This window comes from Ruminococcus sp. (assembly GCF_024691275.1).
In the GTDB taxonomy this organism is placed as follows: Bacteria; Bacillota; Clostridia; order Oscillospirales; family Ruminococcaceae; genus Ruminococcus.
Map to the genome: position 1 here is coordinate 1 of NZ_JAILNU010000112.1, position 57,671 is coordinate 57,671.

At 43.6% G+C, this 57,671-nt stretch carries 57 protein-coding genes and 1 other RNA gene (1 of these 58 running past the window's edge); 11 read left to right on the forward strand and 47 right to left on the reverse strand.

Annotation, left to right across the window (positions count from 1 at the left end):
• Positions 1–354, reverse strand: a 354-nt coding sequence (locus K6G33_RS13685; protein ID WP_296780538.1) for a transposase, incomplete at its 3' end; no start/stop codon positions are given.
• An 82-nt stretch (positions 355–436) separates the two neighbouring features.
• Positions 437–2,773 carry an ATP-dependent Clp protease ATP-binding subunit gene (locus K6G33_RS13690; protein WP_296780541.1) on the reverse strand — a complete coding sequence of 779 codons (2,337 nt, stop codon included), beginning with the start codon at positions 2,771–2,773 and terminating at the stop codon, positions 437–439.
• Between the two features lie 169 nt (positions 2,774–2,942).
• Between K6G33_RS13690 and K6G33_RS13695 the strand changes: the two genes are divergently transcribed.
• Positions 2,943–3,086, forward strand: a complete 144-nt coding sequence (locus K6G33_RS13695) for a hypothetical protein (RefSeq protein WP_296780543.1) — start codon at positions 2,943–2,945, stop codon at positions 3,084–3,086.
• Positions 3,087–3,124: 38 nt separating this feature from the next.
• Here K6G33_RS13695 and clpX read toward each other — a convergent pair whose 3' ends face one another.
• The 16 genes from clpX to K6G33_RS13775 all read right to left on the reverse strand — a co-directional run bounded on the left by clpX (position 3,125) and on the right by K6G33_RS13775 (position 16,184).
• Positions 3,125–4,411 carry an ATP-dependent Clp protease ATP-binding subunit ClpX gene (gene clpX, locus K6G33_RS13700; RefSeq protein WP_296780544.1) on the reverse strand — a complete coding sequence of 429 codons (1,287 nt, stop codon included), beginning with the start codon at positions 4,409–4,411 and terminating at the stop codon, positions 3,125–3,127.
• Between the two features lie 16 nt (positions 4,412–4,427).
• Positions 4,428–5,018 carry an ATP-dependent Clp endopeptidase proteolytic subunit ClpP gene (clpP, locus tag K6G33_RS13705; protein ID WP_296780547.1) on the reverse strand — a complete coding sequence of 197 codons (591 nt, stop codon included), beginning with the start codon at positions 5,016–5,018 and terminating at the stop codon, positions 4,428–4,430.
• A gap of 87 nt (positions 5,019–5,105) precedes the next feature.
• The gene (gene tig / locus K6G33_RS13710; RefSeq protein WP_296780549.1) at positions 5,106–6,413 is read right to left on the reverse strand and encodes a trigger factor; all 1,308 of its coding nucleotides are present in this window, start codon (positions 6,411–6,413) and stop codon (positions 5,106–5,108) included.
• Between the two features lie 101 nt (positions 6,414–6,514).
• Complete coding sequence (locus tag K6G33_RS13715) at positions 6,515–7,207, reverse strand: metallophosphoesterase (protein WP_296780552.1); 693 nt, start codon at positions 7,205–7,207, stop codon at positions 6,515–6,517.
• 2 nt (positions 7,208–7,209) lie between these two features.
• Entirely contained in the window at positions 7,210–8,703 is a 1,494-nt protein-coding gene (gene thrC / locus K6G33_RS13720) for a threonine synthase (RefSeq protein WP_296780554.1), read from the reverse strand.
• A gap of 11 nt (positions 8,704–8,714) precedes the next feature.
• On the reverse strand, positions 8,715–9,092 hold the full coding sequence (locus tag K6G33_RS13725) for a YraN family protein (RefSeq protein WP_296780557.1): 378 nt from the start codon (positions 9,090–9,092) through the stop codon (positions 8,715–8,717).
• Entirely contained in the window at positions 9,085–9,702 is a 618-nt protein-coding gene (gene rnhB / locus K6G33_RS13730; RefSeq protein WP_296780559.1) for a ribonuclease HII, read from the reverse strand. Before rnhB ends, K6G33_RS13725 begins: the two co-directional genes overlap by 8 nt.
• Positions 9,702–10,583, reverse strand: coding sequence for a ribosome biogenesis GTPase YlqF (gene ylqF / locus K6G33_RS13735; RefSeq protein WP_296780560.1), 882 nt, complete (start codon positions 10,581–10,583; stop codon positions 9,702–9,704). Before ylqF ends, rnhB begins: the two co-directional genes overlap by 1 nt.
• A gap of 50 nt (positions 10,584–10,633) precedes the next feature.
• The gene (gene lepB, locus K6G33_RS13740; protein WP_296780562.1) at positions 10,634–11,401 is read right to left on the reverse strand and encodes a signal peptidase I; all 768 of its coding nucleotides are present in this window, start codon (positions 11,399–11,401) and stop codon (positions 10,634–10,636) included.
• Between the two features lie 115 nt (positions 11,402–11,516).
• A complete protein-coding gene (gene rplS, locus K6G33_RS13745) occupies positions 11,517–11,861 on the reverse strand; it encodes a 50S ribosomal protein L19 (RefSeq protein WP_072948496.1) in 345 nt (114 codons plus the stop codon).
• A gap of 268 nt (positions 11,862–12,129) precedes the next feature.
• Entirely contained in the window at positions 12,130–12,783 is a 654-nt protein-coding gene (locus tag K6G33_RS13750) for a TIGR03936 family radical SAM-associated protein (RefSeq protein WP_296780564.1), read from the reverse strand.
• Positions 12,780–14,618 carry a TIGR03960 family B12-binding radical SAM protein gene (locus K6G33_RS13755; protein ID WP_296780566.1) on the reverse strand — a complete coding sequence of 613 codons (1,839 nt, stop codon included), beginning with the start codon at positions 14,616–14,618 and terminating at the stop codon, positions 12,780–12,782. The genes K6G33_RS13750 and K6G33_RS13755 overlap by 4 nt, the downstream gene beginning before the upstream one ends.
• Positions 14,619–14,632: 14 nt before the next feature.
• Entirely contained in the window at positions 14,633–15,130 is a 498-nt protein-coding gene (locus K6G33_RS13760) for a hypothetical protein (protein WP_296780567.1), read from the reverse strand.
• Positions 15,093–15,587 carry a GNAT family N-acetyltransferase gene (locus K6G33_RS13765; RefSeq protein ID WP_296780570.1) on the reverse strand — a complete coding sequence of 165 codons (495 nt, stop codon included), beginning with the start codon at positions 15,585–15,587 and terminating at the stop codon, positions 15,093–15,095. The genes K6G33_RS13760 and K6G33_RS13765 overlap by 38 nt, the downstream gene beginning before the upstream one ends.
• Positions 15,584–15,976: a cytidine deaminase gene (locus K6G33_RS13770; protein ID WP_296780572.1), complete on the reverse strand. Its 393-nt coding sequence runs from the start codon at positions 15,974–15,976 to the stop codon at positions 15,584–15,586. The genes K6G33_RS13765 and K6G33_RS13770 overlap by 4 nt, the downstream gene beginning before the upstream one ends.
• Before the next feature lie 4 nt (positions 15,977–15,980).
• Positions 15,981–16,184, reverse strand: coding sequence for a DUF896 domain-containing protein (locus K6G33_RS13775; protein ID WP_296780574.1), 204 nt, complete (start codon positions 16,182–16,184; stop codon positions 15,981–15,983).
• Between the two features lie 131 nt (positions 16,185–16,315).
• Here K6G33_RS13775 and fabG point away from each other — a divergent pair, with 131 nt between their 5' ends.
• From fabG to K6G33_RS13800, 5 genes are all read left to right on the forward strand, one after another.
• A complete protein-coding gene (fabG, locus tag K6G33_RS13780) occupies positions 16,316–17,020 on the forward strand; it encodes a 3-oxoacyl-ACP reductase FabG (RefSeq protein ID WP_296780576.1) in 705 nt (234 codons plus the stop codon).
• Positions 17,021–17,032: 12 nt separating this feature from the next.
• On the forward strand, positions 17,033–17,617 hold the full coding sequence (locus K6G33_RS13785; RefSeq protein ID WP_296780578.1) for an HD family hydrolase: 585 nt from the start codon (positions 17,033–17,035) through the stop codon (positions 17,615–17,617).
• Positions 17,618–17,803: 186 nt separating this feature from the next.
• Entirely contained in the window at positions 17,804–19,741 is a 1,938-nt protein-coding gene (locus tag K6G33_RS13790) for an LTA synthase family protein (protein ID WP_296780580.1), read from the forward strand.
• Between the two features lie 10 nt (positions 19,742–19,751).
• A complete protein-coding gene (locus tag K6G33_RS13795) occupies positions 19,752–20,141 on the forward strand; it encodes a thioesterase family protein (RefSeq protein WP_296780582.1) in 390 nt (129 codons plus the stop codon).
• A gap of 88 nt (positions 20,142–20,229) precedes the next feature.
• Positions 20,230–20,745, forward strand: coding sequence for an isochorismatase family cysteine hydrolase (locus K6G33_RS13800; protein WP_296780584.1), 516 nt, complete (start codon positions 20,230–20,232; stop codon positions 20,743–20,745).
• Positions 20,746–20,883: 138 nt separating this feature from the next.
• Here K6G33_RS13800 and K6G33_RS13805 read toward each other — a convergent pair whose 3' ends face one another.
• Entirely contained in the window at positions 20,884–22,329 is a 1,446-nt protein-coding gene (locus tag K6G33_RS13805) for a trypsin-like peptidase domain-containing protein (protein ID WP_296780586.1), read from the reverse strand.
• 955 nt (positions 22,330–23,284) lie between these two features.
• On the opposite strand from K6G33_RS13805, the gene K6G33_RS13810 reads away from it, so the two are divergent.
• Together K6G33_RS13810 and ssrS are read left to right on the forward strand one after the other, a co-directional pair.
• Positions 23,285–23,578: a DUF1292 domain-containing protein gene (locus K6G33_RS13810; RefSeq protein WP_296780588.1), complete on the forward strand. Its 294-nt coding sequence runs from the start codon at positions 23,285–23,287 to the stop codon at positions 23,576–23,578.
• 82 nt (positions 23,579–23,660) lie between these two features.
• A non-coding RNA gene (gene ssrS / locus K6G33_RS13815) (6S RNA) lies at positions 23,661–23,845 on the forward strand.
• A gap of 57 nt (positions 23,846–23,902) precedes the next feature.
• Here ssrS and K6G33_RS13820 read toward each other — a convergent pair.
• The 4 genes from K6G33_RS13820 to K6G33_RS13835 form a co-directional block, all read right to left on the reverse strand.
• Positions 23,903–24,943 carry an alpha/beta hydrolase gene (locus K6G33_RS13820; protein WP_296780591.1) on the reverse strand — a complete coding sequence of 347 codons (1,041 nt, stop codon included), beginning with the start codon at positions 24,941–24,943 and terminating at the stop codon, positions 23,903–23,905.
• A 111-nt stretch (positions 24,944–25,054) separates the two neighbouring features.
• Positions 25,055–25,555 carry an anaerobic ribonucleoside-triphosphate reductase activating protein gene (gene nrdG / locus K6G33_RS13825; RefSeq protein ID WP_296780593.1) on the reverse strand — a complete coding sequence of 167 codons (501 nt, stop codon included), beginning with the start codon at positions 25,553–25,555 and terminating at the stop codon, positions 25,055–25,057.
• A 12-nt stretch (positions 25,556–25,567) separates the two neighbouring features.
• Positions 25,568–27,886: an anaerobic ribonucleoside triphosphate reductase gene (locus tag K6G33_RS13830; RefSeq protein ID WP_296780595.1), complete on the reverse strand. Its 2,319-nt coding sequence runs from the start codon at positions 27,884–27,886 to the stop codon at positions 25,568–25,570.
• A gap of 249 nt (positions 27,887–28,135) precedes the next feature.
• The gene (locus K6G33_RS13835) at positions 28,136–28,999 is read right to left on the reverse strand and encodes a hypothetical protein (RefSeq protein WP_296780597.1); all 864 of its coding nucleotides are present in this window, start codon (positions 28,997–28,999) and stop codon (positions 28,136–28,138) included.
• Between the two features lie 216 nt (positions 29,000–29,215).
• Between K6G33_RS13835 and K6G33_RS13840 the strand changes: the two genes are divergently transcribed.
• Together K6G33_RS13840 and pyrE are read left to right on the forward strand one after the other, a co-directional pair.
• Positions 29,216–29,563, forward strand: coding sequence for a zinc ribbon domain-containing protein (locus K6G33_RS13840; protein ID WP_296780751.1), 348 nt, complete (start codon positions 29,216–29,218; stop codon positions 29,561–29,563).
• 51 nt (positions 29,564–29,614) lie between these two features.
• Positions 29,615–30,268: an orotate phosphoribosyltransferase gene (gene pyrE / locus K6G33_RS13845; protein ID WP_296780598.1), complete on the forward strand. Its 654-nt coding sequence runs from the start codon at positions 29,615–29,617 to the stop codon at positions 30,266–30,268.
• A 45-nt stretch (positions 30,269–30,313) separates the two neighbouring features.
• Here pyrE and K6G33_RS13850 read toward each other — a convergent pair whose 3' ends face one another.
• The 19 genes from K6G33_RS13850 to K6G33_RS13940 form a co-directional block, all read right to left on the reverse strand.
• Complete coding sequence (locus K6G33_RS13850; RefSeq protein ID WP_296780599.1) at positions 30,314–31,477, reverse strand: permease; 1,164 nt, start codon at positions 31,475–31,477, stop codon at positions 30,314–30,316.
• Positions 31,478–31,593: 116 nt separating this feature from the next.
• Positions 31,594–33,195, reverse strand: coding sequence for an FAD-dependent oxidoreductase (locus K6G33_RS13855; RefSeq protein WP_296780601.1), 1,602 nt, complete (start codon positions 33,193–33,195; stop codon positions 31,594–31,596).
• 14 nt (positions 33,196–33,209) lie between these two features.
• Entirely contained in the window at positions 33,210–33,893 is a 684-nt protein-coding gene (locus K6G33_RS13860; RefSeq protein WP_296780603.1) for a 2Fe-2S iron-sulfur cluster-binding protein, read from the reverse strand.
• A 15-nt stretch (positions 33,894–33,908) separates the two neighbouring features.
• Positions 33,909–34,736 (reverse strand): FAD/NAD(P)-binding protein, encoded by an 828-nt coding sequence (locus tag K6G33_RS13865; protein WP_173450230.1) that lies wholly within the window; start codon positions 34,734–34,736, stop codon positions 33,909–33,911.
• Positions 34,736–35,755 (reverse strand): 4Fe-4S dicluster domain-containing protein, encoded by a 1,020-nt coding sequence (locus tag K6G33_RS13870; RefSeq protein ID WP_296780606.1) that lies wholly within the window; start codon positions 35,753–35,755, stop codon positions 34,736–34,738. The genes K6G33_RS13865 and K6G33_RS13870 overlap by 1 nt, the downstream gene beginning before the upstream one ends.
• Complete coding sequence (locus K6G33_RS13875; protein ID WP_296780609.1) at positions 35,755–36,726, reverse strand: 4Fe-4S dicluster domain-containing protein; 972 nt, start codon at positions 36,724–36,726, stop codon at positions 35,755–35,757. The genes K6G33_RS13870 and K6G33_RS13875 overlap by 1 nt, the downstream gene beginning before the upstream one ends.
• Entirely contained in the window at positions 36,711–37,157 is a 447-nt protein-coding gene (locus K6G33_RS13880; protein WP_164165683.1) for a hydrogenase iron-sulfur subunit, read from the reverse strand. The genes K6G33_RS13875 and K6G33_RS13880 overlap by 16 nt, the downstream gene beginning before the upstream one ends.
• The gene (locus tag K6G33_RS13885) at positions 37,148–39,139 is read right to left on the reverse strand and encodes a CoB--CoM heterodisulfide reductase iron-sulfur subunit A family protein (RefSeq protein WP_296780612.1); all 1,992 of its coding nucleotides are present in this window, start codon (positions 39,137–39,139) and stop codon (positions 37,148–37,150) included. Before K6G33_RS13885 ends, K6G33_RS13880 begins: the two co-directional genes overlap by 10 nt.
• A gap of 15 nt (positions 39,140–39,154) precedes the next feature.
• A complete protein-coding gene (locus K6G33_RS13890; protein ID WP_173450654.1) occupies positions 39,155–39,538 on the reverse strand; it encodes a 4Fe-4S dicluster domain-containing protein in 384 nt (127 codons plus the stop codon).
• Positions 39,531–40,328 carry a CoB--CoM heterodisulfide reductase iron-sulfur subunit B family protein gene (locus tag K6G33_RS13895; RefSeq protein WP_296780615.1) on the reverse strand — a complete coding sequence of 266 codons (798 nt, stop codon included), beginning with the start codon at positions 40,326–40,328 and terminating at the stop codon, positions 39,531–39,533. The genes K6G33_RS13890 and K6G33_RS13895 overlap by 8 nt, the downstream gene beginning before the upstream one ends.
• 24 nt (positions 40,329–40,352) lie before the next feature.
• A complete protein-coding gene (gene fumC / locus K6G33_RS13900; RefSeq protein ID WP_296780618.1) occupies positions 40,353–41,729 on the reverse strand; it encodes a class II fumarate hydratase in 1,377 nt (458 codons plus the stop codon).
• A 508-nt stretch (positions 41,730–42,237) separates the two neighbouring features.
• Entirely contained in the window at positions 42,238–42,885 is a 648-nt protein-coding gene (locus K6G33_RS13905) for a redox-sensing transcriptional repressor Rex (RefSeq protein ID WP_296780621.1), read from the reverse strand.
• A gap of 21 nt (positions 42,886–42,906) precedes the next feature.
• Complete coding sequence (locus tag K6G33_RS13910) at positions 42,907–44,118, reverse strand: NADP-dependent isocitrate dehydrogenase (RefSeq protein WP_296780623.1); 1,212 nt, start codon at positions 44,116–44,118, stop codon at positions 42,907–42,909.
• Positions 44,119–44,454: 336 nt separating this feature from the next.
• A complete protein-coding gene (locus tag K6G33_RS13915; RefSeq protein ID WP_296780625.1) occupies positions 44,455–46,392 on the reverse strand; it encodes an aconitate hydratase in 1,938 nt (645 codons plus the stop codon).
• 172 nt (positions 46,393–46,564) lie between these two features.
• Positions 46,565–48,304: an ABC transporter ATP-binding protein gene (locus K6G33_RS13920; RefSeq protein WP_296780628.1), complete on the reverse strand. Its 1,740-nt coding sequence runs from the start codon at positions 48,302–48,304 to the stop codon at positions 46,565–46,567.
• Entirely contained in the window at positions 48,297–50,030 is a 1,734-nt protein-coding gene (locus K6G33_RS13925; protein WP_296780631.1) for an ABC transporter ATP-binding protein, read from the reverse strand. The genes K6G33_RS13920 and K6G33_RS13925 overlap by 8 nt, the downstream gene beginning before the upstream one ends.
• Positions 50,031–50,105: 75 nt before the next feature.
• Positions 50,106–51,338: a UDPGP type 1 family protein gene (locus K6G33_RS13930; protein ID WP_296780634.1), complete on the reverse strand. Its 1,233-nt coding sequence runs from the start codon at positions 51,336–51,338 to the stop codon at positions 50,106–50,108.
• A gap of 169 nt (positions 51,339–51,507) precedes the next feature.
• Positions 51,508–52,725 carry a 6-phosphofructokinase gene (locus K6G33_RS13935; RefSeq protein ID WP_296780637.1) on the reverse strand — a complete coding sequence of 406 codons (1,218 nt, stop codon included), beginning with the start codon at positions 52,723–52,725 and terminating at the stop codon, positions 51,508–51,510.
• A gap of 193 nt (positions 52,726–52,918) precedes the next feature.
• Entirely contained in the window at positions 52,919–53,707 is a 789-nt protein-coding gene (locus tag K6G33_RS13940) for an HAD-IIB family hydrolase (protein WP_296780640.1), read from the reverse strand.
• 110 nt (positions 53,708–53,817) lie between these two features.
• On the opposite strand from K6G33_RS13940, the gene K6G33_RS13945 reads away from it, so the two are divergent.
• On the forward strand, positions 53,818–54,333 hold the full coding sequence (locus K6G33_RS13945) for a cob(I)yrinic acid a,c-diamide adenosyltransferase (RefSeq protein WP_296780642.1): 516 nt from the start codon (positions 53,818–53,820) through the stop codon (positions 54,331–54,333).
• 25 nt (positions 54,334–54,358) lie between these two features.
• On the opposite strand, the gene K6G33_RS13950 is transcribed toward K6G33_RS13945, so the two are convergent.
• The 5 genes from K6G33_RS13950 to gpmI form a co-directional block, all read right to left on the reverse strand.
• Positions 54,359–54,580, reverse strand: coding sequence for a hypothetical protein (locus K6G33_RS13950; protein WP_296780645.1), 222 nt, complete (start codon positions 54,578–54,580; stop codon positions 54,359–54,361).
• A gap of 55 nt (positions 54,581–54,635) precedes the next feature.
• The gene (locus tag K6G33_RS13955; RefSeq protein ID WP_296780646.1) at positions 54,636–55,136 is read right to left on the reverse strand and encodes a Gx transporter family protein; all 501 of its coding nucleotides are present in this window, start codon (positions 55,134–55,136) and stop codon (positions 54,636–54,638) included.
• A gap of 1 nt (position 55,137) precedes the next feature.
• Complete coding sequence (locus K6G33_RS13960; protein WP_296780649.1) at positions 55,138–55,494, reverse strand: NusG domain II-containing protein; 357 nt, start codon at positions 55,492–55,494, stop codon at positions 55,138–55,140.
• Complete coding sequence (locus tag K6G33_RS13965; RefSeq protein WP_296780651.1) at positions 55,487–56,527, reverse strand: FAD:protein FMN transferase; 1,041 nt, start codon at positions 56,525–56,527, stop codon at positions 55,487–55,489. The genes K6G33_RS13960 and K6G33_RS13965 overlap by 8 nt, the downstream gene beginning before the upstream one ends.
• Before the next feature lie 114 nt (positions 56,528–56,641).
• Positions 56,642–57,671 carry the 3' portion of a 2,3-bisphosphoglycerate-independent phosphoglycerate mutase gene (gene gpmI / locus K6G33_RS13970; protein WP_296780653.1) on the reverse strand. 491 nt of this gene lie beyond the right edge of the window, so 1,030 of the gene's 1,521 nt are visible here — the last part of the coding sequence; its start codon lies beyond the right edge, outside the window; its stop codon occupies positions 56,642–56,644.

Sequence of the window (57,671 nt, forward strand, 5' to 3'; positions counted from 1 at the left end):
AGCAATTATCTTCTGCTCAATGCCGGAGATATCTTTCTGACGCTTCTTTACGACCTTTGGCTCAAAACTGCCGTCACGATCCTGCGGCACTTCAATTTCAGTTTCTCCGAAGTTTCCGCGAATCTTCTTTGTTTTCTTACCATTGCGGGAATCGGGATTATCGGAACGCTCATATTCCTGATATCCCAGGTGCTCGTCCATTTCAGACTCAAGCATTTCCTGGATCGTGCCGCCAAGAAGGTCTTTTAGGGCATCCTCAATATCCTTAGCCGACTTGATATCGTATTCCTCAAGCAGCATTCCTATGATGTTCTTCTTGCCCTCACTCATCGGTTCTCTTTTTCTTCTTGCCATAAAAAATCAGCCTCCTGTGATATTAATTCTATTTTATCACAGTTAGCTGACTTTTTACAGACTTTTTTTCAGAGGCTCTGCTTTATACAGTAACAGTTTTTGTTATGCTGAGGTTGCCATTTTCAATATCTATCTTTACACTATCTCCGTCCGAAAGTTCCGAATCAACTATCATTTGCGCAAGACGGTTTTCGATAAGCTCAGAAACCTTGCGCCTGATGGATCTTGCACCGTATTTTTTTGTCTCTTTGGTTTCGGCGATAGTTTTTGTAACGTTTTCTGTGAATTCGATCTCTATTCCCAGCGATGCAGCTCGTTTTCGCAGTTCTCTCAGTGCAAGAGAGCTTATCTTGACAAGGTCTTCATCTGTAAGCGGACGGAAGACTATTATTTCGTCGATGCGATTGATAAGCTCGGGAGAGAAACTGCGCTTTATAGTCTCAACTGACCTTTTATAGCCAGTATTTTCGTCATTTTCTGTGAAACCTATGGCAGTTCCTGCTGTAAGCTTAGAAGCTCCTGCATTTGATGTCATTATTATAATGCAGTTCCTGAAGCTGATGCGGCGCATTGATGAATCGGTGATAATACCGTCATCAAGGATCTGAAGGAGTATATTCAGCACATCATGCTCGGCTTTTTCGATCTCATCGAAGAGAATGAGCGAGTACGGATTACGCCGCACTCTTTCGCATAGATTGTTGTCACAGTTATCATATCCTGTGTATCCGGGAGGAGCTCCGATAAGCTTTGAAACAGAGTGCTTTTCCATATATTCGGACATATCAATGCGTATCAGACTGTTCTCGCTGTCGTAAAGATATTCTGCAAGGACCTTTGCAAGTTCAGTCTTGCCCACCCCTGTCGGACCCGCAAACATAAATGATGCAATTGGTCGGCGTTCATCTCTCAGACCTGATTTTGCGCGATAAACGGCTTCTGTTATTTTTTCGATAGCTTTTTCCTGTCCGATGATGTGTTCTGAGAGCTCTGTCCGAAGCTTTGCGGTCTTTTCGGCTTCTTCTATGCATATTTTATTTATCGGTATCCCAGTTTTCATGGATATCACATCGTTTATGTCTTTTTCAGAAACAGCATTCTCACAGCTGTCTTCGAGTGCTTTGCTGAGATTTGTCAATTTCAGATGTTCTATCCCTATATATCCTGAGTTATGGGAAAGCTTTCGGTCACAGTACCTGATTTTGGCGCAGGCACAGGCTTCATCGAGTACATCAAGGGCTTTATCAGGCAAAAAACGGTCTGTGATATAACGCTTTGAGAGCAAAACAGAGCTCCTTATTATATCGTCGCTTATATGCAACCCATGGAACTTTTCATAATTGCGTTTAAGCCCTTTTATTATTTCAATGCAGCTTTCTGTATCAGGTTCATTGATTTTTATGGGCTGAAAGCGGCGTTCAAGGGCGGGATCTTTTTCTATCGACTTCCTGTACTCGTCGAAAGTTGTCGCACCTATAAGCTGTAACTCTCCCCTTGCGAGCTGGGGCTTCATAATATTTGCAGCGTCTATGGCACCTTCAGCTGCTCCTGCACCAACTATGGTGTGTATTTCATCAATGAATAGTATTATATTTCCCGAATTTACAGCCTCGTCAATACAGGATTTGACTCTCTCCTCAAAATCTCCGCGGTATTTAGCGCCTGAGAGCAATGCCGCGAAGTCAAGGGAGAAGATATATTTGTTTTTCAGTCCGTCGGGAACAAGATTTCTTGTAAAAAGTTCGGCAACGCCTTCGATCACAGCTGTTTTTCCAACACCTGCTTCACCGATAAGACATGGATTATTTTTGTTTCTTCGTGATAGTATCTGCAAGACCCTTTTCACTTCTTTGTTTCTTCCTATAAGAGGATCATTTTTTCTTACAGCTGTAATATCTGTCATATTTCTTCCGAATCTGAATAGATTAGGATACTTTGACTGTTTAGGCTCACTTGCTTCTCTCATGCTTTTGTATAACTCATCATCTGTGAGCAGCTCCAGCCTTTCACATATCTTTATAATATCGACTCCGAGGTTTTTCATTATCGTACAGGCTGTACAGGAGCTTTCTTTTATTATCGCAGCAAGAATATGCTCCGTGGCAGCCTGTTTTTTCCCTGTATTATGTGCTGATCTGTACGCTGTTTCGAGGATATTCTTTGTTGCCGTTGTAAAGAATCGCTGATTCAGTATAGATGGAGTTCCGTTACCGACCATACTTATTATTTCCTTTTTCAGGTCGTCGAAGGAGATACCGCTTTCTATGAGCAGCTCAGCTGCTTCGGTAGTGCCTTCTCCCGAGATCGACAAAAGAATATGTTCGCTTCCGACATAGGTGTGTCCGAGTTCTGATGCGTATTCGACGGCTCCGTCGATCACAGCGGAAGCCTTTTTAGAGAATTTATCATTGTATGACACAGTTGATCCCTCCTTAGTTCTGTATATATTATGCCATATTTTTACTGCGATAATTGTCGAAGGGAAACACTTGAATAAAAAAGTAACACTTTTTTATGCGCAGCATATTATGTACTATGAAACGCAGATAAAACGTTTCAAATACATCATTTTTAAGGAGTTGTCTTATATGTGTAATTCATGTTTTGGAGGAAATAACTGCTGGTGCATCATTCTTTTAGTTCTTCTTTTCGTTATTCTTTTTTCGGGCTGCGGCAATAATGGTTGCGGCTGTGACTGCGGCAACAATAACGGCTGCGGCTGTGGCTGCTGATATAACAAAAAAGGGACTGCATACGCAGTCCCTGAATTTTATTCAGCTTTAAGAAGTTGATTCCTTCTGTTTATAAGAAGCGGCTGTGTACCGTTAATAACACAATCAGCTGTAACAGTTACCTTTGCGATGCTTCCGTCGGAAGGAACTGTGAACATGGTCTTCATGAGGATAGATTCGAGGATAGAGCGTAATCCACGCGCACCTGTTTTCTGAGCAATAGCCTTTTTAGCGATCTCAATAAGTGCGTCATCGTCGATTTCAAGCTCGATATCATCGTAGTGGAAGAGCTTCTTATACTGTTTGATAAGAGCATTTTTTGGTTCGGTGAGGATCCTTACGAGAGAAGGCTCATCAAGCTCTTCAAGTACTGATATAACCGGAAGTCTGCCGACAAACTCAGGCACCATGCCGAATTTAACAAGATCCTTCGGTACGACCTTCTTGAAGATGTTATTGGCTTCTTCCTTGTGAGCAGTTATTTCACCGCCGAATCCTATAGGAGCCTTGCCGATACGCTTCTGTATCTGCTTTTCAAGACCATCGAAGGCACCGCCGCAGATAAAGAGTATATTCTTTGTATTGATCTGGATAACTTCCTGATTTGGGTGTTTTCTGCCGCCCTGAGGAGGAACGTTCGAGACAGTTCCTTCAATTATTTTGAGGAGAGCCTGCTGAACGCCTTCACCGCTTACATCTCGAGTAAGAGAAGTATTTTCAGATTTTCTTGCGATCTTGTCGATCTCATCAATATATATTATTCCTTTTTCTGCTGCTTTTATGTCAAAATCAGCAGCCTGAATAAGTCTGAGGAGTACATTTTCAACGTCATCGCCTACATAACCCGCTTCTGTAATTGTAGTAGCATCTGCAATTGCGAAAGGTACATTGAGAAGCTTGGCAAGTGTCTGGGCAAGGAAAGTTTTACCCACACCTGTAGGTCCGAGAAGGAGGACATTACTCTTCTGAAGCTCTACGCCGTCGCGTTCAGAACCGTCTTTATCGTTTTCCTGGCTCATTATTCTCTTATAATGATTATAAACAGCCACAGCAAGCGATATTTTTGCCTCATCCTGACCTATAACATATTCGTCCAGATAAGCTTTGATCTCCACAGGCTTCATGAGCTTTATTGAAGATATATCATTTTCTTTTTCTGATTTTGCAGCTTTTCTATGTGCTTTAGCTACTCCCGGACCATAGAGCATCTCGTAGCAATACGTTACGCATTCATCGCATATGTTTGATGAGCCTGCTGAAAACATACTGCGTACCCTGTTTTCCCCTTTGCCGCAGAAGCTGCACGATTTAAACGTTTCAGCCATCTATTTTACCCCTACCTTACCTTTTTGTTATTACCTTATCAATAAGTCCGAATTCAAGAGCTTCCTGAGCACTCATGTAGTTATCTCTTTCGCAGGCATTGTGCATTTCTTCAACGCTCTTGCCTGAATTGTTTGCCATGATCTCTTCAAGACGATCTCTTGTTCTCTGCATATTTTTAGCGTGTATCATGATGTCTGTCTGCTGACCGCCGAGGCCTCCGCTGATGAGTGGCTGGTGGATCATTATCTCACTGTTGGGGAGAGCTATTCTCTTTCCCTTAGCACCTGATGAAAGCAGAAAAGCACCCATGGAAGCAGCCATACCGATACATATAGTCGAAACATCGCACTTGATATAGTTCATTGTATCGTATATTGCCATACCTGCCGTAACAGATCCGCCGGGGCTGTTAATATATAATGAGATATCTTTTTCAGAATCCTGGCTTTCAAGATAAAGAAGCTGGGCAACTACTACACTTGCTGTTGCATCATTTACCTGATCTGAAAGCATGATGATTCTGTCATTGAGCAGACGCGAGTATATATCGTATGATCTTTCTCCTCTGCTGGTCTGTTCAACGACGTAAGGTACTAATACGCTCATAATTCATCGTCCTTTCTTTAAAAACAGTTGTCCCACAAAAAAGCTGCGGGACAACATTAAGTCTATGATTATTTGTCGAATAATGGATTATTCAGCCTTTTCCTCAGCAACAGTGTTGTCAACAACAGCATTTTCCTTAACGAGCTCTACAGCCTTCTGAACTCTGAGGTCTGTAGTATACTCATTAACAGGGATAAATCTCTTTACTGTATCAACGTCGATGTTGTTAGCAGCAGCGATCTCGCCAAGGCTGTTGTTGAGGTCTTCCTCTGTAACCTCGATATTTTCAAGATCAGCGATCTTCTCGAGAGCAAGTCTGAGCTTAACTTCGTTAACAGCTCTGTCTCTGTAAGTCTCTCTGAAGGAATCCTCGTCCATACCTGTGTACTGGAAGTAAAGCTTGAGATCCATGCCCTGAGACTTGAGCTGCTGCTCGAAGGATCTCATAAGAGCGTCGATTCTCTGCTCATACATACAATTAGGGATAGGGCAGTCAACCTTCTTGATAAGAGCGTTCATAACAGCGTTCTCAAAACCAGACTCAGCCTGCTGAACAGCAGCCTCTTCAAGCTTAGTCTTGATGTCATCCTTGTACTCAGCAACTGTCTCGAATTCTGTTGCGTCCTTTACGAGGTCGTCGTTGATCTCAGGGAGCTCTTCATAGCTGATAGCCTTGAGCTTGCACTTGAATGTAGCGTCCTTGCCGGCATAGTCAGCCATCTGATAATCCTCAGGGAACTTAACGTTTACGTCAAACTCGTCGCCGATGTTATGACCAACGATCTGATCCTCGAAGCCGGGGATAAACTGACCGCTGCCAAGACGAAGAGGATGATCCTCGCCCTTGCCGCCTTCAAATGCCTCATCGCCGAAGAAGCCTTCAAAGTCGATGATAACTTCATCGTCGAGCTGTGCAGCTCTGTCTTCAACAGAAACTATACGAGCGTTCTTCTTTCTGATAATGTCGATCTGCTTGTCGATATCCTCGTCAGTGATCTCCTTAACTTCCTTAGGAGCCTTGATACCCTTATAGTCAGTGATCTCTATCTCAGGCTTTGTAACGCAGATAGCCTTGAGCTCAACGCCCTCTGTCTTATCAATAGAAGTGATCTCAACATTTGGTCTGTCAACGAGAACAAGACCTGTCTCATTTACAGCAGCGTCGATCTCAGGACCGAGGAGAGAGTTGATAGCGCCCTCATAGAATGCGCCCTCACCGAATTCTCTTTCAGCAAGCTTACGGGAAACCTTGCCCTTTCTGAAGCCCTTGATCTGGATGTTCTTCTTCTGGCGCTGATATTCTCTTTCAACAGCTGCCTCAAATGCAGCAGCATCAATAGAAATAACCAGCTCTGTAGTATTCACATCTGTTTTGTTTGATGATTTTAAACTCATTTTAATACGTCCTCCAATATTTATATAACATACTTGGTATATTATACCACATTTAAGAATTTTTTTCTACTGATTTTCCACACTTCTGTGCAATGCACAATTTACAGAACTTTTTCAGGGATAAATTGTAGATAATCACCTGATATCAAGTGGAAATTAACATCATCATATGTATTAGTAACACATAATTCATGAGCTGACCGACCGTGAATGTGTCCGTAATAGCAGTCACGTATCTTATAGCGGTAAAGTATCTCCAGTATGTCGTAATTAAAGTTTGCGGCGAAAATAGGCGGATAATGCAGAAAAACGATCGGGATAAGATTTTCTGCAAGTGCGGACTTTATTGAAGTTTCAAGACGCTGGACTTCTCTTCTGAGCACCTTTTCGTCTTGAGTCTCACCCGGCATATTTACCCAGCCGCGGGTGCCGCATATGCCGTATTCACCGTATTTATAGTGGTTGTTATGCAATATTTTTATTGAATCACAGCCTTCCGCCGCAAGAAAATCCTCCATTTTTTTCATAGTTGTCCACCAGTAATCGTGGTTTCCTTTTATGATGATCTTCCTTCCGGGGAGCCTTTCAATAAAATGGAAATCGGGAGCAGCTTCCGCAAGAGACATTCCCCATGAGATATCTCCCGGAAGCACTACCGTATCATTATCTTTTATAAGCTCAAGCCAGTGCTTTTCGATCCGCTCCTGATAATCATGCCAGCCAGAAAAGATACTCATGGTCTTTTCGGGATTTCCCTGACACAGATGCAGATCAGCAAGTACGAACAAGCTCATGCTCACACACTCAGTGTTCTGAGCACATAATCCTTCTGCTCTGTCTTGTCGATTACGTCATTGAAGCGCTCAGGCTTGTTTTTAAGGTCTGCAAGAGCTGCCGGAACAGGGATATCGGAAAGCTCAGCGATCTTGTCAACTTTGTCGTATTCGTCTATATCGGACTTTTTGCCTTCAAGAGCTTCAAGAACAGCTGCACTGAACTTATAAGGGCTTGCAGTTGAAGCGATGACAGTTTTTGTTGTATCGCCTGTCGTTTCCTTATAATCCTTGTATACCTTTACAGCGACAGCTGTGTGTGTATCACAGGTGTAGGAATACTTCTCATAGATTGAGTGAATTGTAGCCTTTGTCTGGCTGTCGTCGCAGAATCCTGCCGAAAATTCTTCCTTGAGCTTAGCCTTTACATCATCGCTTACCTCATACCTTCCCTCAGATGAAAGCTTGCCGAACCATTCACGGATAAGAGCATCGTTCTTATCTGTCATGAGGTAGAGAAGTCTTTCGAGGTTGCTTGAAATGAGGATATCCATTGAAGGTGAAACAGTTGCATAGAACTGTCTGTTTCTGTCGTAGATACCTGTATTGATGAAGTCAGTGAGCACGTTGTTGATGTTTGAAGCGCAGATAAGCTTGTTTACAGGGATCCCCATGTGCTTAGCATAGTAAGCAGCAAGGATATTACCGAAGTTGCCTGTCGGAACAACGATATTGATCTTGTCGCCCAGCTCTACTTCGCCATCTTTAACCAGTTCTGCGTAAGCGGAGATATAGTAAACGATCTGAGGAACAAGTCTGCCCCAGTTGATAGAGTTCGCACTTGAGAACATCATACCCTTGTCGTCAAGAGCCTTCTTGACATCGTCATTTGTGAATATAGCCTTAACGCCGTTCTGGCAGTCATCAAAGTTGCCCTTGATAGCGCATACTCCCACGTTTGAGCCTTCCTGTGTCTTCATCTGACGCTTCTGCATCGGGCTTACGCCGTCCTCGGGATAGAATACAAGTATAGATGTACCTTCAACGTCCTTGAATCCTTCGAGTGCAGCCTTGCCTGTATCGCCTGAAGTTGCAACGAGAATAACGATCTTCTTGTCAAGCTTGATCTTCTTTGCAGATGTTGTAAGGAAGTAAGGAAGTATCTGAAGTGCCATGTCTTTGAATGCACAGGTCGGACCGTGCCAAAGCTCAAGCATATATGTTCCGTCAAAAAGATGAGCGATCTCAGCAATGCTTTCGGTCTCAAAATTTGCGGTGCTATAAGCATTGTCAGTACAATAATGTATTTCGGCATCAGTAAAGTCAGTGAGATACTTTGCGAATACATAAGCAGCTCTGTCAGCATACTTCATATCGCCGATAGCTTTTATCTCATCAAGAGTAAGCTGCGGAATGCTTTCCGGAACGAAAAGTCCTCCGTCAACAGAAATACCCTGAGTAATAGCTTCAGCGCTGTTTACTTTGACATCGCTGTTTCTTGTGCTGTTATAGAACATATTATCACCCTTTAAAATATGAAATTGTAGCCTGTTGTGTCATAGGCATTTATGATATAATCAATGCTGAGCACCTTGCCCTCTGCGATGATGACTTGTGCGACATCGAATCGCGGCTGAAGCATATTTGGGTGCTTGCAGCAATAATCAGCTGCGGTCTTTATTATAAGACCTCGTTTTCGTTTGTTCACCGCTTCAAAGCCTGTTACCATGCTGTCAGGCTTGCGGGATTTTACTTCGACAAAGGCGATATAGTCGCCGTTTTCGGCAATAATATCAATTTCGCCGCCCTTTATGCGGTAATTCCTTGCCGTTATGGTATAACCTCTTTCGATAAGGTAGCTGCATACGCTTTCCTCACCGAGCCTTCCTGTTTCGTTGTTAGTCATAGAGCTTTTTCAGGAATGTCTTCCTGTGGACATCGGATATGCCGTATTCAGCAAGCTTTTCATAGTGCAGTTTGGTTCCGTAGCCCTTGTGCTGCGAGAAGCAGTACTGCGGATACTTTTCGTCGAGACTGCGCATATATCGGTCTCTGGACACTTTTGCAAGCACAGAAGCTGCGGCGATCGAAGCTGAAATGGCATCGCCGTGAATGACGTATCTGCTTTCACAGTCAAGCTCAGGCAGACGGTTGCCGTCTATAAGAGCCAGATCAGGCTTTATGCCAAGACCCTTCACAGCTCGTTTCATGGCGAGCATAGTTGCCTGAAGGATATTCATTTCGTCGATTTCCTGCACACTGGCTGTTGCTATACAGTAAGCGTCAGCTTTTTCGATTATCTCGTCGTAGAGCAGTTCGCGCCGCTTCTCGGAGATTTTTTTGCTGTCATTAAGGTAATTTATAAGTGTATTGTCGTTGAGTATCACTGCGGCAGTATAAACGTCCCCTGCCAGAGGACCTCTGCCGGCTTCGTCGACTCCGCATATAACGGGATATTCCCTGCGGAGTTCGGTATCATGATCGAAAAGTTCCTGATGAAGGATTATTCTTGCCATTATTTCTCCCTCTGCTCCGGAGCTTCAAGCGTTATCCTGCCAAGCTTGCCGCTTCTGAACTCGTCAAGTACGGTTATGGCAGCGCGTTCGGTATTGATCTTGCCGCCTGAGATCATCATGCCGCGTTTTCTTCCCACGTTTTCCAGCAGCTCAAGTCCTGTTTCATCACCTGAAAGCACTAATTTATAGCGTTCTGTGAGTGAATTTGGATAATTCTCTGCAAGATAATAGAGAAGCTTCATTGCAAGTGTCTCTATATCGAGGATATCGTCGCTGATCGCTCCTGTGAATGCAAGTCGTACAGCAACTTCCTGATCCTCGAATTTTGGCCAGAGCACTCCGGGCATATCGAGAAGCTCTGTATTATTGTCGAGCTTGACCCATTGCTTTGTACGTGTTACGCCCGGTCTGTCCTCGACCTTAGCTCGCTTAGAGCCTGCTAACTTGTTAATAAGCGATGATTTTCCCACATTAGGGATACCGACGATCATCAGTCTTATTGCCGCGCCTGACATACCATTCTGCGCTCTTTTAGACATAAGCTCTTTCAGAACAGTATTTTTAAGCGCAGGTAGTATGGATTTCAGTCCTTTGCCTGACTTGCAGTCAACGGCAAGGGCTTCGCTGCCGTTTCTTCTGAAATAGTTTATCCATTTCTGAGTTGTTTTATCGTCGGCAAGATCACTTTTATTGAGCAGAACAAGTCTTGGCTTGCCTTTTGTCATATGATCCATCTCGGGATTTCTGCTGCTCAGCGGAGCTCTTGCGTCAACGATCTCAACGACTGCATCTACCAAAGAGATATTGGCAGCAATCAGCCTTCTTGTTTTTGCCATATGTCCAGGAAACCACTGGATCTGCTTCATTTCGGTATTATCCATAATTGCCTCCTGTAACTGATATGTGATTTATCGGATCGTCCTGTAATTCATCAGAAGAGCAGGAACTTGAAATTCTTGAACGGTGAATATCTTAATACAGCTTTTCCGTATATCTGATCTTTTTTGATAAGACCGATATCGGAAACACGGCTGTCAGAAGATTCGCGTCTGTTATCACCCATTACAAAGTAGTATCCTTCCGGGATAGTTATCGGGTAATCGAAAGCTTCATATGCATTGTTTACAGTCTTCCTGATGTATGGTTCGTCGAGGACCTTGCCGTCAACTATGACCTGTTCTTTTTCAGCATCAATTTCGATCGTCTGACCCGGTTCGGCGATAACTCTCTTGATGATGCATTCTTTAAGAGGTGAACCTGTTATATCTCTTTCAACGACCTTGTTGTTTTCGTCGAGGAGATAAGCCATATCGTTATTTATAACGACGATATCACCGTAGTGCGGACCGCCGTATACGGTAGTCATGAATATTCTGTCATTTTCTTTAAGCGTATTCTTCATAGAACCGCCGACAACGTTTACAGGGTGGAGCAGATATGTAAATATCATAACGATAACGAATACAGTAAGCAGCGTTGATTCAACTATCTCAAGGATATCGTCAACGAGCTTGCTTTCTTTTTTTTCTGCATCGCTTTCGCTGTTTTCGCTGCCATTTTCGTTTGTGTTTTCATTTTCTTCGTCTTCAGCGACAACGCTTTCATTTTCTTCAGCAGCTTCTTCCGTTACTCCTTCGACTTCTTCTGCATCGTTTGTTACTTCTGTATTTTCTGTTGTATTTTTGATTTCATCAGCCATAATGCTGCCTCCAGACTTTTAAATATTAATATGTAGCAAAAAAGGGACTTTAAGTCCCTCAAGGAAAGAAGATGAGTCAGCCGATTTTATTCGGCTGAACTCAGTCTGCAACCTGTTAGCGGATCTGTTCCTTAACCTTAGCAGCCTTACCAACTCTGTCTCTGAGGTAGTAGAGCTTGGCTCTGCGAACCTTACCGTATCTTACGACCTCAACCTTGTCAACAACAGGTGAGTGAAGTGGGAATACTCTTTCGATACCGCAGCCGTGTGCAACACGTCTTACAGTAAAGGTCTCGCTGATTCCGCCGTGCTTCTTAGCAATTACAGTACCCTCAAAGATCTGGATACGGCTCTTATCGCCTTCCTTGATCTGAACGTGAACCTTTACGGTATCACCTACGTTGAACTGCGGAACATTTTCCTTCATGCTTGATTCGCTGATTAACTTGAGTGCATCCATTGTTTTTTCCTCCTAAAATTTCCGAACATTCTTACCTGTCCCGCATAAACCGTTCAGCATTCGGCAGATGCAGGAATAAAATAAATGTACCTAAGCACATGGGCTCGATAAACGAGCATCAGGCAGCGGACTATCCGATTTAATGTCTTTCGGCATTAACCCTCATTCGGGCATAACTGTCCGAACGGATTTCAAATGCTTTTATATCATACCATACTTTAACATAAAATGCAAGTGTTTTTTTGAAAAAACTTAAAAATTAATATTTTTATTCAAACACCAAATTATCTTCGCAGAGTATTGCTGTTCTGCGTATATTACACGGTTCAAAGCTGATATCTGCAGCGCGTCTGAGTGCTTCTATAAAAAGCGTAGGATTATAATTAGTCTGAGTTCCTGCGGGCAGATACATGGTGACATCAACGGATTTTTCACCTTTTGTGCAGCTGAGGATCTCCATATCAGGTTTTATGTCAACGGTTTTTATGCCTTTTTTAGTTTTCTTTTCGATAAGTATCTCAGGACTTGCGATAAGCTCCTGTACAGCTTCAAAAAGTCCGTCTGCTTCATCAGAAACAAGCGAGAAGCTGTATTCTGCCTTTGCGATAGCGGTTATCTTCTGCTTCTGCTCTGCGACCTTGACGATTCGCATACCTTCGGGCATTACAGCGTTGAGTTTATCTTTTATCTCGTCGAAAGGCAGCTCCTCGTTTAGGTTGAAGTCAAGTATCTCGCAGCTGCTCTCAAATCCCAGAGAAAGAGCCAGCGCAAAGCTGTAATACGGGTGTGGATTGAAGCCCTCCGTATACCATATCGGCAGCCTTGATCGTCTGAATGTTCTCAGCATACAGCGGTTAAGATCAAGGTGGGAGATATATTTTGCGCGTCCGCACTTTTCAAATGTAGCTCTTACACGTATCAAAAGCATTCCCTCCCGACTTTCTTATTCACTCCGCAGCCCGAACATCTCAGGCGGCAGTTAGGCGTGGTTTTCGACTGGTGAGCTGTTTTGTTCTCACGTATCAGGAACTCTTTTGTGACAAGATAGTCAAAGTGATCCCATGGAAGTATCTCATCGTATTCAAATCTACGGTTTGCATAGAAAGAAGTGTCTATACCGCATTCTTTAAATGCCTCAAGCCACTTGTCGAAATGGAAGTGCTCCTCCCAGCTGTCAAATTTACAGCCCTTCTTCCATGCAGTGTACACGACCTTGCAAAGCCTGCGGTCACCTTTTGCGAGTATGGCCTCGAGCATACTTACATCAGGGTTGTGATAGCTGACCTTGATTTTCTTTGTCTTTACGGAATCAAGCAGCAGTTTCTGCTTATGTTCTATCATTTCACGGGTATCCTGCGGTTCAAACTGGAACGGAGTGAACGGTTTCGGTACAAATGTTGCACAACTGATTGATATTTGTACTCCCCTGCCTTTTGGACGGTTCTCGATGCTGTAGTACAGGTCGATTATCCTGTTTGCAAGCTCGGCGATACCCACGATATCTTCATCAGTCTCGGTAGGAAGTCCCATCATAAAGTATAGCTTTACCGCGGAATAACCGCCTTCAAAAGCTATTCGGCAGGTATTCATGATCTCCTCTTCGCTGACATTCTTGTTTATAACATCACGCAGACGCTGTGTGCCGCCTTCTGCTGCAAATGTGAGACCGCTCTTGCGCACTCGTTTTATTTTTTCGAGGAGTTCCTCCGAGAAATTATCAACTCTGAGAGAAGGAAGTGAGAGATTTATGCGTTCGCTCACTGTATAATCAAGGAGTTTTGTTAGCATCGGGTCAATTTCAGAGTGGTCACTGGTACTTAACGAGGCAAGTGATACCTCGTCATAGCCTGTGTTTTCGCAAAGAGCCTTTACTTCTCGGGATATCGTTTCGGTGTGCTTTTCTCTGAATGGGCGGTAGATAAAGCCTGCCTGACAGAAACGGCAGCCTCGTATACAGCCGCGGAGAACTTCCACTGACACTCTGTCCTGAACGATTTCAGTAAAAGGTACTACAAAGTTTTCGGGATAGTATACCTTGTCGAAATCTTTGATTATCCTCTTGCGTATGATCTTGGGAGCTCCGTCGGATACCTCGAGTTTCTCGATAGTACCGTCGCTTTTATACTTGAAGCAGTAGAAGCGTGGAACATAAACTCCTTCTATCTGAGCAGCTTTTCTGAGGTAGTCCGTTTTTGAAGCGCCTTCCTTTTTCATTTTTGTATAAAGATCCATGAGTTCGAGGTTTACTTCTTCACCTTCGCCAAGCACGAATATATCGAAAAAGTCCGCGAGCGGTTCGGGATTGCAGACACACGGACCGCCTGCAATGACTATCTGTGTCAGCTCATCTGTTCTGTCCTTTGCAAATACAGGGATACCTGCAAGATCAAGCATATTCAGAACATTCGTGTATGAGAGCTCATACTGCATCGTAAAGCCGATAAAATCGAAATCACGTATCGGGTCAAGACTTTCAAGAGCATACAGCGGTATATCGTTTTCGCGCATTATCGCTTCAAAGTCCTCACCAGGGGCGAAGCAGCGTTCGCACCAGTAGTTTTCGCGCTCATTGGTAAGTGAGTAAAGTATCTTCATTCCCAGATGAGACATTCCGATGTCATATGTATCAGGAAAGCAAAAGGCAAATCTCACGTCGATCACGGACTTGTCCTTTATGATGCTTCCGACCTCGCCTCCGATGTATCTCGACGGCTTCTGGACTTCCAGAAGATGTTTTTCTATTTTTTCTCTGAGCATATTTCCTCCAGATATCAGAACCTCTTATCTGACGGGATAAGTGACATGAATGGTCTGTGCTCACCTCTCCAGCCGATAGGGACAAAATTTTCAAAATTCTCAGGTTTTGGGAACTGAGAATACATTCTGTTTCTGTCAAAATCAATATACAATGATGCATCGTAGTCTTTTTTACGGTCATCACGCGCTACCATTTTCAGTAAATGGAGCTCATCGGACGAATATCTGCACTTGAAAAGATGTGCGAGGAAGTGGCTTGCGGTAAAACCGTCCAGCACTTCTATCCCCCAGCGCTTTTCGCAGAATTTTTCATAGCTGCCAATGTCGTTTTCGAGCTGTGACAATGTTCTGCCGGTGCGTTCATAGAGCATCTTCCATATCGTATAAAGCTTTTTATAATCCATTTTCCATAGATTTTTCGGAGCAACATACCATTCAAAATGGTTCTTGTACATTACGCCTGCTATTATGTTTTCACCGTATTTCGGCAATACCTTCTCTATCTGTTCCATAATATTCGGAAAGCTCCTTTTCAAAACATATCATATCACATAATTGAACGCCCGCTTCGATGATCGGGTGGTCATAGTTATCAATAAAAAAATTTTTGATAACGTCGTATTTCCTGAATCCGCATTTCTCGTAAAAAGGCACCGTGAGCGGACTGTCACCTGTTCCGAGTATAAGTCTTTTGTATCTTCCTGCAAATTTGTTCTGTATGAACTCGAGCATCTCACGTCCGATGCCGCATCTCTGATACTGCGGCAGAACTGCTATATTCTTGACTTCAAGTGTGTCGCAGCCTTCGTCGGTCACAACGCATACAGCACATGGAGCCGAATCGGCTGTCTTTACAAAAAGTCTGCCTATGTCAAGATATTTCATTATCATATCTTCCTGCTCGTCACCGATCAGCAGAAGCTCCATAAAACGTTCTTTGCCTGATGTGATCTCAGTTATGCAGTTCATTTCATACTGTCCTCGCTGAAACGCCTGGGCAGAAAGTCGGAAAGCCTGTATTCGCCGTCGGAAAGTATAATGCGAAAATCGCTCCCGCAGAACTCACTGAGGACCTGCAAACACGCTCCGCAGGGAAAACATGGCTTCGAGAAGTCCTTATTCGGGCTTCCTGCGATGGCGATAGCCGTGAAATCGGTATATCCCTCGGAAACTGCCTTGAATACAGCGGTACGCTCCGCACAGTTAGTCAGCGAATACGAAGCGTTTTCGATATTGCAGCCCTTGAAAAGCTTCCCATCGGCTGTAAGGAGAGCCGCTCCCACAGAAAAGCCCGAATACTTTGAATATGAATTATCAGCAGCCTTTACAGCAGCCGCAAAGAGCTCCTCATTGGTCATGGCTTCACCTTCCTTTGCCGACCTTACGCTTTTTGCCGTCAGGTGTCATGATGTATGTATTTTCGAGCTGTGCAGCAAGGTTTCCCGTAACAGCTCTGCGGTATTCATTGCGCAGTTCGGTCTGTTCAGCTTTTTCGGCTTCGGTAAGTCCCTCAGCCTTTGTTTTTCTTGCAAGTTCGTTTATACGGTCGATTTTTTTCTGATCCAAAATTAAACACTCCCAGATAAATATATTTTCATTGTATCATGATTTGCTATGAATTTCAAGTACAATACTGGATTTTTAAATTATTCTGTGTTATAATCATTAAATATAAAGCTGATGAAAGGAAGAATAATATGAAAACTGCACTTGTTACAGGCGGCGCAGGCGGCATAGGAGAGGCAATTTGCCGTGAGCTGGCTGCTGACGGATACATGGTATACGTTAATTATTCAAGATCACGGGAAAAAGCCGAAGCCATTGCGGCAGAAATAAACGGTAAAGCTTTAGGATTCGATGTATCGGACGCGAATTCGGTCAGGGAAGCATTCTCATCGGTCGGAAGACTTGACCTTCTCGTGAATAATGCGGGCATTTCGGAGATAGATCTTTTTACGTCGATACCTTACGAAAAAGCTGTCCGTATACTTGATGTCAACCTCAAAGGTGCTATGAACTGTGCGAGAGCGGCTCTTCCTGCTATGATAAATGCCAAGAGCGGAAGTATCATAAACATTTCTTCGATGTGGGGACAGTGCGGAGCTTCCTGCGAGGTGGATTATTCCGCTTCAAAAGCCGGACTTATCGGCTTCACAAAGGCACTTGCAAAGGAAGTTGCTCCATCGGGCGTAAGAGTGAACTGTGTTGCTCCCGGATTCATAATGACGGAGATGAACAGCCGTTTTTCTCAGGAAGACCTTGATCTGATACATGAGGATATCCCCCTCGGGATATTCGGAGAACCGCGTCACATAGCCGATGCGGTTGCATTTCTTGCCTCTCCTAAGGCAGAGTACATAACAGGTCAAATATTAGCTGTAAACGGCGGAATGGTGATTTAAGGAGGTATTATCATGAACGAAAGACTAAAAAAACAAGTGGATTTTATCCTTGAACTCGATAAAATGAAAAATTTATACCGTCAGACCTATGTTCTTCACGAGAACAGGAAAGAAAATGATGCGGAACACAGCTGGCATATTGCGATCATGGCATTCATGCTTGCGGAGTACTCAAATGAGCCTGTTGACGTATTTCATGTCGTAAAAATGCTGCTTCTGCATGATGTGGTGGAAATTGATGCAGGCGATACATATTGCTACGATAAAAACGGTTACAAAACAAAGGCGGATCGCGAGGAAAAGGCTGCCAGACGTATTTTCGGACTGCTTCCCGATGACCAGAGAGATGAATACTACGCTCTGTGGCGTGAATTTGAGGATTCCGAAACACCCGAAGCACGTTTTGCAGCTGTCCTTGACAGAATGCAGCCGCTTTTCCTGAATTATACCAAGAACGGCATATCGTGGCAGGAGCACGAAGTTTACAAGGAACAGGTACTTGAACGAAATCGTTCGTATTTTTCGGTGTCAGATGAAATTGCTGATGCTATAAAAGCCGTTATCAATGATGCATATGACAAAGGCTGGTTGAAATAGCATTTTGACAAAATGCACAAATAAAACAAGTTTTTCACGTACACTATTACTAAAGCGATGAATTTCGTGAATAAATGATGATATTTTTTCCCTTGAACTTGCACTTACCGCTTGATTATGCTATATTAAGAGTGTACTGTCAATTAATATAGATATTATTACTAAACAACAGAAGGATGATGGCTAATGTCAAAAAAGTCTAAAATGAGCGTCAAAGAGTCAGTTAACGGAACTGAAAATAAGATGCTCAAAAACGCAGCTGATCCGATCGAAGCAGCGCTCGCACCGGCTGAAGAAAAGAAAACACGCTTTCCGAAATTAAAAAGATTCAATGCAAAACGTGATGAAAATTCGACAAAATACAGTAAGTTAAATATATTCCTGATGTTTATCTTCCCTGTTTTCATATGCAGCATGGCTGAGATAACTCAGTCAAAATATTTTTCATCGTATTTCAACTTTCTTACCGAAAGACCGTCGGTCATTCTTTTTGATATAATCCTGACAGCTGTGATCTTTGTTTTCCTGCTGGGGATTTTCAGAAAAGGCTGGCTTGCAATGACCGTTCACGGAGTTATTTTCATGGCGCTCAGCACCACGGAGCTTTTCAAGTACGGAACTAACGGAAACCACCTTATCCTCTCGGATATGAAGCTCGTAAAAAGCGTAAAGAGTCTTACATCTTTTGCTTACATCAAGATAACTCCAAAGCTGATAATATGTTACCTTATCGTTATCGCTTTTCTCGCACTGGCGATCTACTTCAATCCTAAGGTGAAATCATCTCCGCTTCGCCGACTGACTGCTTCGTGCGTTTGTGTACTCTCTTTATCTGCACTTGTTGTTTTGCCGAAATTCTATTCGCCTGTATATAAAGCTTTCGGTATTGATACTACAAGTGCTACAAATGCGTTCCTTCTCAATGAAAAATTTGAGAACAACCACTTCCTTGCATTCCTTATTCAGACTGCTACGGAAAGCTTTGAAAACAGACTTGTTGTTCCTGATGGATACAGCGAGGAGTATATTGACGAGATCATGAACATACCTGTGGATACAGAGGAAGACTTCAACGGCGGCAAGAAGCCGAACGTTATTGTTATTATGAGTGAGTCTTATGCTGATTTCCGTGCATTTGACGAATTGAACGTAGACGATAAGTACTATAAGTACTTCGACAGAGCGATTTCAGAGGGCAAGGGCGGTACTGCTATCACCCCTACATATGCAAGCTGGACAGTCCGCTCTGAATTTGAGCTTCTTTTCGGACTTCCCGTAAGAGGTATCAATACTCCTAATATGCCTCAGCGTGAGCTTGCAGACCGTGAACAGCCTGCACTTGCGCAGTATTATAAGGACTGGGGCTATGAAACAGTTTATGTTCATCCTTTCCAGAGCGGTTTCTACAGCCGTGCAAGGATATACGGTCACTTTGGCTTTGAAAAGATGATATACCATGATGACCAGTCTGCTACTACCGATTTCACAGTTCCGATACAGCACTTTGGTACATATGTTGACGATTCATCGGTTTTCAATCAGATAATCTCCGAGATAAAAACTTCTGACAGACCGATATATCTCCACACAACTACTATGCAGAACCACCAGCCTTACAATCAGGGCGAGGATCCTGATGACGAATTCGGCAATTATCTTACATGGGTTCAGCATACAAATGAAGGACTTAAAAAGTTCCTTAATGAACTGAAGGATATAGACGAACCCACACTTGTATTCTTTGTAGGCGATCACTTCCCATCTCTCAGAGGCGAAACAAGTGTATATAATCAGCTCGGACTTAACGGCGACAACTGCGATGCGCTTTATCAGCAGAAGTATTTCTTCTGGAGCAATTATAACGCTGATCTGTCAATTGTTCCCGATAAGGAGATCTCATTCTTCTATATTCCATATGTGATATTGAATATCATAGACGCTCCAAGAGATCAGTTTATTGAGAAAATGAACGATTTTATGGAAAAACTTCCTGTTTACTCAACGGAGTATGACAGCGATACACCTAAAAATGACGAGCTTGATATTCTGACTATAGACAGAGTAGTTATGGAGGAGTATTCTCCTTCGCCTATCCCTGAGGAAGAACTTGCAACCCACAACTAAGGAGATCAATATGAAAGAAATTACAAAAGGTATCACAGGAACATCTGAACTTACTGTTTCGGATAAGGAGCTTGCCGTAAATGTTGGCAGCGGAAGTCTTGAAGTATTTGCAACACCTGTTATGGTAATGCTCATGGAAAAAGCTGCCTGCAACTGTATTTCCGATTATCTACAGGGCGATGAAACTACTGTAGGTACTGAAATGAACGTAAAGCACACCTCTGCAACACCTAATAAAATGAAGGTGTGTGCTGAAGCAGAACTCATCGAGATAAACGGAAGAGAGCTTGTTTTTTCGGTAAAGGCTTATGATGAAGCAGGCGACATCGGTGAAGGAATACACAAAAGATTCCTTGTTTACGGTGAGAAATTCACTGCTAAAACGTATTCAAAGCTATAATAAGAAAGGACTTCCATGTACGGAAGTCCTTTCTTTGTTGCATTTTTTATAATAATATGTTATTATATAAAAGGAAAGAGGTGTTCTTATGTCTGAAAAAGCTTTACTGGTTATTGATATGCAGAATGATTATCTATGGGAAAAAAGAAAAAATAAGTTTGCTTACGATACACCACATCTCGTTAATAAAGTAAATGATACTATCATTGAATACAGCAGAAATGGCTGGGACATTATCTATATTTTACAGGTATTTCCAAATATCGTCACGAATCGTTGGTTTATAGGCTTTTCGATAAGCGGTACAGAAGGTGCCGAGTTATATAAAGGAGTAGAATTGGTATCAGAATATTGTTTTGAGAAGAATTTTCCCGATACATTTACTTCCAAGCTTTTCAGAGAGCATATAAAAAAGACGGGCTGTACCGAGTTCGCTATATGTGGGATAGATGAATGCGGATGTGTTGGCGCAACGGCAATGGGAGCTGTAAAAGCAGGTTACAAAGTCAAAATGATAAAAGATGCCATTGGCTGTAGATTTTCAAATGAAAAGCTTGAGAAAAAGCGCAATAAGCTTATTTCTCTCGGAGTCGAATACATATAAAAAAGTTCACCTTTTAAGGTCGGTACTTATATAAAAAATTTACACGATATTATCGGGGTAAACCTTTCCTCAGAAAGGTTTACCTTAATATCTCATGTAAAAACTTATATATAAGTACCGCTGTAAAAGGTGACTTTATTAGTTTTCTGAAGTTTTAGAGTTATTTCTGAATGGTTCTTTTTTCTGTTCGGTGATGTTCTTTTTCTCTTCAAGGGTAACGCGGATCTTTATATCCTTACCGTTTCGTGAAACAGTGAGTGTTATCGTATCGCCGGCTTTGAATGTATTTTTAACTTCGTTAAGCTCTTCGGCGTTTGAAATTGCCTTGCCCTCGATGTCAATTATAACATCGCCTTCTTCGATGCCTGCGATATCGGCAGCACTTCCCTCTTGTACTGCTATGACATAAACACCCACGGGAAGATTCCAGTATCTTGACTTAGCTTCGCTGATATCGTTTGTAGAAATGCCTATCTGCGGTCTTCCTGTAACATAGCGATAATTGATAAGATCATCTATTATCGTTTTTGCTTCCTTCATGGGGATAGCAAAGCACAGACCCTCAACGCTTGCAGTATTGCTGCTATAGCTTGCAGACATTTTCGCTGAGTTTATACCAATGACCTGACCGCAGCTGTTAAGCAGCGGACCACCTGAATTACCGCTGTTTATTGCAGCATCAGTCTGGATAAGGTTCATTTTTTTCTCATTTATATCAATCTTTCGGTTAAGAGCTGAAACGATGCCGCTTGTAACTGTACCGAAAAGATCAAATCCCAAGGGGTTGCCGACTGCTATAACAAGCTCACCAACTCGGAGTTCATCGCTGTCACCGAGAACTGCCGGTTTAAGATCTTCTTCATCGACCTTCAGAACGGCAATATCAGTTTCAGCGTCATATGCAATAACAGTTGCATCGTGTTCGGTCTCATCGCTGAATAACACCGAAACCTCTGTAGCCTCACCTGCGTTATACTGTTCGTCATAGACAACATGAGCGTTTGTTACGATATAACCGTCTTTAGTGATTATAAATCCTGTACCTGTAACTCTTATATTTTGGGTCTCGGGTTCATTGCTCCAGCCCCACATACTGAATGTCTGCGGCTGTTCAAACTCAAAGGTCGAAGCGATACCAACTACCGAAGGCATTATGGAATCAACGATGTCGGGAAGCGGCTTTGCATCTGAACGTGATGCAAGTTCAATAAGGCTTGGAATCTTTTCCTTTTCCACGGGATCACCTTGTGATGCATGAAGTTCTTTTGATACAGGCTTCTGAGAATCACTTGAAGAAAATTCAGCCAGTTCGTCGCGGGTTTCCTTGAGGAATTTATAGACCTGCACCGTAGCTGCGCTGACTACAATAAGCATAAGGAAAGCAGCTGCTGTTTTAAGTGCGAAGAAATTTTTCTTTTTCTTTGTTTTTTCTGCATTTTCCGATGTATACGCATATGATCCGTTCATGTCAGTGTTAAGGTCTTTAGTTTCATCAATAATATTCTGATCTGTATCTGGGTATCTTTTTTTATCGAACAAGTCGTCTGAACTATAATTATCATTTTCGTTATAATTACCTGACAATTTACTCATCCTTCCCATAATTAGTCACTATATCTATTATAAGCACTTTTGTGATAAATATATGATAACCAAAGGAAAATACAAATTTTTTTAATATTTAATAAGAAGACAACAAAAGCCCCGACCACATGATCGGGGCTGAACCTATTCAATTTTTTAAAGCGACTTTCATCACTTAGCTAAATTACCCTTTGGACTCACCCTTTCGGATCAGATTTCTAATGTGTACCATTTTTTCATTGTACATCATCCTTTGTCGAAGTAATTAAGCATTGCAAAATTTACATCATCGGAATCACCTATATATTGTATTTATTCGGCATCGAAACCACGATCCGAACAGTTTGCAATTCATAAAGTAATAAACCTTTTATCTCATTGGACTCAACCTCTATTGGAAGAATTTTTTTGCGATATATCTAAAGACTCATTGTCGAAATTTCAGATAACTCTGTATTCAAACTGAGTTTAGACATGAAGCCGTTTAAATCAGCAATACGTCAGCTTCGTGGTCAGATCTAAGCTTTTTTGAACTTTCAGTCAATGGAACAAGCGTTGCGCCTATATTCCCTCTTAATCCGATCTTCTCACTCAGCAAGCCCGCCGGCTTCACGCTGCTGACTTGGCTTTTCTTCCATCGGACTCACTCTCCCTTCCGCATTTAGTAATTTACATTGAGGTATTCTCCTCAGTCCAAGTAAATTCAGCTTGGAGTTTTCTTTCGATCTCTCCTTTTCTTTGATTATATATTACCACAGCTTATGTGAATTGTCAATAGAAAATTGGAATATTCTTTATAGTTTTAGTATAAATCGGCGTATAATACAAAGAGGAGTATCTTTTGTTGTGCATTTTAACAACAAAAATATCACCTTGATTTTTCCTCTTGCTTTTTCCGATAAATTAGTGTATAATAGTAATATCATATGGTACAATGCCAGTTAGGAGAAATGATATGTCCGAAATGAACGAATATACTCCCGATCTTTTTGAGCTTATTGATGAAGAAGGAAATAAGAAGCATTTTGAGCTTTTTGATGCTGCTGAGATCAATGGTGAACAGTATTTTGCAATGCTGCCTGCGGTTGAAGATGATGATTTCCTGAATTCTGATTGCGATCTTGTTATACTTAAATCTATCGAAGAAGATGGCGAGGAGATCCTTGCATCTATTGATGATGACGATGAGTTTGAAAGTGTATCAAGATTCTTCCTCGAAAGACTTCAGGACGCATTTGAAGAAGAATAAAGAATTTACAAATTTTAATAATTTTACATAAAAATACTATTGATTTTTTGATTTCTTTATGCTATAATATATACAGACAAAAGAATTTCTGCCTTGTTCGGTGAATTATAGTTTTTATAATCCAACACATAATCCAAGGGAATTCGACTCCGTATGTGGACTGCAGACCTCCCGTACTGCGGAAGAAGGGAGCGAGAAGCATAAGGGCGTTTACCCACCTGCTTCGTGCGGGTTTTATGCACTATATGACGGCAAGGCGGATATTTTATTTGGATCTATATTAAAAGTCCGAAAGTGATATTACATCGCTTTCGGACTTTTTTGTTATGCTGCCTTCTTTTCTGACATCATATTGCTTTTCCAGCTTTTGATCTCATTAAGTAAGCCATCAAGATTTGTATGATGCAGGTAGTGTTCGCCTTCTATTACAACGACCTTGCCTTCGTCTGAAGTAACCAGATCCTTATGTATTCCTTCCCATGACGGCATTGTATCACAGTTGGCTTTTGCAAGAACGTAAAGTACAGGAACTTCTTCAGGAAACTTCATATCGTAGCATTTTTTCATATTTTCAGCCAACTCTGCCATTTCGTTCATCTGTGTGTCGGTCATTGATGCAGTACAATAAAGAGCAAGCATTTTATCTCTATCAGCATCAGTAAGAGTTGGTATCTGCTTCATTATTTCGTCGAATGAAAGCTCTGTAAGAAGTCTCTGGATTCCTGATTTGACATAAACGATCCTGAGGACCTTATACAATTTATTTGTGTTCTCGGGCTTTGCTATCCACTGCGCGTCGTCTGTCTGGTGAGGTACTGATGCATCTATACCGATAAATGCTTCGACCTCATCGGTATATTTATTTGCATAGTATAAGCTGTAAAGACCGCCAAGCGAGTGTGCCATAAGAGTATATTTATCGTAGTCGAGATACTCCATAAGCTCGTGAAGTTCTTCGCAGTAATTTTCGACGCTTCTTACTCTGTCAGTACCGTCGCTGAGACCTACTCCCAACGGCTCGACTATGAGTATCTTGTAGTCATCTTTAAGTCTGTCAGCAAATGTGTCGAACTCATAATGAGCAGTATAGCAGCCGTACCCCGGTAAGATAACTGCAAGGTCATCTGAGGGGCTGTCATAGAAGGTGTAGTTGATCTTCTCACCGTGAGATGTCGTAAAGTATTCGCCGTATGCGTCAGCAAATATCTCCCTGTCGCTCTTACATTTGATGTGATGACGAACTGTGAGTACCGCTACAGCGATTAGGATTATCAGCAGTAAAATACCAAAGAATCTGAGTATTTTCCTTCCGATGCTGCGAGGCTTCTTTGTTTTTGTTTCGTTTGATGTTTCAATGTTGGGCATGATAGCGCTCCTTTATAAATATATTTTATATGTTTATTATATTCCATATGTCAAAATAAGTCAATTATAAAAAATAAATACCTTCGACAAAACATCGAAGGTATTTAAGAATTATGGTTCTGTTTCGACTGCCCGTCCTTCTTCAAGACTCTTTTGACAGTCGATATATCGTTGATTTGAGCTTCCGCGGAACTTTATCTCCCAGTCCTTTTGTGCAAGGATAAAAGGACCGTCTATCAAATAGTCCGTAACTTTCAGAAGCTCTCCCCAGTAGTTTTTTTCGCGGCTATCCAAAAGCTGCTCAAATGTATAACCTGTATACGTAATAACGTTGAGTCCAAGTTCTTTGATCTGCTTTCCGAGTTCTGCAAGAGCTTCAGCCTGACAGAACGGTTCTCCCCCACTGAATGTCACGCCATCAAGCAGAGGATTTCCCTTTATCTTTTCAAGAAGCTCTTCTGTAGTCGTTACAGTTCCGCCGTTAAAATCATGGGTCTGGGGATTATGACAGCCCTCACAGTTGTGAGGGCAGCCCTGTACAAATATCGTAAACCGTATTCCGGGACCGTCAACTATTGAATCATTGACAGTTCCGGCAATTCTGAGTTCCATTATATCACCTTATCAAACGTTATGCTTTACGCGGTCATGCTCCTCGGCACGTTTACCGTTGTTGAAGCGGTCGAGAGTACCTACGAGATAGCCTGTGATACGGCGTATCCTGTCAAAAGCAACATTGTTTGTATGTTCCTTTCTGCCGCAGCACGGACAGGTCTCGCCGATGATACCCGTGTATCCGCAGCAAGGATCGCGGTCAACAGGGTGGTTTATAGCTCCGTAACCGATTCCCGACTCCTTCATGCAGCGGACAATTTTTTCAAATGCTCCGAGGTTTTCGAGGGGATCGCCGTCAAGCTCAATATAGCTTATATGACCTGCGTTTGTAAGCTCGTGGTATGGAGCTTCTATCTTTATCTTTTCAAATGCGCTTATAGGATAGTATACAGGCACATGGAATGAGTTTGTGTAGTATTCGCGGTCTGTAACACCCTCGATTATGCCGTACTTCTTAGCGTCCATACGAACAAAACGTCCCGAAAGGCCCTCAGCAGGAGTTGCGAGAAGTGAGAAATTGAGACCTGTTCTCTTTGATTCTTCGTCGAGGCGCTTCCTCATTGCGGAAACTATCTCAATACCAAGCTCACGGGCTTCTTCGCTTTCGCCGTGATGTGCTCCTATAAGAGCTTTTAATGTCTCGGCAAGACCGATAAAGCCTACTGAAAGTGTACCGTGCTTCAGTACCTCTCCAACGCAGTCATCAGGAGAAAGCTTGTCCGAATCTATCCAGATACCCTGTCCCATAAGGAACGGGTAGTTTCTTACTCTTTTCTGTGACTGTATCTTGAAGCGGTGCATGAGCTGATCTATAACCAGGTCAACCTTTTCTTCAAGCATCTCAAAGAAGAGTCCAACGTTGTGATCTGCCTTGATAGCAAGTCTCGGGAGATTTATGGAGGTAAAGCTGAGGTTTCCTCTGCCTGTTACGATCTCTCTTGACGGGTCATAATTATTGCCGATAACTCTTGTACGGCAGCCCATATATGCGATCTCGGTATCAGGATTGCCTTCCTTGTAATACTGGAGATTAAACGGTGCATCTATGAATGAGAAATTCGGGAAAAGTCTCTTTGCAGAAACTCTGCACGCGAGTTTGAAAAGATCATAGTTAGGATCGGTAGGATTATAGTTGATACCGTCTTTTATCTTGAAAATGTGTATCGGGAAAATAGGTGTTTCGCCGTTTCCGAGACCTGCTTCCTGTGCGAGAAGGACGTTCTTGATGACCATTCTTCCCTCAGGAGATGTATCGGTACCGTAGTTTATGGAGCTGAAAGGTGTCTGAGCACCTGCACGGCTGTTCATGGTATTAAGGTTATGGATAAGAGCTTCCATAGCCTGATAAGTTGCTCTGTCTGTTTCCTTTTCGGCATTTCTTGTGGCGAAAGCCTGTATCTTCTCGGCAATATCCTTATCTGTGTACTTGAGAAGCATCTCAAGTTCCTTTTCCTTATAGCCGTTATTATTTGCGAGTATCGGTTTCAGTCCGTAATTTTCTGCTAATTCTTTTTTTATCTTGTCTGCGATCTCAAATTCATTTTCGGCTCCGCCTATAAGTGATAAAGCTCTTGCAATGTTTTGTATATACCTTGAGGCGTAAGTTTTCTTAACACCGTCAGCCATTGCATAATCGAATGTTGGAACGCTCTGTCCGCCATGCTGGTCATTCTGGTTTGACTGGATAGCGATGCAGGCAAGAGCAGAATAGCTTGCTATATCATTAGGCTCTCTGAGGAAGCCGTGACCTGTTGAGAAGCCGTTTGTGAAAAGCTTTTTCAGGTCGATCTGAGTACAAGTAGTAGTGAGTGTATAGAAGTCGAGATCATGTATATGTATATCTCCTTCGCGGTGAGCCTTGGCGTGTGCAGGCTCAAGGACGTACATCTCATAGTATTCCTTAGCTGATACCGAACCGTATTTGAGCATTGTACCCATAGCAGTATCGCCGTCGATATTTGCGTTTTCACGTTTTATATCGCTGTCCTTTGCAGGACTGAAAGTAAGCTCGTTGAGTACGCACATCAGATTTGTCTTCATCTCACGGGAGCGTGTACGCTCATATCTGTAGAGAATGTAAGCCTTAGCTGTTTTTGCGTGACCTTTTTCTATAAGGACCTTCTCGACGAGATCCTGAATTTCCTCGACAGTGGGGGTCTTTCCCGGATTCTGTTCCTCATAAAGCTTACAGACCTCTACGGCAACGTCCATTGCTACGTTGAAATCCGTACCTCCGCGGGACTGTGCAGCCTTAAAGATAGCGTTTGCGATCTTTTCTATATTAAAAGGAACTTTTCTTCCGTCTCTTTTAATAATATGTATTATCATGTCTTGATCATACCTCCAACCACAATATATAGTGTCTATCTTTCTTTCGTTCTTTATAAGTATAAAACAAAATGCAACCAATGTCAATGGTGCATTTTCTACAATGAGAGCGATGGATAACATATGGCTTATTGTAGAAAATGTATATAAATTATTTAAAAAAGTGCCTTTTTGCGATATAACGACGTTTCAAGGCAGTCTACAAAATGTAATCAACCCAAACACTATATATAGTGTTTGGGTTGAAAATTATACTGTATGACAAAGTATATAATCGGCGATAGTTTTGTATGCCGATTCTGTGAGAGCACCTGTTTCACTGTTCCTGAATTTTTCCGGAAGTGTGCCGTCTACATCTTTCAGAGCTGTATTTGTATCTATGCAGTACACGTTATTTGAATTAGCTATTCCAAGGAGTTTGGTATTGAACTCGTTTATCATGCTGTTATTGACAGCAGCACCCTCCTCGTCACGAACAGGCGGCAGCTGCATAAGATATATAGCAGAATCGGGAAGATAACCGCGCAGGTTCTTAACGAGCTCGGTATAGCTCGTTATCATATCGTTAACGCTGCTTGTTCCGATGTCGCTTCCGAGCATGATATATATGCAGGAAGGCTTTTTTGCCTTCAGCAGCTCGTAAACGGTATTGTTACCGTATACGCTCTCCACATTTGTTTTATTGCAGCCTGAGGCATTGAGCTCTGCGCTGCCGATGATATCCTTCAGCTCTGTGTACTTACCTATATCGAGCAGCGTGGAATCCGTAACAAGGCAGCACGTTTCAAGGTAAGAACTATCCTTTGCCTCGGATTTGGAAATCGGATTGGTCGATTTATTGCTCGTATCGGTCTGAACATCGCTATTATCAGTTTTTTTGCTGCCTGATGACTGTGTGTCGTCTGTTTCACCGCTCTTTCCATCTTCAACGACTATATTATCGAATTCATCCTCGAAGAAATTTTCGTTGAAGTTTGCAGCGATCATATATAATGCAAAGCAGCCGCCGAAAGAAAGCATGAATATGAGAATAAGCCCCCATATGCTGAATCTCACCTTTGGTCTGCCGCGTTTTTTATTTGATATTCTTGTAATACTTTTATTTTTAGCCATTTTCTCTCCTGCCCAATACAGAATTGCCGTATAACGGTAAGCGGCAAACCGATATGTACCTCAAGTGACATACACATATATTATACCCCTTTTATCTGATTTTTGCAAGCAGTTTGAGTGTTTTTTTCTAACTTTTTTTTCGTGTATTTACTTGAATTATTACGGCAAATAGTCTATAATTATAAATATGATATTTCAAAGGAGGGATCGCCCGTGATGCACTGCGGAAAGCAAATGATAAAAGGCGTTTTTAAGATCGAGAAACGCGGTATCCCTACAAAAGGCTCTTCGCTCATCTATCCTGTTTCGACATTCTATTCCGATAATGAAATGATATGCGAAGTTCCTGTGGATACTACCATTGGTTACTACTGCTCGGAATGCGGTCTGCTCATGGGAGTATTTCCTCTGACTCACCCGACAGGTTTCACAGGCAAATATAAAGCCGACTTCGATGATGATATTGATGTTCTCCCTAAGAAAGCCTGTCCCGAATGCGGCGCGGAAATAGATGTAGACTATCCGCGGTGTCCTTTCTGCGGATACATATTTGAATCTATCTAACGGATTAAACCTGTTTACAGGATTTAATATATCAAAACGGAGGTTATATACATGACTTACAAGGAAAGTTTTATTAAATTTATGGTCGACTGCGGAGTTCTGACATTCGGTGAATTTACGCTTAAAAGCGGCAGAAAAGCTCCTTATTTTATTAATTGCGGAAATTACAAGACAGGTGCTCAGCTTGCTAAGCTCGGTGAATACTATGCCGAGTGCATAAACGCTAATAACATCCCTGTTGAGACACTTTTCGGACCTGCATATAAAGGTATCCCGCTGGCTGTTTCCACAGTTGTAGCTCTCAGCAATAAATTCGGCATAGACGTTTCTTACTGCTTTGACAGGAAGGAAGCCAAGGATCACGGCGAGGGCGGTATGTTCGTTGGCAAGGCCCTTACAGACGGCGAAAAAGTTGTTATTATTGATGATGTTATGACTTCCGGAAAGGCTCTGCGCGAGTCGATGCCAAAGCTTATGACAGCTGCTGATGTCAATGTCACAGGTATGGTCATAACAGTTGACCGTATGGAGAAAGGTACGGGAGAGCTTTCGGCTGTACAGGAAGTCAAGCGTGATTTCGGCGTTATCGTATACCCAATCGTTACCATGCAGGATATTATTGATGCTATCAAAAATGATATCGTTCCCGGTAAGGAATACCTTGATAAGATGCTCGAATACAGAGAAGCTTACGGTGTTAAATAAAAATCAAAAGCGCTTCCGTTGGAAGCGCTTTTGATTTTTCATGACTTATTTGAATAAGATGATAAGGAACTGTGATACAAGTACGACAGAGATAAGAGCTACAGGATATGTTGCAGCATATGCGGATGCAACGTTTTCTGTGCCTGCGGTGCTTATAAGAGTTCCGAGAGCAGGAGTTGATGTCATGCCTCCTGTAATAGAACCGAGATTGTTGAGCAGACTGAGCTTCAGAACATACTTTGCGAACAGATAACCTATTATCATAGGAACTACTGTCATTATCATTCCGTAGAGGAAGTATACAGCATCAAAGTACTGAACGAACTTAGCTCCGCCTGAAACTCCGGCACCGATAAGGAAGAACATGAGTCCAAGCTCACGGAATACCTTTAATGTTGAATCCTTAGGCATTATCGAGAACTTGCCGATATGTCCGAAGTGTCCGAATATCAGCGAAACAAGGAGACAGCCACCTGTGGTGGAAAGAGAGAAGTTGCCGAACTTAAACGAGCCGATAACGATACCGATAACTGCTGCAAGTGCAAAAGGCATAATGCCGAAGCTGTCCATTTCAATAGGAGTGAACATTTTCTTTTCCTTTGAATTCTTCTTTGAAGCAGGTGCAAGCAGTTCTCTTTCCTTTGTCATATCTGCCTTTGTTGCCTTAGGTATTATCTGAACAAAGAGTACAACACCTATAACACCGAAGATATAAGCTATAGCGTAGCCAACCGATACGATGCTCTGGAGGTGATCGCTTCCAACAGCGTCTTTTGCAGCTGAGAAGCCCGGGGTGCTTGTAAGAGCACCTGAAAGAATTCCTGTCAGCATTGCAGTAAACTCTTCGCTTGTAAGTTCAGTGAAGTTTTTGCCCACAGTAATGCAGCCTGCGCAGGCAAGTCCGCCGCTGAGAATGATTATAATTGCAAGGAGAACATAAGATTTGAAGTTTTTCTTGAAATTTCCGAAGAAATTAGGTCCCGCAATAAATCCGACTGCCGTAACGAAGAGAATAAGTCCGAGGTTATCGACGATCTTCAAGGCATTGCCGACAAAGTCGGTATTGATCTCATCTGAAAGCTGCTTATAGAAGACGCAGCCGTATATCAGTGCAATGATGAATACACCTGCTGTTCCGAGTGAAATGCCCTTTATAGTAATTCTTCCGAGCACATATCCAAGAGCAGCTATTGCGATCACTGAGATCATAAGAAAGGAAACACCGTGGATTGACAGAATTCCATTAAACAGATCCATTATATATCACTTTACTTTCTTTTATAAACATATTTCGGGACGCTTTTACAGCGTCCCATATTTTTTATTTATTTTTTTCTTGAATAATGTGGCAGAAGCATTGGAGAAGCTACGTCGCTTGCAGCGCCTGCTGCTTCAAGCTCCTTGTTGAACTTTTCGATATGAGCAAGTGTCAGCTTTTCAGGTGAAGCTGTTTCCTTTGCCTTAGCAGCTGCATATATACCTGCATTTCTGCCGAATACGATAACATCAAGGAGTGAGTTGCCCATGAGTCTGTTTCTACCGTGGATACCGCCGGCTACCTCGCCTGCTGCGTAGAGATTCTCGACACCTGTAGCACAGTCGTCGGATATATCAAGACCACCGTTCTGGTAGTGGAGAGTCGGGTAAACGAGGATAGGCTCCTTGCGGATATCTATGCCGTATTTGCCGAACATTCTCATCATAGCAGGGATACGCTTCTCGATAGTACCTTCACCGTGGATAAGCTCGATCATTGGAGTATCGAGCCAGAGTGCCTTGCCGAGATTTGTCTCGACACCCTTGCCGCGCTCTGTACACTCACGAATGATAGAAGCAGCTGTAACGTCGCGGGTTTCAAGGGGATGCATGAATACATCACCATCGATATTTACGAGCTTAGCTCCCAGTGAACGCACCTTCTCGGTAACGAGCGCACCAAAGATCTGCTCAGGGTAGCCTGTACCTGTCGGGTGATACTGAAGTGTATCAGCATAAAGCAGCTTTGCGCCTACTCTGTAGCCGAGGATAAGTCCGTCAGCTGTTGCGCCGTAGTGGTTGGAAGTCGGGAAGCCCTGATAGTGAAGACGACCTGCACCGCCTGTAGCGATGATAACAGTCTTAGCTCTTGCAACGAGGAGCTCCTTAGTCTCCATATTCATAAGAACAGCACCTGCTGCCTTACCGTTTTCGTCGAGGATTATCTCAACAGCTGCTGTGAAGTCAACAACAGGGATACCGCGGTTGATGACCTCGTCACGGAGAGTACGCATGATCTCAGCACCTGAGTAGTCCTTTGCAGCGTGCATTCTCTTGCGTGAAGTTCCACCGCCGTGAGTTGTTACCATAGTGCCGTCAGCTTCCTTGTCGAACTCAACACCGAGCTTATTGAGCCACTGTATAGCTTCGGGAGCTTTTGTAACGAGCTTCTTTACAAGCTCGGGCTTTGCAGCGAAATGACCGCCGCCGAAAGCGTCGAGGAAGTGTATTGCAGGTGAATCGTTTGGCTTGTCAGCAGCCTGTATACCGCCCTCTGCCATCATTGTGTTAGCGTCGCCGATACGAAGCTTTGTAACGATCATAGCCTTTACGCCAGCCTCGTCAGCTTCGATTGCAGCTGATGCGCCTGCACCGCCTCCGCCGATTATAAGTACGTCTGTATCATAATCAGGAGCTGAGAGATCAACGTCGGAAGCGCTGATACGGCTCTTGCCCTGAAGCAGAGCAGCAAGCTGTGTAGGAACCTTATCGCCCTTGTTTACGCCTGCGGAAAGAACAGTGAATTCTTCCTGCTTATAGTCGGGGTGGAAATGAGCGAGAAGATCGTCCTTCTCCTCAGCAGTCATTCTTCTGGGTTCGAGAGCTGCATTTTCTGCTCTCTTTGCGGCAACTACCTTTGCCAGTTCATTGAGCTTATCTATTTTGTACATATTCTCTCTCCCCCTTACTTCTCGATCTCACGGTGGTTGTACATATCCTTGATCTCTTCGATATTATCGACAGCCTTTGTCATAAGCTCCTCGATCTGCTTGTCAAAGATACCTTCGTTTACTTCTTTTACGCGGTCGGAGAGATGTCCGCACTCAGGAGCGATATACTTGCCGTTGAGTCTTCTTGCAAGCATAGCTACCTGTGGGTGTGAGATACCTGCGGGGCAGCGTGATGAGCATACGCCGCACATTACGCAGTCAAAGCTCTCCTCAGCACACTTCTCGTACTCGCCTCTCTGAGCATATGCGATATACTGCATAACATTGAGCTCCTGAGTACAAGCCTTTGTGCAGGCATTACAGCCGATACAGCTGTATATCTCAGGATAGAGCTGCATCATTATCTGCTGATCCGGCTTTATCTCCTCAATGTTGTAAGTTCTCTTTTCAAGGGGGAAGAAAGGAAGCGTAGCAACGTACATACCTTCCTGTACTTCTGTCTGACAGGCAAGACAACCGTGAAGCTCTGTCTCGCCCTTTATTCTGTATATTGTTGCGCAGGCACCGCAGAAGCCGTTACGGCAGCCGCAGCCTCTTACGAGGTCATAGCCTGCATATTCCATAGCTGTCATTATCGTAAGACCTGCAGGCACTTCGTATTTCTTACCGAACAGGTAAACGTTCAACATATTATCCATGCGAAAATCTCCTCCTTAATATTCGTCAGGCAGTTCGCCGAGCTGATCGAAACGGAAAACAGGACCGTCCTTGCAGACATACTTATTACCGATATTGCAGCGTCCGCACTTGCCTACTCCGCACTTCATGCGAAGCTCCATAGTTGTATAGACCTGAGTCTCAGTGAAGCCCAGCTCCTTGAGACCTGCAAGTGTGAACTTAATCATTATCGGAGGTCCGCAGACGAGAACAGTCTTTGAAGTTGAAGGATTGAGCTCCTTTACATAGTTAGGAACAAATCCTACGTGACCGTCCCAACCTTCCTGAGGATTGTCGATAGTCAGGTTTACCTGAATACCTGCATCTGCCATCCACTCGTCGATAATTTCCTTATAGTCAACGAGATCGTCCATTGAACGCGAACCGTATATTACCTGAACATCTCCGTAGTTAGCGCGGTTATCACGTACATAATTGATAACGGAACGCAGAGGAGCAAGTCCGATACCGCCTGCGATGAACAGGAGATCCTTGCCTTTGAGATCTGTTTCAACAGGGAAAGCGTTGCCGTAAGGTCCGCGGATAGTTATCTGCTGACCTACGTCCATAGCGTGGAGCCATGTTGTAAGGCAGCCGCACTTCTTTATACTGAACTCCATGAACTCTTTGTTCGTAGGAGAAGATGTTATAGAGAACATAGCCTCGCCAACACCCGGTATGGAAAGCATTGCGCACTGTCCGGGCATATGCTCAAATACCTTGCCGCCCTCAGGCGAAACTACTCTGAATGTCTTGACATCGGGAGTATCCTGTCTGATATCGGTAACTACTCCAATGTAAGGTATCAATGTATCGTTATTCATCACTTTACCTCCAATGCTTTCATTACCTTGACGATATTCATGGATATAGGGCACTTTGAAAGGCATCTTCCGCAGCCCACACAGCCGAATTCGCCATTGTTGTTTGCAGGGAAATATACCAGCTTATGCATGAATCTCTGACGGAAGCGCTCAAGCTGAGTAAGTCTCGGGTTGCCGTGAGCCATCTTCGTGAAGTCGGAATACATACATGAATCCCAGCAGCGGAAACGCTTGATGCCGTGACCTGTATTGAAGTCCTTGATGTCATAGCACTGACAGGTAGGACAAACAAATGTACAGGTTCCGCATCCGAGACAGCTCTGTGAAAGCTCTCCCCACTTGTCGGAGTTAAAGTATTCATTGAGCTTGTCGCCGCCGAAATTATCTGTAGTAAGGTTTGCAAGAGGAAGCTTCTTGAGGATATCTCTAGTCTTTTCGCGTACTTCGTCAAGCTTTGCGGCATCTCCTTCTTCGAGGAGTGAAGCAACTGAGTCGATGAACTTCTGTCCTTTTTCGTTGTGAGCTTCGATGAACAAGCTCTCGCCGTCGCTGTAGCAGGCAGCATCTCCCTCGGGAGCAGCTGCGTCGATGCCGAAAGTACCGCAGAAGCAGGTCTCGGCAGGACGTGTACAAGCCATCGTAACGACTGTACCGTGGTCGCGGCGGTTCTTGTAGTAGCTGTCTACAGGATCAGCAAGGAAAACTTTATCAAGGATAGTGAAGCTTCTTGCGTCGCAGGCACGAACTCCGAAGATCACGAAGTCCTCAGACTCTTCACGAACGTCGATGACCTCGATATTCTTGCCTTCCATTTTGAAATCGACAAGATTCTCGGTCTGCGGGAAAAAGAAGTCCTTTGCACTGCGGAGAGTATTGAGGTTATTGCTGAGCTTCATGCCGCTCTCGTACTTCTTATACTCAGCAGCGCCGTCCTCGCGGTCTGTAGGGATATAGAGAGTCTGCGAAGCTGAAATTGCTTCAAAAAGCTTACCGAGCTTGTCAAGTGATATCTTCAGCATTATTCAACTCCCCTTTCGTGAACGATACTTGCTTCGCAGTCGTCCTGTTTATAATCGTTGAGAGGAGCGCGTGAAGTTGTGTCCTCGCCAGCCTGATAATCGCCGTAAAGCGAATTGATATCCTTTATGAATTTGCGGTTGAGCAGATGAAGTGGTATGTTCTGCGGGCATACTCTTGAACACTCGCCGCAGTCCGTACATCTTCCTGCAACGTGGAACGCACGGATAATATGGAACATATTCTCCTCGAAGCTGTCTGTTGCAGCCTTGTTCTCAACGCCTGAATCAGGGTTATCGAATACGCACTTTTCACAAGTGCAAGCAGGACAGACATTACGGCAGGCATTGCAGCGTATGCACTTTGAGAGCTGCTCACGCCAGAAGTCGTAACGCTCCTGAGCAGTCATATTTTCAAGCTTCTCCACCATGTCAAAGCGGTTGGAATCGAGTATATCGCCGTCTTCACCGATAAGTTCGTCGTATACAACGTGCTTCTTGCTCTTGCAGTTCAGGCACTTAACGCTGAGAGCTTCGTAATAAGGCATTTTCTCCTCACCGTAGACAGTGTCGATAATGAGAGTGCCGTTATCGTTCTTAGCTCCAAGAATTCCTGTGATGCCATTTGCCTTGATCCTCTCGGCATCGAGCTTAGGACCACCTGGGATACCGATGACATAGATATTCTCACGTACTATTCTGTGCTCCTTGATGAGCTGATTGAAGCTGTAAGTGTCGCAGGGCTTCAGGAAAGCGAGTATCTTTCCTTCCTTCTTGCTCTCTTTTACGAGGTATTTGGAAACATTTGCAGCTGTAAAGTCATCGTATACAAAATCAGCGTCGAGTTCCTCTGCCGATGTGAAAACAGCAGGAGTGATATCGTATACGAACTCTCCGCGTTTCCAGCCGATAACGCGATCTACGCTACCGTCAGCCAAAAGCTGCTTTGCTCTGTTTATCATTGCTTCCTGCATCGTAAATCCTCCAATCTGCGGTTTGGACCGAGTTTTCTGACAGCTTCCGTGAACTCATTCATAGTAGCAGCGAATTTTGCTCCCTCAGCTGCTGATACCCACTCTACTCTTGTTCTGTCGCGCTCGATACCAAGGAAATCGAGCATACTGAACAGGAGCGTCATTCTTCTTCTTGTAAAGTAGTTGCCTGATGTGTAGTGGCAGTCACCCGGGTGGCAGCCGCAAAGTATTACACCGTCAGCACCGCGCTGAAAAGCTCTGAGAATGAACATGGGATTAACTCTGCATGAGCAGGGCACTCTTATGATCTTTACATTTGTAGGGTAATTAAGTCTGTTTGTTCCCGACAGATCGGCTCCTGCGTAAGAGCACCAGTTGCAGCAGAAAGCAACGATCAGCGGCTGAAACTCTTTATTATCATTTACTTGCATATCGCGTCAACCTCCGCCATTATCTGACTGTTTGAGAAGCCGTTGAGATCCATAGCTCCCGAAGGACAAGCAACGGTACAAGCACCGCAGCCCTGACATACAGCAGGGTTGACGTTTGCAACTCTGCGTACAGCAGTTGTTCTGTCAGGCATTCTGAATTCCTTGTCAATGTATGTGATAGCTCCGTAAGGACAAACCTTTTCACAAGACGAGCAGCCGTTGCACATAAGCTCATTTGAATGAGCAACGCATGGATTGCAGGTTATGCTGTTCTTTACCAGCAGTCCTATAGCCTTTGCAGCTGCTGCACTTGCCTGTGCAACTGTTTCAGGGATATCCTTTGGTCCCTGACAAGCACCTGAGAGGAATATACCTGCTGTTGCGCTCTCTACAGGACGAAGCTTTGGATGAGCCTCAGTGAAGAAGTCGTTTGTGTCCATCTGAGTTGTCAGCATAGTTGCGAGAGGACGTGCAGTCTTGTCAGGCTCGATAGCGGCTGCAAGAACGACCATATCTGCGTCGATATGGAGCTGTTCGTTTGCAAGGAGATCCGAAGCCTGTACATCTATCTTTCCGTCTGAACGAGGAGTTACCTTGCCGACCATACCTTTGATGTAGTGAACATTGTACTGTTCAACTGCTCTGCGGTAGAACTCGTCAAAGTTTTTACCCGGTGTACGAACGTCGATATAGAATACATATACTTCTGTATCAGGATATTTCTCACGTATGAGCATTGCGTGTTTTGCAGTGTACATACAGCATATCTTTGAGCAGTAAGGCTTTCCCTTGCTGTCGTCACATCTTGAACCTACACACTGTACAAAAACGATCTTGTGCGGGTGTGTCTTATCGGAAGGACGAAGCAGAGTACCGCCGTTTGGACCTGCTGCGTTCATCAGACGCTCAAGCTCAAGTGAAGTAACAACGTCAGGGCACTGATTATATGCGAATTCGTCATACTTATCGAGATTGATAGGATTGAAGCCTGTAGCAACTACGATAGCGCCGTACTTCTGCTCGATGAACTTGTCCTGCTGCTTGTAGTCGATAGCGCCTGCCGAGCAGACCTTTGAACAAACGCCGCATTTTCCTGTTTTCATCATCATGCAGTAGTTGGGGTCGATAGTTGCGACCTTTGGAACTGCCTGTGCGAATGGGATATATATAGCCGAGCGGTTGTCAAGTCCCATATTGAATTCGTTGGGTACCTTCTTCATCGGGCATTTTTCTGTACACAGACCGCAGCCTGTACACTTTGTCTCGTCAACGAAACGAGCCTTCTTCTTGATAGTAACTGTGAAGTTTCCTACAAATCCCTTTACATCGGTAACTTCGCTGAATGAGTGTATAGTGATATGCTCATTCTGAGAAGCTTCTACCATTTTAGGTGTAAGGATACAAGCAGCACAGTCAAGTGTCGGGAAGGTCTTGTCGATCTGAGCCATTTTGCCGCCGATAGTTGGATTCTTCTCGACAATATCAACGTCAAATCCTGCCTCTGCGATATCAAGAGCTGTCTGTATACCTGCGATACCTCCGCCGATAACGAGAGCTCTCTTTGCGACAGGGCTTTCGCCTGCTGTCAGAGGTGCGTTGAGGTGTACCTTAGCTACAGCGGCTTTGCCGAGGATTATAGCCTTTTCGGTAGCTGTAGCGATATCCTTGTGTATCCACGAGCACTGCTCACGGATATTTGCGATCTCCACCATGTAGGAATTGAGTCCTGCTGCAGCAGCAGCCTTTCTGAATGTGTTTTCATGCATTCTCGGAGAGCATGAGCAAACAACAACTCCTGTGAGGTTGTGCTCCTTGATAGCGTTCTTAACGAGATTCTGACCCGATTCGGAACACATATACTGGTAATCCTGGGAGATAACGACTCCTGGCTCATGTCCGAGAGCTTCTGCAACTGTCTTTACATCAACCGTTGCGGCAATATTGGTACCGCAATGACAGACAAATACGCCTATTCTCTGCATAGTCCTATCTCCTCCTTACTTTATGTATTTTCTGAATGCTGTAACGATAGCCTGCTGCGGCAGGTCTTCATCGAGCATTTCAGGTATCTGGTTCGGGTTCATGTGATTATTTCCCTGCTGACGAACAGCAGCAAGGCGTACAGCCTCGACTACCTTTGCAGGTTCAACGTTACGCGGGCATCTGTCAACACAGGCAAAGCAGGTAAGACACTTGTAAATTGACTTGGAATTCATAAGTGTTTCGATATCGCCGCGCTCGACCATGTAGACAAACTGATGCGGATGGTACTCCATCTCGTCATATGAAGGACAAGTTCCCGAGCATTTGCCGCAACGCATACATTTAAGGACATTCACACCGCTTGAACGCAGCACTTGTTCCTGAAGGTTCTTATTCATTGTTAGCCTCCTTTAGTCCGAGAGCCTGCGCCAGAATTTCTGTAAAGTAGTATACAGGAAGCTCTGAGCCTGAATTCTTTTTGAGGTTATAAAGACACAGAGGGCAAGCAGTGATTATCATATCAGCTCCCTGATCTTCTGCGGACTTCATAACAGCTCCGCTTCTTTTTGCTGCCTGAGCTTTATCTTCAAGGGTTATATAGCCGCCGCAGCATTCGTTTCTCTGTGCATAAATAACAGGTGTACCGCCTATAGCCTTGATAAAATCCTCCATAATAGTCGGATTTTCGGGATCGTCCATAGCAAGAGCCTTTGAAGGACGCAGCAGCAGACAACCATAATAAGCAGCAATCTTCTTGCCTGTAAACGGATTTACAACCTTTTGTGCAAGGTTATCAAAGCCGACTACATCACGAAGCATCTCAAGATAGTGATAAACGGTTGTCTCGCCGTTATATGGTTCGTCGAGTTTAAGGTAGTTATTCACCTTTGCTGCCATTTCCTCGCTGTTGGCAATATCATAATTTGTCTGCTTTATGACATTGTGGCAGGCAGAACAGACAGTTATGAGCGGTCTGTTCAGGATTTTTGCGGAATTAAGCGTTCTTACCGCAGAAAGCTTAGTAGCTATCTCATCCTTGGCTGTAGTATAAGCTCCGCCGCAGCACTGCCAGTCAGCAGGCTCTTCAAGAGCGATACCGAGAGCTTCAGCGGAGGATCTTGCATATGTATCAAGATCCTTAGCCTTTGTTCTCAGCGTACAGCCCGGGTAATATGTATAAGTTTCCATATGTACGCTTCCTTTCGTAAAAGATCAGACCATTTCCTCTGGGTGGAATACCTCATCGAACTTCTCGGCAGTAAGGAATCCGAGTTCAACACAGGCTTCTTTAAGGGAAATATTATCCTTGAAAGCTTTTTTAGCTGTCTTTGCAGCATTTTCATAGCCGATGTATGGGTTGAGAGCTGTTACAAGCATAAGAGAATTATGGAGATTATGGTGCATCTTTTCCTTCTTAGCCTTGATGCCGACAGCACAGTTCTTGTTGAATGAGATGATGGATTCAGCAAGAAGTCTTGCAGACTGAAGGAAATTATAAGCACATACGGGCATGAACACATTGAGTTCAAAGTTGCCCTGTGATGCAGCCATACCAACAGCAACATCGTTGCCCATTACCTGAACAGCGACCATAGTTACCTGCTCACACTGAGTAGGATTTACCTTGCCCGGCATAATTGAAGATCCGGGTTCATTCTCGGGGATAAGGATCTCTCCAAGACCGTCACGAGGACCTGATGCGAGCCATCTTACATCATTTGCGATCTTCATCATATCCGCAGCAAGAGCCTTGAGAGCACCGTGTGTGAAAACGATCTCGTCCTTTGATGTAAGAGAGTGGAATTTATTGGGAGATGTGATAAAGTTCTTTCCTGTGAGCTTGCTGATCTCCTCAGCAGATTTCTCGGCAAAGCCCTTAGGAGCGTTAAGACCTGTTCCGACAGCTGTTCCGCCGAGAGCGAGTTCCTTGAGGTCTTCACATGATGCAAGGATCATTTTTTTGTCCTTTTCAAGAGAAGCTCTCCAGCCGCTGATCTCCTGAGAGAACTTGATCGGAGTAGCGTCCTGCAAATGTGTACGTCCGCTCTTTACAATGCCTTCGTTTTCAGCTTCAAGGCGCTTGAAGGTCTCGACAAGGGTATCAATTGCAGGAACGACCTTGTCTTCGAGGGCGATCACAGCTGCGATATGCATAGCTGTCGGGAAAGTATCATTTGATGACTGGCTCATATTGATATCATCATTAGGATGGAGCAGCTTTGAACCTGCTATCTCGTTTCCTCTGTTTGCTATGACCTCGTTTGCGTTCATGTTGGACTGTGTTCCGCTGCCTGTCTGCCATACAACGAGCGGGAAATGCTCATTGAGAGCTCCACTGATGACCTCATCGCAAGCCTGAGAAATAGCAGAGAGCTTTTCATCTGTCATTTTTTCGGGTTTGAGCTGATGGTTTGCAAGAGCAGCAGCTTTTTTGAGAATGCCGAAAGCATGAGTGATCTCACGCGGCATAGTTTCGATGCCGACACCTATGAGAAAATTCTCATGACTGCGCTCGGTTTGAGCAGCCCAGTATTTGTCAGCAGGAACTTTTACTTCACCCATGGAATCGTGTTCGATACGGTAATCCATTTTATATTCACTCCCAAGTTTTTTTTTGAGAAATAAACCGCACGGCATATTTCTCCTTACTTCATTAGTATACAATATAAGTATACCAGTATATCTCATTAAATTCAAATTCACTTTAAGAATATCGCTATTCTGATATTGATATATAATTAACAAAGCGGTGGCACCGTTTTGAGACCGATGATATATTTGATTCTATATCCCGTGTGCTTAATATATACATATTTAAGAACTCACTGTATAATTTTTGTTGTTTTTGACTTACTATAGGAGTATGGTCGCTTGAAATGAGCATATACCCCGATAATGCACTGCTATGTATAAAAAATCTTTTGAAAAGAAATGATAAAATTTGTAGTATGTTTTTTATGCAAAGCATACGAAGTGAGATGCATATTCAGAATACCATAATTCTGTTTTATATATAAAGCTATAAAAAGTTTGATATTTTATTAACATACTTTCGGTGAAAAGACGGTGGAACAAGCTTTTGTTCCACCGCTCAAAATCATACACTTTCATTTTCGGTAAGGTTGTTCAAACCGTAAGAAAGAGTTGTCAGGCTGTCGCCAAGATGAACATTTTCAACTGCAACGCCTTTATGAGTAACTTTAAGGTCATAATGAGTGAAGTTCCAGAATGCTTTGATGCCACATTCTATCAGAGTATTCACCAGTTTTTCGGCTGAATTCATGGGTACGCACAGAATAGCAGCCACCGGCTTCTTTTCAGCGCAGAACGTGCCGATTTCATCAATGCTTTTTACTTTCAGTTCACCCAGTTCCTTACCTATAATATCAGGGTTGACATCAAACGCACCGATAAGATCAAATCCCTTGTTATGGAAATCAATATGCGTAGCGATAGCCTTGCCAAGATTACCAGCGCCAAGAAGTATCATTGGAGTCTGCTTGTCCAGTCCTAATATTTTACCGATCTCTATGCGGAGATCGCTTACATTGTAGCCGTAACCCTGCTGACCGAATTCGCCGAAACAATTGAAGTCCTGTCTTATCTGCGATGCTGTAAGCCCCATTTTTTCTGAAAGCTCACGGGAAGAGATGCGGACATATCCATTGTGTTCCAGTTCGCCGAGAAATCTGTAGTATCTCGGCAGTCTTCTTATAACAGAGTTTGAGATTGAGTTCTTTGACATCGTGATATGCCTTCCCTCTTCTTACATTAATTTGTCAAGTCTTATCTTTATTTCATCGAGGAATGTCTTCGAGTCAACTTTCTTCTTGTTATCGAGCTTGGAGATAAGGTAAAGATCTCCTGTCATAACGCCTTCCTCAATAGTCTGGATAGTTGCCTTTTCAAGCTTATCTGCAAAGTCGCAGAGCTCAGGTGTATTATCGAGCTCGCCTCTCTTGCGGAGAGCACCGCTCCATGCGAAGATAGTAGCTACAGAGTTTGTTGAAGTTTCCTCGCCCTTGAGATACTTGTAGTAATGACGCTGAACAGTACCGTGTGCAGCTTCGTACTCATAGATTCCGTCAGGTGAAACAAGAACAGATGTCATCATAGCAAGGCTGCCGTAAGCAGTTGATACCATGTCAGACATTACATCGCCGTCGTAGTTCTTGCAAGCCCAGATATAGCCGCCGTTTGAGCGGATAACTCTTGCAACAGCGTCGTCGATAAGAGTATAGAAGTATTCGATGCCTGCTGCTTCGTACTTCTCCTTGTACTCATTGTCATATATCTCCTGGAAGATATCCTTGAAACGGTGGTCGTACTTCTTTGAGATAGTGTCCTTTGAAGCGAACCATACGTCCTGCTTGAGGTCAAGACCGTAGTTGAGACAAGCTCTTGCAAAGCCTGCGATAGAAGCATCAAGGTTGTGAAGTCCCTGAATGATACCGTCACACTTTGTGAAATCGTGGATAAGCTCGCGAGTCTCATTGCCGTTCTCGTCAGTTACAACGAGTTCAGCCTTGCTGCCCTTGCTTACGCGCATTTCGGTGTTCTTGTAAACGTCACCGTAAGCGTGACGAGCGATAGTGATAGGCTTAGTCCAAGTAGGGATATAAGGCTCGATGCCCTTAACGATGATAGGTGTACGGAAAACAGTTCCGTCGAGAGCTGCACGTATAGTGCCGTTAGGAGACTTCCACATCTGAGTGAGATTGTACTCAGGCATTCTTGCAGCATTAGGAGTAATAGTTGCGCACTTTACAGCAACACCGTACTTCTTTGTAGCTTCAGCTGAATCAATAGTTACCTGATCCTTTGTTTCCTCTCTGTGCTTGAGTCCGAGATCGTAATATTCTGTATTGAGCTCTACATATGGTTCGAGGAGAGCTTCCTTGATCCACTGCCAGAGTATTCTGGTCATCTCGTCGCCGTCCATTTCGACAAGCGGCGTTTTCATGGTTATTTTAGCCATAGTTTTATACCTCCACAAAAATTAATTAATCAACAGCAATCAGGCATATTAAAACCGCAACAACTGTAACTACAGGAGCTACGGTACTCCTTGCCTTTTCCGAAATATTTTTTTTATTACACTGACACCCATATAAGCAGCTACATATGCAACGATGCATACGATAAAGATCATCCAGCCTTTTTTGCTAGTTGGTATCACTATCCTTCTTGCAGCGTCTGTAAATCCGCGTGAAAAAGGTTTATTTCACTGCATATCGAACTAATATCGTTAAGGATATCTTTGATGATAGCTATTTATTTCATAATAGTAAACTTTTTTACAGAAAAATTGATATTACTTCATGGACTCTCTTGTAAAGTCGAGAAGTCCGCCTGCAAGCATGATATCCTTTGTACGTCCCGAAAGTTCGCAGAGTACAGGGATCTCCTTGCCGTTTGTCTTATTTACAACAGTAAGCTCGCTCTTTCCTTCTTCTACAGCCTTTCTTACGTCAGCAAGTACGAGCTCGTCGCCCTGAGCGATGCTGTCATAATCAGCTTCGTTCACAAATGTGAGCGGAAGGATACCTGCGTTGATAAGGTTAGCTCTGTGGATACGAGCGAATGACTTAACGAGAACAGCCTTTACGCCGAGGTAGAGAGGTGCAAGTGCAGCGTGTTCTCTTGATGAACCCTGACCGTAGTTGGAACCGCCTACGATAATGCTCTTGCCGAGTGACTTTGCTCTCTCAGGGAAGCTCTCGTCACATACAGCGAAGCAGTGCTGTGAGATCTTCGGAATATTTGAACGAAGAGGAAGTATCTTTGCACCTGCGGGCATAATGTGGTCAGTTGTGATATTGTCGCCGACCTTGAGTGATACAGGAGCATCAATTGTCTCAAGGAGAGGTGCAGTTTCAGGGTATGGCTTGATGTTTGGTCCGCGGAGTATCTCTACGCTGTCCATTTCCTCAACAGATGCAGGTGGAACGATCATATTATCATTTATTACGAACTCCTCAGGAAGCTTGAATTCAGGCATATCGCCAAGCTCTCTCGGATCTGTAAGGTAGCCTGTAAGAGCTGATACAGCAGCCATTTCAGGTGATACGAGGTAGATCTGACCGTCCTTAGTACCTGAACGTCCTTCAAAGTTTCTGTTGAATGTACGGAGTGAGATACCCTTTGAGTTAGGTGACTGTCCCATACCGATACATGGACCGCAGGCACTTTCAAGGATTCTTGCGCCTGCATCAATAAGGATAGAGAGTGCGCCGTTCTGTGCCAGCATATTGAGAACCTGCTTTGAGCCGGGAGCTATAGCAAGTGATACATCAGGATTTACCGTCTTGCCCTTGAGGATATGAGCTACCTTGAGCATATCCAGCAGTGAAGAGTTTGTACATGAACCGATACAAACCTGATCTATCTTGAGTCTGCCGATCTCCTCAACGCTCTTAACGTTATCAGGAGAGTGAGGACAGGCAGCAAGAGGAACGAGCTTGCTGAGGTCGATAGTAAGCTCCTCATCGTATACTGCATCAGGATCAGCAGCAAGAGGAGTCCATACTTCCTCACGCTTCTGAGCTTTAAGGAACTGCTTTGTAATCTCGTCTGATGGGAATATAGAGGTCGTAGCACCAAGCTCTGCGCCCATATTTGTGATAGTAGCTCTTTCAGGAACTGACAGAGTCTTTACACCTTCACCGCAGTACTCGATAACCTTGCCAACGCCGCCTTTAACAGAAAGTCTTCTGAGAACTTCAAGGATAACGTCCTTTGCAGCGACCCATGGCTGGAGCTTGCCTGTGAGTTCAACTTTTACGACCTTTGGGCAAGTGATATAGTAAGCACCGCCGCCCATTGCAACAGCAACATCAAGTCCGCCTGCGCCGATAGCGATCATTCCGATACCGCCGCCTGTAGGAGTATGGCTGTCAGAACCGATAAGAGTCTTGCCTGGGATACCAAAACGCTCGAGGTGTACCTGGTGGCAGATTCCGTTGCCCGGACGTGAGAAATAAATACCATGCTTCTTGGCAACGCTTCCGATAAATCTGTGATCGTCTGCGTTTTCAAAACCGCTCTGGAGAGTGTTATGATCTATGTATGCTACCGAGCGCTCTGTCTTTACGCGTGGAACACCTATAGCCTCAAACTCCAGATATGCCATAGTACCTGTAGCGTCCTGTGTAAGAGTCTGATCGATACGAATACCGATCTCCTGTCCTTTGACGTACTCTCCGTCTACCAAGTGTGCTTTGAGTATCTTTTCCGTTAAAGTTAAACCCATTGAAGATCATTCCTTTCAATACATAAGAATACGCTTATATTTTACAACATTTCGTTCAGTTTGTCAAGAATTAAACAAAGTATTTTTTATAATTAAAGTCCTTATTACATAAAATCCCCCCGAAAGCAGTTATGACTTATCCGCTTTCGGGGGGATAAAATGTTTTCTGTGCTTATGAAGCAAACTGGCTGTTGTACAATTCCGAATAGAAGCCGCCGTTCCGCATAAGCTGCTCGTGGCTTCCCTGCTCTATGATATTTCCGTGCTTCATAACAAGGATAACATCTGAATTTTTTATCGTTGAGAGTCTGTGAGCTATAACGAAGCTTGTCCTGCCCTCCATAAGTTTGGCGAAAGCCTTCTGGATGCGCTGTTCTGTACGCAGGTCGATAGAGCTTGTTGCTTCGTCGAGGATAAGCATGGGCGGGTCCATGAGCATGATCCTTGCGATACAGATGAGCTGCTTTTGTCCTTGTGAAAGTCCGCTGTCCTCACTTATGACAGTGTCGTATCCCTCAGGGAGTCTTTTTATGAAGCCGTGTGCATATACAGCCTTTGCAGCTTCGATTATCTGCTCGCGAGTTGCATTCGGAGCTCCGTAAGCGATATTCTCCGCAACTGTTCCTGTGAACACCCATGTTTCCTGCAAGACCATGCCGAAGCAGCTCCTCAGACTGTCGCGTGTGATATCGCTGATATTCCTGCCGGATATCTCGATCTTGCCGCTGTCGATATCGTAGAAGCGCAGCAGAAGATTGATTATGGTCGATTTTCCGCAGCCTGTAGGACCGACTATGGCTACACGCTGGCCTGCTCTTACATCGAGACTGAAGTTTTGTATCAGCTTTGCATCAGGACTATACGAAAAGAACACATCAGAAAATCTCAGGCTTCCGTCGCAGCTATTCATAACGTCCTTGCTGCTGTCGTCGGATACCTCATTTTCATTAAGAACATCGAATACTCTCTGTGCAGAAGCTACTGCGTTCTGCAATTCGGCAAAAACTCCAGATATCTCATTGAACGGTTTTGTATATTGATTCGCATATGCAAGGAAGCTTGAAAGCTTTCCGACGGACATAGTACCGAGGAAGGAGGAATATCCGATAACACCGAGAGCTCCGAGCATACCAACTGCTGCATATATTATTCCATTGACAAAACGTGTAGTCGGATTGGTCATGGAGCTGAAAAATGTTGCTTTAGCACCGATATCTCCGTATGCCTTGTTTATCTTTTCAAAGCGCTCCTCGGCTCTCTTATCGTAAACAAAAGCCTTGACTATTTTCTGGTTGCCTGCCATTTCCTCTGCAAGTCCCACCATATCACCGCGGAGCTTCGACTGTTTCATATACGAATCGTGAGAAGCCTTTGTTATTTTTGAAGCTGCAATAAAAGAAAGCGGCGTGAGTATAACAACAACTACAGCTATTTTTACGTTTATTGTCATCATAAAGACAAGGGTACCGATTATAGTGATGATACCGCTGAAAAACTGAGTAAAACCCTGAAGGAGACCGTCGGAAACGATCTCGATATCATTGATCACTCGGCTTGACAGCTCACCTTTTGTGTGTCCGTCAATATACTTCAGAGGGACTCTTTCAAGCTTATTGAAGACATCTGCTCTCAGGTCGCGTATCGTAAGGAAGGCAAGCTTGTTGGTGCACAGGCTCATGAACCACTGAAAAAGCGTACTTGCAATGACAGTTGAAGCAAGAGCGATAATAATATCCCTAAGCTTTTCAAAATCAACTCTTCCCTTTCCTGCACAGCAGTCAACCGCTCCACCGATGAATACAGGGACAGACAATGACAGTGAAACTCCAAGAGCTGCACAGATGACCGTCAGAATAAAGTATTTAAGATACGGGCGGGCATAGGAGAAAACTCTTTTCAATGTTTTAAGCATTTGAACTGTCCTCCTTCTGGTTCATCTGTGAACGATATATCTCATGGTAGACCTCACAGTTTTCGATAAGCTGTTCATGAGTACCCAGTCCAACAGCTTCGCCGTCGTCCATGACAATAATTTTATCTGCATCTTTAAGAGAAGTCGTTCTCTGAGATATCATTATGACCGTTGTGTTCGGCAGATCACTGTTAAGTGCTTTTCTGAACGCAAGGTCAGTCTTGTAGTCAAGTGCGCTGGTAGAGTCGTCAAGTATGAGTATATCGGGATCTCCCACAAGAGCACGAGCGATGGATATACGCTGTTTCTGACCGCCTGAGAGGTTCTTTCCTCCCTGTGAGATAGGTGTATCAAGTCCGTCGGAAGTTTTCTTGACGAATTCCCACGCCTGAGCAGTTTTCAGTGCAGCAATTATCTCTTCATCGGTAGCGTCTTCTTTTCGCCACTTCATATTATCACGGATAGTTCCCGTGAAAAGCATAGCCTTCTGCGGTACAGTTCCGATGTGTCGGCGAAGCTCTTCCGAAGAAAGTTCGTTGACATTTATTCCCGAGAACATAACACTTCCCATAGTTGCCTTGTAGAAGCATGGTATGAGGTTCGCAAGAGTTGATTTGCCGCAGCCCGTACCGCCGATAATACCAAGCATCTGTCCTTTTTTTATTGAAAAGCTGATATTCTTCAGAGAATAGTCGCCTGCTGCTTCATAGGCAAACGAAACGTCCCTGAACTCGATGATATTTGCTGAGCTTTTATCGTATTCGACGATATCGCCCTGTTCCTCGGGGGGAAGTGCAAATACCTCACTGATACGGTTTGCAGAAGCAAAAGCTTTGGTAAATATTACTATAAGATTTGCAAGCACCACAAGTGCAAGAAGTATCTGCGTCATATAATTTGTAAAAGCTGTAAGCTCTCCTTGTGTAAGTCCTCCGATATCTATTCTTTTGCCGCCAAACCAGATAACGGCTACTATACCAAGATTCATGACCATGAATGCTACAGGATTCAGTATCGCAGAAAGCTTGCCTACTGCTATGGAACATTCCGAAATTTCATCGACAGCTTCCCTGAATTCGTTCATTTCTTCCTGCTGACGTGAGAAAGCTCTTATAACTCGTGTTCCCTCAAGTGTTTCACGGGTCAGGAGTGCTGCTTTGTCAAGTTTCTGCTGCGTCTTTTTATACATTGGTATGGTTTTTCTCATTATGATGAAGATTATTGCTGAAATAAGAGGAGCTACCACAAAGAATATCAGCGAGAGCTTCCAATCAATAGTTACAGCCATTACTGCGGCACCGATAACAAGGAATGGAGCTCTTACAGCGAGACGAATGAACATATTTACGCCGTTTTGTACTGTGTTTGAATCATTTGTAAGACGATTCACAAGCGATGACGTACCTATCTTGTCTATGCTGCTGTATGAAAGCGAATTTATATGCTTATACAGGGCGGAGCGAAGCTCGGTCCCGAAACCGTATGCGCATTTTGCGGCAAGATACTGGCAAGTCAGCGCAAATCCAAGTCCGCACACTCCGAGGACAACGATCAGTCCGCTCATTTTCAGTATATACGCAGAATCGTTATTGCCTATGCCCTTGTCGATTATCTTTGCCATAACTACAGGAACAGTGAGCTCGAATATAGCTTCAAGCAGTTTAAAAAACGGACCAAATATCAGCTCCTTCTTGTAATTCCTGAGATATTTCAATAACCCTTTCATGCCTTTTACATCACCTGCTTATTTTTCCTCACATAATTAGCGACACTTCTGATATATCAAAAGTGCCGCTTTAAATCATATTTTTACGCCGTTGGCTTTGAGAAGCTCTCTTGCCGTTTCGACTGAATCAACGCCTGTGGCGTTCTTTACGGGAGCGAATTCCTTCTCACGAACAACTTCATAAGCAAGACAGCTGTCCTGCATATGCACCATATCAAGAACAAGTGTCTCGAATTTGTGACCGTTCGGCTTGTCAGGAGTGATAAATTCGCAGTTTTCATTCATATACGGTATTTTCTTGTCAACGATATGAACAGGCATTTTATTATCACATATCTCCTCCAGTTTTGAAACATTAAAGAGATAATTGAGTATAACACCGTATTTATATGCGAGTTCGCCGTTTTCGTCAAGGAGAGTACGCATTTCCTCGGTCATTTCATAATACTCCACTATCGAAGGCATTCCGTCTTCGAGGCAAAGTACGCCAACTCTTTCATCGGGGTCTGCCTTACTTACGACCTTGCCGCCGGACTGAAGTCCGGATTTGATGACCGCACCTATAAAGCCGGGGTCTGCAATACGCTGGAGAACATTGTCCACAGCGAATACATTTATCCATTCTACGCCCTTTGTCTTTATTTCATCAAGAAGACCTGCTCTCACGAGAGACGAGAACCATCCGCCGTTTCCGTTAGGCGAAATAGAGATCTTTGACTTGCTCTCCATAAGCACCTTGCCGTTAAAATCTACCGACGGAGCCATATCCTGTATAAAGAAACGCACATAATCCGGATTATAGCCGAAATAGTTCTTCTCCCTGAAAAAGTTTATGGTATCGCTGTTATTCTTCTCGCTGGTCATGATATAAAGAGGGACCCATGCATCTGCAAGCTTAACGACATCCATAAGATTATTTATAAGGCACTGGAATATATACAGCTCCTCATCAACGCCGATCCTGAACATTCCCTTTGGCTTGTCAAAGCCAAGTCTTGTTCCCTGACCTCCTGCCAGAAGGACTGCGGCGGCTTTACCGGCTTTTATTGCTTCAAGACCTGTTTTTATATACTCCTCGCTGTTTTTGGCAATGTCGTTTATAGTAACAGCTCCCAAAGGTGCAAAAGTACCGCGCACGGAATTACTGTTTTTCTCAGCATCAAGATTATCAAGAACAGAAAAATCAATCAACTCGATCTGTCCGAGAAGCTCTTTCTTTTCATCATCGTTTAGTTCATCATAATATTTCATGATATGTTCCTGTCCGTATTCTGAAAGTATACGGATCGCATTTTCACGGTCTAACATAAACTCCTCCTTTTCAGCAGCCTAAGGCAGCTGCACTTTTGTTTATTATAACATAATAACAGAAAATAGTCAACAAAACAAAGAAAGTACACAAAAAATTAACAAAAGCAAAAGAAAACAGACAGATACAAACGTATATCTGTCTGTTTTGTACATGGTAGATCTGTTATCAGATAACGAAATTAAGCGGCATTCCGTTTTTCATTATAGCGTGGAGCTCTCCCTGTATAAGCGGCATAAGGTAGTCGTATGCAGGCGGAAGAACATTGTTGCCCTTCTCGTTTATCCACTCGCGCGGGAAGAATTTTTCGGAATTAGCAGCCTTTGAAGCATCTACTGTGTCTATCCTGTAGCTGTACGGCATATTGGATTCACGTGCAAATACCATCATACAGCCTGATTTTCCCTCAAGACCTGCATTTACCGCAGACATTCCTATAGCCTCCGATGAGCGGATATCTTCAAGGGACGCAATGTGCGAGCTGCATCTCTGCATAACATTCAGCTCGATAGAACGTACCTTGCAGCCTATCTCGGCACCTACGAGCTTTTCAAGGAATTTGCCTATTCCCGCAAGATAGCTGTGACCAAATACATCTTTTGCACCCGACTGGAATTCCTCCGCTGCAAATTTGCCCTCTGCTGTCTTTACGCCCTCTGAAACTACTACTATGACAGCTCTGTGCTTCTTCATCTCTGCCTTAACATCGGAGAGAAAGCCTTCGATGCTGAATGTTGTTTCAGGGAGATAAATAAGATGAGGAGCACTTTCACCGTTGGCTCTGATACAGCACGAAGCTGCTGCGAGCCATCCTGCGTGTCTGCCCATTGTTTCGATAATAGTTACAGAAGGTATGCTGTAAACATTACTGTCTCTTGTGATCTCCTGTACAGTTGCCGCAACATATTTTGCAGCTGAACCGAATCCGGGAGAATGGTCGGTCTCGCAAAGATCGTTGTCGATAGTTTTGGGTATGCCGATTATTTTTATGTCAGTGATATTCTTATCCTTTAAATAAGCGGAATATTTTGCAACAGTATCCATTGAATCGTTTCCGCCGATATAGAAGAACATACCTATATTACGCTTATGGAGCACATCTGTGATCTGCTCGTACACTTCGCTGTTCTCTCTGTGGTCAGGCAATTTTTTTCTGCATGATCCAAGAACAGCAGATGGTGTTCTGAGGAGGAGCTGATAGCTTACATCGCTGTCGATCTTCTCCGAAAGATCAACCATTTCATCTCTGATTATGCCCTCGATACCGTTCAGCGCTCCGTAGATCTTCTCGATCTTGTCCGAACGCTGTGCTGCGCTGAATACTCCTGCCAGTGAGGCATTTATAGCGCAGGTAGGACCTCCTGACTGTGCAACTGCAATATTCATAAACCTTAATGTAGCCAGACTGATACAACAGACCTGACCGTTCCCTCTCATAATATTTGCCAAAAGGCTTTAATATTATTATAACATAGCAGGTTTTCCATTTCAATGAGTATAAAATCCAAAAATAGATTGGTGAAAATCGCAATATTTGACCATTATAGCAATAAACGACTGATATAATGTTATCATCTTATCATATAAGTCCGAAATGACTCAGTGCGTTAGCAATACCATCTTCCTCGATAGGAGTTGTGACATATGCGACATACGGATAAAGCTGTTCTGCACCGCCCATTGCGATACTGTTCGGAACAGCTTCCAGCATTGGAAGATCGTTCATACTGTCACCGATAGCATATGCGTTTTCCATTGGAATATCCAGTTCTTTAAGTATTGCCTGTATTCCTGTTGCTTTGGAATATCCCAGCGGTACATTTTCGTAAAATCCGCCGCCGCGGTCTATTATCGAGAAGTTCTTGCTTATTTCGGAGCGGAACAGTTCCATATCACTGTTTTCGTTCTGCCATATGACGAACTTGTCAAAGCCGAAGTTTTCGTTCTCAACTCTGCCGCTGATATCTATTCCCGAATCCACGAATACTTCCATGAATTCTTTTAGTCCGTCAGACATTTGCGCCTTATCATCAAAGAAATAGCCGTCCCTGTGCTCATAAACAGGTGTCACATTGCATTTGCGCAAAAAATCGGCTATCCTTCTGCATTCTGACTTTTCAATAGTCCTGTATAACAGCGTTTTACCGCTATACTCTATGTATGTTCCGCAGCCGCATATATATCCGTCAAAGCCCAGTTCCTTGACCCTTGGACTTATATTGAATGCTGTTCTGCCCGAATTGATAAATGTAAGGTTTCCTTTTTCGCGGGTAATTCTTATGGCATCACGGGTGCTCTGTGGAATGACCGACCTTTCGTCCTCTGTTGCTATCGTACCATCAATATCAAAAAAGATTATTGACTTCATTAAAACACTCCTTATTATTTTCTATCAATATTATATTCTATTAGGAAATAGCTGTCAAGTATTGATTCTTTATGCGGTATATGTTATTATTTTATAAAGGAGTGAGTTAAATGATACACATATATTACGGAAACGGCAAGGGCAAGACTACTGCTGCTGTCGGACTTGCCGTAAGGGCTGTCGGCGCAGGCATGAATGTCGGATTTTTCCAGTTTTTAAAAAACGGGAATTCTTCTGAAATAAGCGTACTGAAGTCGCTTGGCAGTATCGCGGTAATGTGCTGCGAAGAATGCAATAAATTCACGTTTGCCATGAACGAAGGCGAAAAAAGAGCTGTGACCCATAAACATACAGAAATGCTTAAAAAAGCCTCTGCAATGATAGAAAGCGGTGATGTACAGCTTATAGTCCTCGATGAATTTATTGATGCATATAACAAAAAAATGATTGATACAGATCTGGCAGAAAGGTTTATTTCGGATACAGCTAAAAAATGCGAAGTTGTCATGACGGGCAGAGAGCCATCGGAAATGTTCAGGGGAAATGCCGATTATATCACTGAAATGTCAGCCGTCAAGCACCCTTATGAAAAAGGTATTACAGCAAGAAAAGGTATAGAATATTAAAAAAGCCGCAATACTGCGGCTTTTTTTACTTCAGATTTTTAAGCTCTTCCAAGAGTGCCATATCTTCAGAATTGATCTTCATGTTAGTGACGATGGTCTTGTTATCAGTCGTTATGACTTTTATTTCGATAATGCTTCCCTCCTGCAAAGTTCCTGTTGCAGCCTGAAAGAACAGCGGAACTTTAGGGTGATTCTCCTTGAATCTTTCCAGGAGAGATTTAAGCTTAAATACGTTCATAGGATTCATTTATTTTTCACCTCTGATATATTATAACACACTAAGCAGCATTTTTCAATGCATTTTATGTTTTGTCGTCTGTAATATTTCTTTTTATAAGGAGCTGCGCACATATGCCTGTAAAAGCTCCTGCAATGCAGCCCGCAGCTATAAGGAACGGATAAAATGACAGGACAGTCAGTGTTCCTGTCATGAGTACAGCTGCTGCTATTTGACCTGTGTTATGCAGGATAGCTCCGAAAATACTGCTAAGCCATATAAAGTTTACAGGTATGGCTCTCTTTATGAGCAGCATTCCTGCAAGGCAGGTAAGAGCTCCTGTCAGACTGTATGGCAGCGCTGAGATATTGCCGCCAAAAATTGCTCCGAGAACAACTCTTGTCGTAACGATAAGAAAAACGTCCTTTGCGGTGTATTTATATACAGCGTATACAGTTATGATATTTGCAAGTCCGAGCTTTACGCCCGGTATCGGTACAATATCAGGAAATTGCAGCTCTATTATAAATATGATAAGTGCAAGCGCGGTAAGCAGCGCAAGTCTTGTCAGTTTTTTTGTTTTCATATCAGGAATCCCTCTTATCGGCATATCTTATGACAAGTCGGTGCGGAAGGCATACTATAGGTATCTGCTCGGAACGCAGCACCCCTGTTTTTACGCAGGTGTGGTCGGAGCAGTCTGCGTCAGATATGCATATAGTTCCGTTTTCAATTTTTATGTCGTTCCAGCCGCCGTCAGGAGCATTGACACGTATAGTCCTGTCCTTTTCCTTAGAAAGGTCGAAAGTATATATCACCTTGTTGTTCTGTACGACTTCAACGATCGTACTGTCGGAGTCCCTGAAACTCAGCAATATCCATACTAATGAGCCGACAAACAGCAAAGCTGCTGCTGCGATAAGTATTTTTACCCCTTTAGTCAATTGCTGTCACCTCCGCAGGCATATCGCTTATATTGGTAAACTTATCACTCAGTCCGCTTGAATAGTATATCTTCCTGTCGTCAGTCACAAGTATAACATCATTCTCCGGATTATCCGCAAGATATTCCTTTATTTTATCTAAGCCCATTACAAAAAATGCCGTAGACAGTGCATCACATTCAAGTCCGTTATCACCGATGACTGTTGCCGAAACGATACCGTTATCAGCAGGAAAACCGTCTTTCGGATCAAGAATATGCCAGTAGTTCCTGCCGTCATCTCCTGTGAAAAATCGCTCGTAATTTCCCGAAGTTATAACGGCTTTTCCGGAAATCTCCACGACGCACATATCTTTTTCAGGAGAAAACGGATCACGTACTGCCACCTTCCAGCTGCTTCCGTCAGGCTTGCTTCCCAGAGCCTGCACATTGCCGCCAAGGCTTACTATAGCAGAACTAACACCGTGAGACTTCATGATATCTATTACTTCGTCACCTGTGTAGCCCTTTGCAAGTGCACCAAGGTCTATTTCAGCGTTTTCGGACAGCTCTGCTTTATTGCCGTTCAGCTTTATCCGTTCATATCCGACATTTTTAAGGAGCTCATCTATCCTTTTTTTATCCGGGATACTGTACTCGCCTGTTGTAAAGCCCCACTCTCTGACCAGCGGATAAAGTGTTATATCAAGTGCTCCGTTGGTCATGCTGCCTATATCAACAGCCTTCCTGATTATTCTTGCCGTATCATCAGATATATCGGCATTTTTATTATGATCCAGTACCCACACATCACTGTTTTCAGAAGTAACGGACAGTTCTTTTTCGAGCTGATATATACGCTCCTCTGCTTCATTCAGAACAGTTTCGGCATCATCGCTGTACACTTTGAGATTCATGTATGTGTCCATTGCAAATACATCACGAGTCACAGCCTCGTTGCTGCTTTTAGTACCTGTATTCTGTTTATCGTTACAGCTGCACAGCGAAAGGATAACAGCTGTAAGCAATACCAAGTTGAGTTTCTTTATGGTCATTTTTATTCTCCTAACTAAAGCTTCAATAATTATATCATCTTTTGTTAGTATTTGCAACACGTTAATGTAAACTCAATGCAACAAAAGAGCGGATCAGATGATCCGCTCTTAATATTACTTTTTAAGAAGACTCTTGCCTGTCATTTCAGCTGGCTGTGGCACTCCCATGATATCAAGCATTGTTGGTGCAAGATCAGCAAGTACTCCGCCTTCAGCAAGCTCTCCGTCTACTCCGACTGCAATGAGCGGAACAGGATTTGTGGTATGAGCTGTGAAAGGACTTCCGTCTGCTTCCATCATCTTGTCAGCATTACCGTGATCGGCAGTGATAAGTGCAGCACCACCCTTAGCAAGGATAGCATCGACCATGCGCCCAACGCAGGTATCGGTTGCCTCAACAGCCTTTACAGCTGCATCAAATATTCCTGTATGACCTACCATGTCGCAGTTAGCATAGTTGAGAATGATAACATCATACTTGTCAGCTTCGATAGCCTCACAAACTGCATCACATACTTCATAAGCGCTCATTTCAGGTTTGAGATCGAATGTTGGAACGTCAGGAGACTTGATAAGTATTCTGTCTTCACCCTCGAACTGCTTTTCCTCGCCGCCGTTGAAGAAGAAAGTAACGTGTGCGTACTTCTGTGTTTCAGCAATGCGGAGCTGTGTCTTACCAAGCTTAGCAAGATACTCGCCCATAGTCATTGTGAGCTGCTCAGGAGGATATGCAACTGTTACATTAGGCATTGTTGCATCGTACTGAGCCATACATACGAAGTTAACGTTAAAGAAGCCGTTCTTTCTCTCGAAACCGCTGAAATCAGGGTCAACGAAGGAACGTGTGATCTGTCTTGCTCTGTCAGGACGGAAGTTGAAGAAGATAACGCTGTCGTCAGCCTTTATCTGTGCGCCGCCTTCGATAACTGTAGGAAGCATGAACTCGTCTGTAACTTCGTTAGCATAGGAGTTCTTTATTGCCTGAACAGGATCGGACTCCTTAACGCCTTCGCCGTAAACGAGAGCTGCATAAGCCTTTTCAACTCTGTCCCATGCGTTGTCTCTGTCCATTGCATAGAAACGGCCTGAGATCGTAGCGATCTTACCAACACCGATCTTGCTGAGCTCTGCTACAGCTTCTTCC

Coding starts and splice junctions, on each gene's coding strand:
- K6G33_RS13695 (WP_296780543.1), top strand. CDS start 2,943: ATGTGTAATTCATGTTTTGGAGGAAATAACTGCTGGTGCATCATTCTT.
- clpX (WP_296780544.1), bottom strand. CDS start 4,411: ATGGCTGAAACGTTTAAATCGTGCAGCTTCTGCGGCAAAGGGGAAAAC.
- clpP (WP_296780547.1), bottom strand. CDS start 5,018: ATGAGCGTATTAGTACCTTACGTCGTTGAACAGACCAGCAGAGGAGAA.
- tig (WP_296780549.1), bottom strand. CDS start 6,413: ATGAGTTTAAAATCATCAAACAAAACAGATGTGAATACTACAGAGCTG.
- K6G33_RS13715 (WP_296780552.1), bottom strand. CDS start 7,207: ATGAGCTTGTTCGTACTTGCTGATCTGCATCTGTGTCAGGGAAATCCC.
- thrC (WP_296780554.1), bottom strand. CDS start 8,703: ATGTTCTATAACAGCACAAGAAACAGCGATGTCAAAGTAAACAGCGCT.
- K6G33_RS13725 (WP_296780557.1), bottom strand. CDS start 9,092: ATGACTAACAACGAAACAGGAAGGCTCGGTGAGGAAAGCGTATGCAGC.
- rnhB (WP_296780559.1), bottom strand. CDS start 9,702: ATGGCAAGAATAATCCTTCATCAGGAACTTTTCGATCATGATACCGAA.
- ylqF (WP_296780560.1), bottom strand. CDS start 10,583: ATGGATAATACCGAAATGAAGCAGATCCAGTGGTTTCCTGGACATATG.
- lepB (WP_296780562.1), bottom strand. CDS start 11,401: ATGGCTGATGAAATCAAAAATACAACAGAAAATACAGAAGTAACAAAC.
- rplS (WP_072948496.1), bottom strand. CDS start 11,861: ATGGATGCACTCAAGTTAATCAGCGAATCAAGCATGAAGGAAAATGTT.
- K6G33_RS13755 (WP_296780566.1), bottom strand. CDS start 14,618: ATGCTCAGAGAAAAAATAGAAAAACATCTTCTGGAAGTCCAGAAGCCG.
- K6G33_RS13760 (WP_296780567.1), bottom strand. CDS start 15,130: ATGGAACAGATAGAGAAGGTATTGCCGAAATACGGTGAAAACATAATA.
- K6G33_RS13765 (WP_296780570.1), bottom strand. CDS start 15,587: ATGAACTGCATAACTGAGATCACATCAGGCAAAGAACGTTTTATGGAG.
- K6G33_RS13770 (WP_296780572.1), bottom strand. CDS start 15,976: ATGACCAATGAGGAGCTCTTTGCGGCTGCTGTAAAGGCTGCTGATAAT.
- fabG (WP_296780576.1), top strand. CDS start 16,316: ATGAAAACTGCACTTGTTACAGGCGGCGCAGGCGGCATAGGAGAGGCA.
- K6G33_RS13785 (WP_296780578.1), top strand. CDS start 17,033: ATGAACGAAAGACTAAAAAAACAAGTGGATTTTATCCTTGAACTCGAT.
- K6G33_RS13790 (WP_296780580.1), top strand. CDS start 17,804: ATGTCAAAAAAGTCTAAAATGAGCGTCAAAGAGTCAGTTAACGGAACT.
- K6G33_RS13795 (WP_296780582.1), top strand. CDS start 19,752: ATGAAAGAAATTACAAAAGGTATCACAGGAACATCTGAACTTACTGTT.
- K6G33_RS13800 (WP_296780584.1), top strand. CDS start 20,230: ATGTCTGAAAAAGCTTTACTGGTTATTGATATGCAGAATGATTATCTA.
- K6G33_RS13810 (WP_296780588.1), top strand. CDS start 23,285: ATGTCCGAAATGAACGAATATACTCCCGATCTTTTTGAGCTTATTGAT.
- K6G33_RS13820 (WP_296780591.1), bottom strand. CDS start 24,943: ATGCCCAACATTGAAACATCAAACGAAACAAAAACAAAGAAGCCTCGC.
- nrdG (WP_296780593.1), bottom strand. CDS start 25,555: ATGGAACTCAGAATTGCCGGAACTGTCAATGATTCAATAGTTGACGGT.
- K6G33_RS13830 (WP_296780595.1), bottom strand. CDS start 27,886: ATGATAATACATATTATTAAAAGAGACGGAAGAAAAGTTCCTTTTAAT.
- K6G33_RS13835 (WP_296780597.1), bottom strand. CDS start 28,999: ATGGCTAAAAATAAAAGTATTACAAGAATATCAAATAAAAAACGCGGC.
- K6G33_RS13840 (WP_296780751.1), top strand. CDS start 29,216: ATGCACTGCGGAAAGCAAATGATAAAAGGCGTTTTTAAGATCGAGAAA.
- pyrE (WP_296780598.1), top strand. CDS start 29,615: ATGACTTACAAGGAAAGTTTTATTAAATTTATGGTCGACTGCGGAGTT.
- K6G33_RS13850 (WP_296780599.1), bottom strand. CDS start 31,477: ATGATCTCAGTGATCGCAATAGCTGCTCTTGGATATGTGCTCGGAAGA.
- K6G33_RS13855 (WP_296780601.1), bottom strand. CDS start 33,195: ATGTACAAAATAGATAAGCTCAATGAACTGGCAAAGGTAGTTGCCGCA.
- K6G33_RS13860 (WP_296780603.1), bottom strand. CDS start 33,893: ATGGATAATATGTTGAACGTTTACCTGTTCGGTAAGAAATACGAAGTG.
- K6G33_RS13865 (WP_173450230.1), bottom strand. CDS start 34,736: ATGAATAACGATACATTGATACCTTACATTGGAGTAGTTACCGATATC.
- K6G33_RS13870 (WP_296780606.1), bottom strand. CDS start 35,755: ATGCTGAAGATATCACTTGACAAGCTCGGTAAGCTTTTTGAAGCAATT.
- K6G33_RS13875 (WP_296780609.1), bottom strand. CDS start 36,726: ATGCAGGAAGCAATGATAAACAGAGCAAAGCAGCTTTTGGCTGACGGT.
- K6G33_RS13880 (WP_164165683.1), bottom strand. CDS start 37,157: ATGCAAGTAAATGATAATAAAGAGTTTCAGCCGCTGATCGTTGCTTTC.
- K6G33_RS13885 (WP_296780612.1), bottom strand. CDS start 39,139: ATGCAGAGAATAGGCGTATTTGTCTGTCATTGCGGTACCAATATTGCC.
- K6G33_RS13890 (WP_173450654.1), bottom strand. CDS start 39,538: ATGAATAAGAACCTTCAGGAACAAGTGCTGCGTTCAAGCGGTGTGAAT.
- K6G33_RS13895 (WP_296780615.1), bottom strand. CDS start 40,328: ATGGAAACTTATACATATTACCCGGGCTGTACGCTGAGAACAAAGGCT.
- fumC (WP_296780618.1), bottom strand. CDS start 41,729: ATGGATTACCGTATCGAACACGATTCCATGGGTGAAGTAAAAGTTCCT.
- K6G33_RS13905 (WP_296780621.1), bottom strand. CDS start 42,885: ATGTCAAAGAACTCAATCTCAAACTCTGTTATAAGAAGACTGCCGAGA.
- K6G33_RS13910 (WP_296780623.1), bottom strand. CDS start 44,118: ATGGCTAAAATAACCATGAAAACGCCGCTTGTCGAAATGGACGGCGAC.
- K6G33_RS13915 (WP_296780625.1), bottom strand. CDS start 46,392: ATGGGTTTAACTTTAACGGAAAAGATACTCAAAGCACACTTGGTAGAC.
- K6G33_RS13920 (WP_296780628.1), bottom strand. CDS start 48,304: ATGCTTAAAACATTGAAAAGAGTTTTCTCCTATGCCCGCCCGTATCTT.
- K6G33_RS13925 (WP_296780631.1), bottom strand. CDS start 50,030: ATGAAAGGGTTATTGAAATATCTCAGGAATTACAAGAAGGAGCTGATA.
- K6G33_RS13930 (WP_296780634.1), bottom strand. CDS start 51,338: ATGTTAGACCGTGAAAATGCGATCCGTATACTTTCAGAATACGGACAG.
- K6G33_RS13935 (WP_296780637.1), bottom strand. CDS start 52,725: ATGAATATTGCAGTTGCACAGTCAGGAGGTCCTACCTGCGCTATAAAT.
- K6G33_RS13940 (WP_296780640.1), bottom strand. CDS start 53,707: ATGAAGTCAATAATCTTTTTTGATATTGATGGTACGATAGCAACAGAG.
- K6G33_RS13945 (WP_296780642.1), top strand. CDS start 53,818: ATGATACACATATATTACGGAAACGGCAAGGGCAAGACTACTGCTGCT.
- K6G33_RS13950 (WP_296780645.1), bottom strand. CDS start 54,580: ATGAATCCTATGAACGTATTTAAGCTTAAATCTCTCCTGGAAAGATTC.
- K6G33_RS13955 (WP_296780646.1), bottom strand. CDS start 55,136: ATGAAAACAAAAAAACTGACAAGACTTGCGCTGCTTACCGCGCTTGCA.
- K6G33_RS13965 (WP_296780651.1), bottom strand. CDS start 56,527: ATGACCATAAAGAAACTCAACTTGGTATTGCTTACAGCTGTTATCCTT.